Source organism: Rhodococcus sp. 2H158, assembly GCF_053764755.1.
This window is the reverse complement of sequence record NZ_JBSNCE010000014.1, coordinates 1-56,480: the sequence shown is the minus strand read 5'-3', so window position 1 is coordinate 56,480 and position 56,480 is coordinate 1. Positions and strand designations below refer to the sequence as shown.

Below are 56,480 nucleotides of genomic sequence, written 5' to 3'. Positions count from 1 at the left end.
CCGCGTTCGGTGACGCCGTCGAGCTCACCGAGGAGGCCCTCGGCACCGTGGCGCGGCAGACCCGCGCCGTGGGCGAGCAGGCCGCCAAGCTCGCCGGCCGCGCCGCCGGCCGGATCGAGGAGACCGCCGGCGAGGTCGGCGAGGCCATCTCCGGTGCCGGCGAGGAGGCCGGTATGCGGGTGCTCGATCTCGGTGGCCAGGCCCAGGAGGCCGCCCAGGAGGCCGCCGACCGGGTCGAGACCGCCGCGCTCGAGCTCGACGAGGCCGCTGCCAAGGTCGAGGAGGCCGCGGAGAAGGCTGCCGCGCCGAAGACCCCGGCCAAGGCGCCCGCCCCGGCCGCGGCCAAGGCTCCGGCCAAGACTCCGGCCAAGGCGCCCGCCAAGAAGGCCGCGCCGCGCAAGACCACCGGCGCCTGATCGCGACCGGTCGGTAGAACCGCCGACGGCCCCCACGCGACCTCCGCGTGGGGGCCGTTGCTCGTACCATGGGGACGTGCCCAACGTCGATTCTCTCGCCGCCCTGATCATCTTCGCTCTGCAGATCGTCGCGCTCGCCGGGGCGGGCTTCGCGCTGCTGCATGCCGTGCGGCAGCCGGCCGAGGCGTTCCCCGCGGTCGACAAGCTCACCAAGCCGGTGTGGCTCGGCATCCTCGCCGCCTCTCTGCTGGTGATCTTCGTCTTCTGGGGCACCTTCATGATGCTCGGGATCATCGCGGTCATCGCCGTGTGCGTGTACCTCGTCGACGTGCGGCCGCGGGTGGACGAGGTGCAGAAGCGGCGCTGGTAGCTGTCCCCGGGAGCCTTGACAAGCGCCGCCAGGTTGGTGACACTTCGGGTAACGGGTAACAACCGAGACGAGGTGATCGACGATGGCGCTCACCCGGACCGTCCGCACCGCCGACCGTCAGGACACCGCCGAACGCCTGCTGGCGTCCGCGGCGCGCTCCTCCTACGACCCGGCCCTCGAGATCGACTGGGACGCCCCCGTCCCCGCCGACAAGTACGGCATGACCCCCGAATGGAGCAGCCTCTACGGCACCGCCCTGTGGGAGTCGATGACCGAGCGGCAGCGGATCGTACTGACCCAGCACGAGGCCGCCAGCATCGCCGGCACCGGCATCTGGTTCGAGTTGATCCTGATGCAGATGCTCGTGCGCGACCTCTACCGCCGCGACCCCGCCACCGCCTACGTCCAGTTCGGGCTCACCGAGATCGCCGACGAGTGCCGGCACTCGACGATGTTCGCGCGCGCGGCACAGCACTTCGGGATCCCGTCCTACCGGCCGAAGCGCTGGATCCGGGAGAGCGGCCGGCTGTTCAAGGCCACCGCGAGCGGGGGGCTCGCCTTCGGTGGCACCCTGTTCGCCGAGGAGATCCTCGACATGATGCAGCGCGACTTCATGCGCGACGAGCGGGTCCAGCCCGTCACCCGCACCGTCAGCCGCATCCACGTGATCGAGGAGTCCCGCCACATCCGGTACGCGCGCGAGGAGATCATCCGCCGCACGCGCCACCTCTCCCGCCCCGACCGCGCACGCGTCCGGCTGCAGCTGGGCATCTCCGCGTACTTCGTCGTCACCAGCCTGGTCCACGACGACGTCTACGCCGCCGCGGGACTCGACGTCGCCGAGGCCACCGCCGCGGTCCGCGCCAACACCCACTACCACGACCGGCTCCGCGAGGGCGCACGACGGACGATCGAGTTCCTCGACGACGTCGGCCTGATCGGGGGACCGTCCACCGTGCTGCTCCGCCGCGCCCACGTCCTGTGACCGCGCGACCGTCCCCCGGCCGCCGCACGTCGCGACGGCCGTCGTTCCAGCAACTAGGAGAACACCACAGGTGAAGAAGCCGTCCCGCAGGACCACCCTGGCGATCGCCGGGGTGGCCGGCGCCGCTGCCGTTGCCGGCCTCGTGGCCTACCGCGCCCGCCGTCGCCGCGCCGTGCTGCGCGCCGCCGACCGGCCACCGCACGCGTTGCTCGCGCCGCCGACGGTGGAACCCGACGTCATCGACATCACCACCGACGACGGTGCCCACCTCAACGTCCGCGCCTACGGCGACCCGGACGCCGACCCGATCGTGCTCAGCCACGGATGGACCTGCAACGCCGACTACTGGATCCCGCAGATCAACGCCCTCGCCGGCCGCTACCGGGTGATCACCTACGACCAGCGCGGACACGGCCGCAGCGACCTCGGTACCCGGACCTTCGGCCCCGACGTCCTGGCCGACGACCTCGCCGCGGTCCTCGAGGCGACGGTGCCGGCCGGCCGCAAGGCAGTCCTCGCCGGTCACAGCATGGGCGGCATGAGCATCATCGCGTGGGCCGGCCGCCACCCCGATCAGGTGCGGGAGAAGGCCTCCGGTGCGTTGCTCGCGAGCACCGGCACCGACAGCCTGCTCGCCGAGGCCGCGCTGCTGCCGTCCCGGCTGGGGCGGGTGCAGGAGCCCGTCGCGCGCCGGCTCCTCGGCGCCGCCCTTCCGCTCGTCGCCTCACCCGTCACCACCCGGGCCCTGAAGTACGTCGCGCTCGCGCCCGGCTCGAGCACCGCCGAGGTCGCCTTCTGCGAGAAGATCGTGCTCGGCTGCACGCCGCGGGCCCGCGGCAACTGGGGCACCGCGCTGAGCGCCTTCGACATCCGCGACGGCCTCGACCACCTCACGGTCCCGACGACCGTGCTCGTCGGCACCGCGGACCGGCTCACACCGCCGGTGCACGCCCGCAAGCTCGCCGAGACCCTGAAGACCCGCGGGCACCTCGAGCGGCTCGTGGTCCTCGACGGGATCGGGCACATGAGCTCGGTCGAGGCGATCGACGCCTTCGACGACGAACTGCTGCACCTGGCCGAACGTGATCGCATGCCGGCCGGCGCCTGAGGGTCCCATCCGCGGCGGGCGCGGCGCCGAACCACCGGTGTAGTCCGCCGGGAGGAGACCCATGACAGTGGCGCGCCACCGCGCGGCCCGCGCCTGCGCCGGCCTCGTCGCGTTCGGCGTGGTCCTCGGCGTCGGCGAACTGCTCGCCGGGCTGATCGGGCCCGCGTCGCCGTTCTACGCCGTCGGCGCCACCACGGTCGACCGAGCCCCGGCGTGGGCCCGCGAGTTCGCGATCGACACCTTCGGCACGTCCGACAAGCCGGCGCTGTTCATCGGCATGTCGGTGATCCTGGCGGTACTCGCCGTGGGGGCGGGGCTGCTCGAGCAGCCCGGCCGGCCCCGCGGTGGCCTCGTGATCCTCGCCCTGGCCGCGGTGGGCGTGTACGCGGCGCTGAGCCGGCCGGGCGCCACGGCCGTCGCCGCGGTGCCCACGGTCGTCGGCGCCCTCGCGGGTGCGGCGCTGCTGCAGTACTCCATCCGGCTGCTCGCCCGATCCGCCGTCCGCGACGACGTGCCGGCGACCCCGGCGTCGCGGTGGCCACGCCGGCGGTTCCTCACGGTGGTCGGCTCCGCGGCCGCCGTGGCCGTGGCCGCCGGCGCCGCCGGCCGATACCTCACCGACCGGCTGACTCGGGCCGTCGAGGACCGCGCCCGGTTCCTGATCCCGGGGCCCGCCCGGACCGCCGCACCCGTGCCGGCGGGCACCGAGGTGACGGTCCCCGGGGCCACCCCCTTCCTCACCTCACCGGCGGAGTTCTATCGCATCGACACCGCGCTCCAGGTGCCGCGGTTGCGCACCGTCGACTGGCAGCTGCGCATCCACGGCCTGGTCGAGCGGGAGGTCACGCTCACCTGGGACGACCTGGCCGCGTTCGAACCCGTCGAACGGATCCTCACGCTCACCTGCGTGTCCAACGAGGTGGGCGGCGACCTGGCCGGCAACGCCCGCTGGATCGGATACCGGATGAGCGACCTGCTCGCGCGGGCCGGGGTCCGCCCCGACGCCGACATGCTCCTGTCCACCAGCGTCGACGGCTTCACCTGCGGCACCCCCGTCGACGCCGTCCTCGACGGCCGCGACGCCCTGCTCGCCGTCGCGATGAACGGAGAGCCGCTGCCGTTCGAACACGGATACCCGGCCCGGCAGGTGGTGCCGGGCCTGTACGGGTACGTCTCCGCCACCAAGTGGGTCGTCGACTGGGAACTGACCCGCTTCGACCGGGCCGAGGCCTACTGGACGCGGCGCGGCTGGGCGGAGAAGGCCCCCGTCCGGACGGCCTCGCGCATCGACGTCCCCGCCGCGTTCGGCCGGCTCGAACCCGGGCCCGTGATCGTCGCCGGTACCGCGTGGGCACAGCAGCGCGGCATCGACCGCGTCGAGGTCCGGGTCGACGGCGGCCGCTGGAACGACGCCGTGCTCGCCGAGGAGTACTCCCTCGACACGTGGCGGCAGTGGACGTGGCGGTGGGACGCGACGCCCGGTACGCACGTGCTCGAGGTGCGGGCGACGGACGGCGAGGGCCGGGTGCAGGACGAGCAGCGTCGCCCGCCCATCCCCGACGGCGCCACCGGCTGGCACAGCCGCACCGTCACGGTCGGGTGACGGGTGATCCCCGGCACGGGGCGTCAGCTGAAGACGACGGTCTTGCTGCCGTGCACCAGCACCCGGTCCTCGAGGTGCCAGCGCAGACCGCGGGCCAGCACCAGCTTCTCGACGTCGCGGCCGAGGCGCACCATGTCGCCGACCGTGTCGGCGTGACCGACCCGCACCACGTCCTGCTCGATGATCGGGCCGGCGTCCAGCTCGGGGGTCACGTAGTGGCACGTCGCGCCGATCAGCTTCACGCCGCGCGCGAAGGCCTGATGGTAGGGGCGTGCGCCGATGAACGACGGCAGGAAGCTGTGGTGGATGTTGATCGCCCGGCCCGCCCAGTGCTCGCACAGCTCGGGCGGCAGGATCTGCATGAACCGCGCCAGCACGACGGCGTGCGGATCGTGCACGTCGACGAGCTTGCGCACCTGCTCGAACGCGGGCCCGCGCTGTTCGGGGTCCTTGGGGAAGGACACGTAGTGGAAGTCGATGCCGTGCCGGCGGGTCACCCGCTCGAGGTCGGGGTGGTTCCCCACGACCGCGCAGATCTCCGCGTTCAGCTCGCCGGCGGCCACCCGGCCGAGGATGTCGTGCAGACAGTGGCCTTCCTTGCTGACGAGGAGCACCACCCGCTTGGTCTCCCCGGTGTCCTGCAGCGTCCATTCGGTCTCCGGACCCAGTTCCGCCGCAACGGTCGCGAACCGCTCCCGCAGTTCGTCGAGGCCGAGCGGGATGGAGGAGGCGCGCACGGCCTGACGAGTGAAGAACCAGCCGCTGTCGGGGTCCGCGTGGTAGCCGGCTTCGACGATCGAGCCGCCCACGTCCGCGAGGAAGGTCGAGATGCGGGCGACGATGCCGGTGGCGTCGGGGCAGCCCAGTGACAGTACATACCGACGGTCGTCGGACGAGGCAGCGGAGGTCATGCCGTCCAGTCTCTCAGGTGGGATCCCGGCCCGATCCGACCGGTCACACCGTCGCGGGGGGCCGCCGGACCGTGGCGGTCCCGACGAGGGTCGTCGCATCGATCGTGTGGATGCCGCGCTCGGTGACGGCCGCGAGGAACTCGGCGCGCACCGCGGCGACCGCGTCGGCGTCGAGCCCGGCCAGGGCCGCGCGCAAGCCCGATCCCGTCACCAGCGCCCAGCACAGCTCCTCGGTGGCGGGCAGCAGATTCGACAGGGTGCGTACCTCCACCGAGTGGGTGCCGGCGGCCGCGAGCCACGCCTCGAGGGTGCGCGGCAGATCGATCGCGTGCAGCGGTGTCCGGTCGCGCAGCGACGGCCGGCCCGCCACCGCCGGGTTGCGGCGGCCGACGACGTCGAACAGCGTCGCGCTGATCTCCTCCATCGCCCCGGCCCGCCACACGGTGACCCCGATCCGGCCGCCGTGCCGGACCAGGCCCACCAGGCGGTCGAACGTGGTGTCCATGTGGGGCAGCAGGAACACGCCGTAGGAGATGGCGAGCGCATCGTACCCGGCCTCCGGGACCGCGGACGGCGGTTCCCACGTGGTGGCGTCGGCGCACACGAAGTCGATGTTCTGCAGCGCCCGCTCGGCGGCGACGAGCCGGCCGAGCTCGAGCAGTTCGTCGGCGACGTCGATCGCGTGGACCCGGCCGGTCGGTCCCACCGCCGCGGCAGCGGGCAGCGCCGAGGCGCCGGCGCCGCAGCACACGTCCAGCACCGTCGCGCCGGGACCGGGCCCGAGCTGGAAGACCAGCGCCTGCCCGGCCGGGCCCCACACCGTCGGGGTGAGCCGGTCGAAGTCGCCGCTCGCGTCGTCGAAGGTGCTCGCGAGCCGTGCCGTCTCGTCCACTGCGTCGGTCATGCCTCGTCCTCGGGTTCTCGAATCCGAGGACGGAACCTCGGATGCCCAGCGGGAGTGCAGCCGATACCCTATTGCAGTTCCGAACGTTTCAGTTCCGAATGCTGAATGGCGAGCACCCGGGACGTCGAGCGGGTACATCCCGCGTCGAGCGGGTCGATTTCGCGGCGAACCGCGAGGGGAGGGCTCAGGAACCGCCCGCTCGCCACCACAACAGCCCGCTCGCGCCCGTGAGACGAGCGCGGCGCGGCGGCATTCACGTGTTCGCCGGAGGGGACGGGCACCCTGCGGATTGCTCACGCACCCCGATTCGATGGGGGTGGGTGTAGATGTTCATGGTGTCCTCGCGCAGGAAACCGACCAGGGTCAGCCCGGATTCGTCAGCCAGGTCGATGGCGAGTGAGGACGGCGCGGATACGGCGGCGAGGACGGGGATGCCGGCCATAACCGTCTTCTGGGCGAGTTCGAAGGAGGCGCGGCCGCTGACGAGCAGGACCGTTCCCCGGGCGGGGAGGCGGTGGTGTTCGGTGGCCCAGCCGATGATCTTGTCCACGGCGTTGTGCCGGCCGACGTCCTCGCGCAGGGCGAGCAGGTCACCGGTGGCGGTGAACAGGCCGGCGGCGTGCAGGCCGCCGGTGCGGTCGAACACCTTCTGCGCCTCGCGCAGGGTGTGCGGCATGCCCGACAGGGCGGTGGGGTCGACGACGACGGGGTCGTCGGCAGGGGCGTGGCGGGTGCGTTGGCGGATCGCGTCGAGGGATGCCTTGCCGCACACCCCGCAGGAGGAGGTGGTGTAGAAGTTGCGCTCGATGCCGACCTCGGGCAGGGCGACGCCGGGGGCGAGGTCGATGTCGAGGACGTTGTAGGTGCTGCGGCCGTTGTCGTCGGTGCTGTTGCAGTAGCGGATCGCGGCGATGTCGCTGCGGTCGCCGACGATGCCTTCGGTGAGCAGGAAGCCTTGGGCGAGTTCGATGTCGGAGCCGGGGGTGCGCATGGTCACCGCCAGCGGGGTGCCGTTCACCCGGAGTTCGAGGGGCTCTTCGACGACCACGGTGTCCGGGCGAGTCGACTGTCGGCTCGCCTGGATGCGGGTGATGCGGGTGCGGGTGGTTACTCGTCCCATGCGGCGCTCCGGTTCACCAGTTCGCCTCGCCCGGGTGATCCGGGAGTGGAGCTGGGGGATGGCCGGCCGGGCGCCGTGCCCGGTGCCGCGGCGCCCTCGCGCCGAGTGGTGTGGGGTTCGAGGCGGATGGTGACGGCCTTGGACACGGGGGTGTTGGACTTGCGGGCGACGTGGTCGAGCGGGATCAGGGGGTTGGTTTCGGGGTAGTAGGCGGCGACGTTGCCGACCGGGGTGGGGTAGGGGACGAGCCGGAAGTCGTCGGCGCGGCGCGCTTCGACGGTGCCGTCCGGGCGGGGCCATTCGGAGATCAGGTCCACCCGGTCGCCCGCTGCGAAGCCGAACGACTCGAGGTCGCGGTCGTTGACGAACAGCACCCGCCGGCCGCCCTTTACGCCGCGGTAGCGGTCGTCCAGGCCGTAGATGGTGGTGTTGTACTGATCGTGGGAGCGCAGGGTCTGCAGGATCAGCCGGCCCTCGGGCACCGGTACCCAGTCGAGGTCGTTGACGACGAAGTTCGCCTTTCCGGTGGCGGTGTGGAAGCGGCGCTCGTCGCGGGGTGGGTGCGGCAGGACGAACCCGTCCGGTCGGCGGACCCGGGTATTGAAGTCCTCGAACCCGGGCACGACGCGGGCGATGGCGTCGCGGATGGCGTCGTAGTCGTCGGCGAACGCGCGCCACGGCACCGGGTGATCCGGCCCAAACAATGCCTGCGCGAGCTCGCAGACGAGGGCGACCTCGCTGCGCAACTGTTCGCCGGCCGGCTTCAGGCCACCGCGGGAAAGATGCACCACCGACATCGAATCCTCCACCGACACCAGTTGTCTGCGGCCGGCGCGGACGTCCTTGTCGGTGCGGCCGAGCGAGGGCAGGATGATCCCGGTGCGCCCGTGCACGAGGTGGCTGCGGTTGAGTTTGGTCGACACCTGCACCGTCAGCGCGCAGTTTCGCAGCGCCGCGGCCGTGACGTCGGTGTCCGGGGTCGCGGAGAGGAAGTTGCCACCCATCGCCATGAACACGTGCGCGGCGCCGTCTCGCATGGCGCGGATCGAATCGACCGCGTCGAGGCCGTGCCTGCGGGGACTGCGGATGCCGAACTCGTCGTCCAGAGCCTGCAGGAAGGACTCGGGCATCTTCTCCCATATCCCCATCGTCCGGTCGCCTTGGACGTTGGAGTGCCCGCGCACCGGGCACACCCCCGCTCCGGGTTTGCCGATCATCCCCCGCATGAGCAACAAGGCCACCGCGTCCTGGATGGTGGCCACACCGTGGGTCTGCTGGGTCAGGCCCATCGCCCAGCACACGATGGTGGCGTTCGAGGCGATCAGGGCGCGGGCGGTCTGTTCGATCTGCTCGCGCGTCAGGCCGGTCGCGTCGAGCACCGTGGCGAGGTCGACGGCCCGGATGTGCTCGGCCCACCGCTCGAAACCGGCACACCGGCTGTCGAGGAACTCGCGGTCGAGTACGGTGCCCGGCCGACGGTCCTCTTCCTCGAGCAGCAGCTTGGCCAGGCCTTGGAACAGGGCCTGATCCCCGCCGATGCGGATCTGCAGCAGTTCGTCGGCGATGGCCGCGCCGTCACCGAGCACGCCGTTCACCTTCTGCGGGTCCTTGAACCGCAGCAACCCGGCCTCCGGCAGGGGGTTGATCGCGATCACCTTGGCGCCGTTGGCCTTGGCCTTCTCGAGCACGGAGAGCATGCGGGGATGGTTGGTGCCGGGATTCTGGCCGGCGATGAGGATCAGGTCGGCGTCTTCGAGGTCGGTGACCGACACCGAGCCCTTGCCGATGCCGATGGTCTCGGTCAGGGCGGTGCCGGAGGATTCGTGGCACATGTTCGAACAGTCCGGCATGTTGTTGGTGCCGAAGGACCGGATCATCAGCTGGTAGACGAATGCCGCCTCGTTGGAGGTGCGGCCGGAGGTGTAGAAGATCGCCTCGTCCGGACTCGGCAGGGCGCACAGGTGCTCGGCGATCACCGCATACGCCTCGACCCAGCCGATCGGCTCGTAGTGCGCACTACCAGGGCGCACGATCATCGGATGCGTCAGCCGGCCCTGCTGCCCGAGCCAGAAGTCCGTCTGCGCGAGCAACTCCGGAATCGAACGAGTGGCGAAGAACTCCGGGCCGACTTTCCGGGTGGTGGCCTCCTCGGCGACGGCCTTGGCGCCGTTCTCGCAGAACTCCGCCGGCTTGCGATGCCCCGGGGTCTCCGGCCAGGCGCAACCCGGGCAGTCGAAGCCGTGCCGCTGGTTCAGCCGCAGCAGGGTGCGGGCGGTGCGCAGCGGGCCCATCTGCTCGAGACCACGACGCAGCGAGACCAGCACCGCGGGCACCCCGGCCGCGTAGGACTTGGGGTCGGTGATCCGGATGTCGTTCTCGTCGAAGACGTGCCGGTCCGTGGTGTTCGTCATGCGCTGTGTCGCACCCATCGATCGGTCGACGAGAACGCCTCGCCGAGAAGGAAACTGTCGCCGTGGCCGGGGTGAACTCGGGTGTCGGCCGGTAACGCCGACAGTGGCGCGAGCGCCGTGCTCGGCGCCGGGGTGTGTCCGGGCGCTTCACACCCATGCCGGAGGACGTCGCCGGTGAACACCACGCCCAGGTGCGGAAGATGCAACGACACCGACCCGGGCGTGGCGACCGGAGTGTGCAGCACCCGGATCTCGTCACCGGCGACGGCGATGCGCTGCCCGTCGTCGAGTCGCCAGTAGCGACGCTGCCCGTGCACCGCCTGCCACAACGCGTGGTCGGCCGGATGCAGCAGGATCGGAGCGCACAGTCCCACGCCCACGTCGACCGCGGCCGAGACGTGGGCCCGGCCACCCTGGGTGCAGATCACCGCGGTGACACAGCGATCACCGACCGCGTCGGCGATGTCGGTGGCTCGACCGCCCGCATCGATGACCACCACATCCCGGTCGTCGCCGACCAGCCACACATTCGTTTCTCCGGGATCGGAGAAGAACTGCCCAGGGGGCCGTGCTCGTCGAATGCAGACGCGGTCGATCCGAAAACCCCCACTCACGTCAGGCTCGTACCGTCGGTCGGCTCACTGCACGTGTCCCGACCCGAATACCCCTGGGCGCGCGCCTGCACCACAGGAACGCGCACCGCGGTAGGCCTTCCGATCGCACACGTGGTCCCTCGCATCTTCATCGAACACAGCTGGTCCTGCCCGACCGTCAACGGTCGTTGCCGGATCCACCGTAAAGTCCGCCGACCTGCCGGCGAACTGGCCGAACGATCAGATCGGCCTCTCCCGATGGGCAGTGCGCCCAGGCCCTCGCGCTCCCCACCGCCAGTGAATTTGTGCGGGCGGCGCCTAGAATCGGAAGCAATCCGAGGTGGCATCATGATCAAGTCCGCAGAGCACCGGCCGGCAGAACCGGCTACCGGCAGTGCCGCGGTGCACCTGCTGCCGTGCCGGACGCGGTCCGAAGACCGGGTGCACGGTGTCCGGTGACGCCGCCGAACGTTCCGCTGATCCGCCTCCGAGGGAGCTCGCGGACGAATTGAGCGCGGCCGGTTTCGTCGAGCCGCGGGTGGCAGGGCAGGGAGGTTTCGGCATTGTCTACCGCTGTCGTCAGCCCGCCCTCGACCGGGTGGTCGCGGTCAAGGTGATGAGCCCCAGTCCGGACGAGACCGACCGGGTGCGGTTCCTGCGCGAGCAGCAGGCGATGGGCCGGCTGTCGGGGCATCCGAACATCGTGCACGTGCTCGAGGCCGGCGTCACCCGTACCGGGCGCCCCTACATCGTGATGCCGTTCCACCGCCGGGACTCCCTCGAGGCCTGGATCAACCGGCGCGGGGCCCGCACGGTCGCCGAAGTTCTCGACATCGGCATCAAGATGGCCGGGGCGCTCGAGACGGCGCACCGGGCGGGTGTCCTGCACCGCGACGTCAAGCCGGCGAACATCCTGATCTCCGAGTACGGCGAACCGCAACTGACCGATTTCGGGATCGCCCGGCTGTCGGATCGGCAGGACACCACGCGGGGCTTGGTGGTGGGCTCTCCCGCCTACACCGCGCCGGAGCTGCTGCACGGGCAGTCTCCGTCGGTCGCCTCGGACGTCTACGGACTCGGCGCCACCCTGTTCACCGCGCTGGCCGGCCGGCCAGCCTACGCTCGCCGCCGCGGGGAGGAACTGGTGGCGCAGCTGCTGCGGATCAGCACCGAACCGATCCCGGATCTGCGCGAGCGGGATGTTCCGGAGGGTGTGTGTGCGGTGATCGAGCAGGCGATGGCCCGTGAGCCCGCCCACCGCTTCGGCACGGCGGCGGCGTTGGGGGAGGCGCTGCGCAGCGCCGGGGCGGACCTCGGTTACACCGTTGCCGACCTGCCGCTGCCGCTGGCCTGGGACGAGGAGAGCCCACCGCAGCCGGAAAGTCGCGAATCCCCCGCGACCGCGGAGTACCTGCGCCTCGACCCTTCGGCCGGTGCGTCCGTGCCCGCCTGCCCGCCCGCCGTGGCGACCAAGTACCGCCCCCCGGTCGCGGCTCACGCGATGGTGCAGCGCACCCGGCTGCTCGACCGGCTCAGTACAGCGACCCGGGCACGGCTGATCTTGATCCACGGCCCGGCCGGATACGGCAAGACCACCGTGGCCACCCAGTACGTGCGGATGCTCGAGCACGACGGCGGCAAGATCGCTTGGTTGTCGATCGACGAGGACGACAACACCCCCGCCTGGTTTCTCGCGCATCTCGTCGATGCGGTCACGGTGACCCTGCCCCGGCTGGGCAGAGAGCTGACCCGTGTCCTGGAGGCACACGGGGAGGGTGCCGAGCGGTTCGTGCTGACCACCCTGATCAACCGGACACACACGGGCGGGCAGCACATCGCGGTGGTACTCGACGACTGGCACCGGGTGACCAACCCCGCCAGCCGGGCCATCGCCCGGTTCCTGCTCGAGCAGGGGTGCCACCACCTGCAGCTGGTCGTCACCAGCCGGGCCCGACAGGGTCTGCCGCTGAGCGGCCTGCGGGTGCACAACGAGTTGATCGAGATCGACGCCGCCGCACTGCGCTTCGATGTCGACGAGTCCCGCGAGCTGCTCACCGGTACCACCGGATTGACCATGGAGGACAAGGACGTTGCCGAGCTCGAGGAAACAACCGACGGGTGGGCGGCGGCCCTGCAGCTGGCCTCGCTGGCAATACGCGAACACCGTGACCCCCGGACGGTCATCCGCCAGCTGTCGGGCCGGCATCGCGCTCTCGGCGAGTACCTCGCCGAAAACGTCCTCGACAGCCTCGAACCGGACCTGCTCGACTTCCTACTGGCCACCGCGGTCAGCGAACGCACGTGCGCAGCCCTGGCCACCGCCCTGACCGGCCGCCGGGACGCCCAGGCCGTGCTCGAAGACATCGAAGACCGGGACCTGTTCCTCACCCGGCTCGACGAGGAAGGACAGTGGTTCCGCTACCACCACCTGTTCACCGACTATCTACGCCGCCGGCTCGAACGAGGCGACCCGGAACGCCTGCACGAGCTGCACCGGACCGCGGCCCGATGGTTCGCCGATCAACGCCTGTTGAGCGCGGCGGTCGATCATTTCCACGCTGCCGGCGACGACGACGCGGCGATCGACGTGGTCGAGCGGGAAGCAATCCCACTGCTCGAACAATCGCGGATGAACACTCTGCTCGGGTTGGAGACCAAGCTACCGACGACCGCCGGCGCGATGCGACCACGCCTGCAGCTGGCGGTGGCCTGGGCACACGCACTGCTGCACCACCGCACTGCGGCCAACGACGCCCTCAGCCGGCTCGAGGCAGTTCTGCCGACCGTGCCCGACGACGAAGAGGCTGACGCCCGAGCCGAGGCCGCTCTCATCCGGGCCACCATCACCGTCTTCGACGACCGTCTCGACCACCTCGACGAGGCACTCGAGGCGTGCATCGCCCGCGCCGACAGACTCCGCCCGTGGATTCTGTGCGGTGTCGCCGATGTGGCCTCGTTCCGCGAGATCCAGCGGTTCGACTTCGACGAGGCCCGACGCTGGCAGCAATGGGCACGCCCGCATCACCGCCGCGCCTCCGGGCCGTTCAGTGTCATCTACGGCTACTGCCTCGATGCAGTGGCCGCACGGGAACAACTCGATCTCGACGGCGCCGAGACGAGCCTGCGCCACGCCATGCACCTGGCCACCGCTTCCGACGAAGACAATTCCTACAGCTCCCGGCTCACCGGTGCCCTCCTCGGGGAATTGCTGTACGAACAGGGAAACCTCGCCGAGGCCGAAGGCCTGCTCGACGAGAGCTACAGCCTCGGCGCCGAAGGCGGAACCGTCGAGTTCATGCTCGCCACGTACGTCATCGGCGCTCGCCTGAAGCATCGCCTGGGGCAGCACGAACAGGCCGCCGAGCGACTGGCTGAAGGGGAACGGCTGGCACTGTCACTGCAACTGCCCCGCCTGGCGGTGTACATCACCAACGAGCGCATCCGGACGGGCATCGGGATATCGCAGGTCTCCCTGGACACCTTTCCTCCCGGGCTTCCGAGCGACGTTCCTGACGGGATCGCCCAGGTCACGGCCGAGGCCACGGAAGAGACGGCAATCCGGCTGCTGCTCGCCGGCTCCGACAGTGACCGGACACACGCGTGCCGGCGCGCCCGAATCCTCACCGAGTCGATCAGCGCCACCGACCGGCCCAGAGCGTCCCTCTATGCCCGCTTGTTGCTGACCGAGTGCCTTGTCGTGGTCGGCTCACTCTCGGAAGCGGAACGAGTGTTGCTGCCCGTCCTCGAGCAGTGTGCACGGTCGGGTTTGGTTCAGCCGGTGCTCGATACCGGACCCGCTGTGCGAGAACTCGTCCGGCGGGTCGGTTCGGAACGACACGGCCGCAGCATCAGCCCCGCCCTCGCCCACTTCCTCGATCGCCTGCACACAGCACCACAGCCGTCCGCAACACCGGAGAACACGTGAGTCCTCCCACCCTGGGGAACACCGAATCGAGCGCATCGCGACACCGCGATTGCCGCCACAACGGCCCGCTCGCGCTAGCCGATCTCGTAGAACGGAGGAGCGTAGCGGAGGACGCCGCGTAGCTGCGGCCGATGGGCGGTGAGCGCGCGGGCCTGCAGGTGCGACGCCCATTCGGGCACGTCGGGTTCGACACCGAGCTCGGCGGCCGGGACGAACCCGAAACGCGGGTAGTAGTCCAGGTGCCCGAGCAGCACCACGAGCGGCTCGTCGAGGGCATCCGCTGCGCCGAGCACCGCGTGCATCAGGGCGCCCCCGACGCCGGCGCGCTGCAACTCCGGCAGCACCCCGATCGGCCCGAGGGCCAGCGCCGGCTCGCCGTCGACCGTGCCGCGGGTGACGCACACGTGCCCGACGACCGTGCCCTCGGCATCCGTTGCGACCAGTGACAGCCGGGGCAGCCACGCCGGGCCGGCGCGCAGCGCCTCGACCAGGCCGGGCTCGACCGGCTCCGCGCCGGCGGGGGTGAGCGGCGCGAATGCGGCGCGGTGTACCTCGCCGATCGCGGGGACGTCGGCGGGAAGTTCTCGTCGGATGAACACGACAGCAGTGTGGACACCGGCGTCGGGCCGGGCAACTGAATATCGCTGTGGAAAGCTGACGGGTATGCCGGAGACCACCCTCACCCGTGCCCGGGTCGCCGCGATGGTCGACCACACCCTGCTCAAGCCCGAGGCGTCGGGTGCCGACGTGCGCGCGCTCGTCGACGAGGCCCGCGAGCTCGGCGTCTGGTCGGTGTGCGTGTCGCCGTCGATGCTGCCGCTGCGGGCGGACGGACTCGTCGTCGCCACCGTGGCGGGCTTCCCGTCGGGCAAGCATCATTCGCTGATCAAGGGGGCCGAGGCCCGGCTCGCCGTGGATCAGGGCGCCGCCGAGATCGACATGGTGATCGACATCGGCGCGGCCGTCGCCGGGGACTTCAACGCCGTGCTCGCCGACATCCTCACCGTCCGGGAGGCGATCGGGTTCGAGCCCGTGCTGAAGGTGATCATCGAGTCGGCGGCGCTGTCGGACGAGGCGATCGTCGAGGCGTGCCGGTCCGCCGAGCGGGCCGGCGCGAACTTCGTCAAGACGTCCACCGGGTTCCATCCCGCCGGGGGTGCGTCGGTGCACGCGGTGCGGCTGATGGCCGAGACGGTGGGCGGCCGGCTCGGCGTCAAGGCCAGCGGCGGCATCCGCACGGCCGAGGCGGCGCTGGCCATGATCGAGGCCGGCGCCACCCGGCTCGGCCTGTCCGGCACCCGCGCGGTGCTCGAGGACCTGCCGGAGTGAGCACTGGGCCGCGGTCTCAGCGAGCACTGGGCCGCGGCCTCAGCAGTCGTCGAGCTGGTTCTGCGACTGCTGTCCGGCCGGGGCCTCCGGCATCGTGTAGGCGCCGCCCTCGAGCGTCACCGCGATGCCGGAGTCGGTGACCGACACCGCCGTCGCCTGCATGTCCAGCGGGTACTGCTGCAGGCTCTCGGTGAGGATCTGGACGATGCCGTCGACCAGTGCCGTGGGCAACCCGATGCCGAACAGCGACGCGTCCACCGTCTCGACGGCGATCGTCCCGTTCCGGGCCTCCGGCCGCACGGTCAGCTCCGCCAGGCCCGCGCCGCCCACGGTGAAGCGGAGGGTGCCGGCGTTCGCGTCCGGGGTGACGTCGGTGATCAGCGAGCCGAGCGGCAGGGTCTGCACCGTCGCGAGGATGCCCGACGACGGCCACACCACGTCGGCGCTCGAGCTGCCGATGGTCCCGGCCCCGGCGGCGCTCTCCCGCAGATCCACGTCGCGGACCACGGCGTGCACCTGCATCTCCTGGGCGGGGCCGAACGCCGTGTCGTCGCTGTCGAGCGTGACGGACGAGACCTGCTTGTCCACGAGCGAGAGCAGCACCGGCTTCCACCCGAGATCCACGTCGACGTTCGTGCCGAGTTCGCTCTCGAACGACTGCGCGAGGCAGTTGGTGGCACGGTTGCGGACGTACACCTCGGCGCCGACGAGCACCGCGACCAGCGCGACGGCGAGGGCGATGCCGATGGTGGCGAAGGGGATGCGCTTCCGGTTCGTCATGGTTCGGGATTGTTCCGAAGAACTCTGAGGAAGGTCTGTGAAGATGCGGCCCCACTACCAGAAATTGTGAGGTAGGACACAGTTGTTCGGGTACTGTGGCGGCATGACGGGCTGGACGGAACCTGAACACGACGCCTCCGGCCGGGTGGATCCGGACGAGGCCCTGCGACATACCGCGCTCGCGCAGGCGGGCTTCTTCACCGCGCGACAGGCCATTGCCCACGGCATCGCCACGATCGACTTCGTCGGCCGGATCGCGGCCGGGCACTGGGTCCGGATCGAATCGGACCTGTTCCGGCTCGGGGACAGCCCGCACACGAAGTTCGACGAGTTCGCGCAGTGGTGCGCCTGGTACGAGGGCGCGGCGGTGGTCTCGCACCAGAGCGCCGCCGACCTGCACGGCATGGGGCACCTGCAACCCCGTTTCCTGCACCTGTCGACGGCCGACCAGCGGACCGTGCCGAGCAACCGGCTCGCCCTGCACCACCGGCAGCTGCGCGCGCAGGACTGCGAGCAGGTCGGGTGCTTCCGCATCACCACCCCCGCGCGGACCGCCGTCGACCTCGCCGCGGGTGGGGTCTCCCAGGAGGTCCTCGACGAACTCGTCGGCGACGCCATCGCCATCGGGCGGGTGACCTCGGCGCAGCTGCACGCCGCGGTCGCCGATCAGCCCGCGGCCGTCGCGGACCGCATCGAGCTGGCACTGCTCGCGGCCGGCTGAGCCTCCGTCGGGGCGACGAAGTCCCACGGCACGGTCAGCACGCAGTCCCGCAGCCGCCGGCGTTGCGGTGCCGCCGGCACGCCCTGGGCGCGCAACAGGTCCAGCGTCGCGCGCCAGCGCACGCGCGGTCCGAACGCCGCGTGCGGTGCCGCCGACGCCCAGGCCCGATCCGCCGCCTGCAGCAGCTCGTGGATCCGTTCCCCCGGCACGTTGCGGTGGATCAGCGCCTTCGGCAGACGCTCGGCCAGGTCCGACGGGGTTTCCGAGTGGAACGGGCTCCACGCCAGCGTGAGCGTGCGCGGGCCGTGCTCGTCGAGCAGCACCCATGCGCACCGCCGGCCCAGTTCGTCGCACGTGCCGTCGAGCAGCAACCCGCCGGGCGCGAGCCCGGACCGCAGCCGATCCCACGCCGGCGCCACCGCCTCCTCCGGGTACTGGCGCAGCACGTTGAACGCGCGGATCAGCACCGGCCGGAGCCCGGCCAGCTCGAAGCCCCCGCGGGCGAACTCCACGCCGTCCCGCCCCGGCACCACCCGGTCGGGATCGATCTCGAGACCCACCACCCGCAGGCGGCGACGCACCGTGCGCAGCCGCGCGGCCAGCTCGAGGGTGGTCACCGGCATCGCGCCGTAGCCGAGGTCGACGACGAGCGCGTCGTCCCGGGAGTGCAGGACGCGGGCGACGTCGGGGTGGTGCATCAGCCAGCGGTCACTGCGGCGCAGGCGGTTGATGCCCGTGGTGCCGCGGGTGACGACACCTTCCGGGCGCGGGGCGCGCACGGGGACTACCCGAACCGGCGCGCGAGCCAGCCGGCGGTGATCTCCGCCTCGGTGCGGAACAGGTCGACGAGGTTGACGAGCATGAGCTGCTCGAGCTTGCCACCGATGAACGGCAGGAAGACCTTGGCCTCCGAGGTGGTGCGCAGGGTGCTGCCGCCGTCCGAGGCGAACAGTTCCATCGTGCCGGTGAGGCTGCCGGGACCCGCGGGGACCGAGGCCTGGTAGCTGCCGGTGATGGTGGCGCCGAAGGGGGTGTACGTCTCCTTGCGGGTGATGACCATGTCCTTCTTCATCACCGTCTGGGCGATCTCGGGCAGTTCCGTGCGCGGCAGGACGTGGTGCAGTACCAGGTCGATACCGTCGTCCGACACCTCGAACTCCGCGAGGTGGTTCTCGGAGTACTTGCGCATCTCGACGATGCGCGCCTCCCAGTGCGCGCGGTCCGAGAGCGCCTCGTACACCTGCTCCGGGCTGTACGGATAGCGGGCGGAGTAGTCGATTCGCCGGGCCATGACACGCGAGGTTACCGGTTCGTTACCGAGCGACGGAAATCGTCACCGTCCCGCAACGGCCCCGTCAGTGCGGCTCGGACAGCCACTTCGCGGTGAAGGTGCGCTCCACGTCGAACAGTTCGACGATCTGCTCGACGATGATGCCCTCGATCTTGCCGCCGAGGAACGGGATCCGCACCTCGGCCTCGCCGTCGATCTCGACGATGGTGCCCGCGCCGTCCGGCGCCATCGTGGACGTGCCGTCCACCTTCCCCGGCAGCCCGTCCACGTGCGCGGAGAAGCGGCCCGCCGCGCGGTCCCCGGTCACCGGCTGCCACGACTCGTGCCGATGGATGACCAGGTCGCCGGGATGGAAGTTGGTGACGAAGCTCGGCAGGTGCTCGGCCGGGATGGACTGGGTCATGTGCAGGTCGATCGTCCCGTCACCGGTGCGCACGTCCTCGAGCGTCGCGCCCGGCCCGCCGATCTCCGCCAGGCGGCTCCGCCAGTAGTTCTCGTCGACGAGCGCCGCGTGCACCGTGGCGACGGGGAACGCGTAGTGCGAGTAATGGTCGATGCGGCTGCCCATGGTCGGCACGCTACCGTTTGCGGGTGTCTGATCCGCGTATTGGGGCCCAACTCGTCGAGGCGGGCGCCGCCGTGTCCGAACACGTGCCGCTGTCGACGCTGACCACGCTGCGGCTCGGCGGTCCGGCTCGGCTGCTCGCCGAGTGCACCACCACCGACACCCTCGTCGAGGTCGTCCGTCTGCTCGACGCGGCACGCGTCCCCACCCTCGTCCTGGCCGGCGGCTCCAACCTGGTGATCGGCGACGCCGGGTTCGACGGTGTGGTCGTGCGCATCGCGACCACTGGGATCGAACCGGGGGAGGACACCGTGCGCGCCGAGGCCGGCGCCGGGTGGGACGACGTCGTCGCCCTGACCGTGAAGGCGGGGCTCGGCGGGCTCGAATGCCTGTCCGGCATCCCCGGCTCCACGGGTGCGACCCCGGTGCAGAACGTCGGCGCCTACGGCGTCGAGGTCGGGTCGACCCTGAGGGCCGTGCGGCTGCTCGACCGCACCAGCGGCGACGTCCGGTGGGTCGGTCCCGAGGACCTTGGGCTCGGCTACCGCACCAGTGTCCTCAAGCACTCCGACGACGCCCTGGTCCTCGAGGTCGACCTGGCCGTGCGGCCGGACGGGGCCAGCGCCCCCCTCGGCTACCGGGAGCTGGCGTCGGTCCTGCATGCCGAGGAGGGGGAGCGACGCCCGACCGCGGAGGTCCGCGAGCAGGTGCTCGCCCTGCGCCGGGGCAAGGGCATGGTGCTCGACCCCGGCGATCCCGACACCTGGAGCGCCGGATCGTTCTTCACCAACCCCGTGCTCTCCGACGACGAACTGCCCCGCGTGCTCGCGGCCGTCGAGGAACGCGTCGGGCCCGACGCGCGGATCCCGCGGTTCCCCGCCGGTGGCGGCACCAAGCTCTCCGCGGGATGGCTGATCGAGCGGGCCGGGTTCGGCAAGGGCTTCCCCGGCCCCGGCGCGCCGGTGCGGCTGTCCACCAAGCACACCCTCGCGCTCACCAACCGCGGCACCGCGACCACCGCCGATCTGGTGGCCCTCGCGCGGGAGGTGCGCGACGGCGTGCAGGACGCGTTCGGTGTGCGGCTCGAGCCGGAGCCGGTCACCGTGGGTTGCTTCATCTGAGAGCCGGTCTGCCGGACCTGCCGCCGCGCTGCGACGCGACAGCGCGGCGGGCGTACCCTCGTCGGAGTGCTCCACCTGGGTGAACGAAGTCGTCGGTTGTTGTGGTTCGGGCTGCTCGCACTCGTCGCGGTGCTTGCGGCGTGCTCGTCGGGTCCCGGCGGGAGCGCGGTACCCGCCGGCACCGGGCCCGTCGTGTCGATCGTCACCGACCCCGCCGACGGCGCCACCGACGTGAACCCCACCGCCCCGGTCCGTGTTTCGGTCACCGACGGCGAGCTCACCGACGTCGCCCTCACGAACGTCGGAACGAGCGCCGTCGTGCGTGGCGCCCTCGCCGCCGACCGCCGCAGCTACACCGTCGCCGAACCGCTCGGCTACGGCGCGACCTACCGCTGGTCCGGCACGGCCGTCGGCTCCGACGACGAGGCCGTGGCCGTCGAGGGCAGCTTCGACACCGTCGACCCCGACCGGGTCGTCTCCGCGAACCTGAACATCGCCGACGCACAGCCGGTCGGAATCGCCGCCCCGATCATCGTCCAGTTCGACGGCCCGATCACCGACAAGGCCGCCGTCGAGAAGGCCATGGTGGTCGGCACCGACCCGCCGACCGTCGGCAGCTGGGCGTGGCTGCCCGACGACAACGGCGGTGCCCGCGCGCACTGGCGCCCGCAGCAGTACTGGACGCCGGGCACCGCGGTACACCTCGACGCGCGGCTCTACGGCCTCGACTACGGCGACGGCGCCTACGGGGCGGAGGACCTCACCCTCGACTTCACCGTCGGCCGGAGCCAGGTCGTCGTGGCCGACGCCACGTCGCACCGCATGCAGGTCGTGCGCGACGGGGTGACGATCATGGACATCCCGGTGAGCTACGGGCAGGGCAACGAAGCCCGCAACGTCACCCGCAGCGGCGTCCACGTGGTCACCGAGAAGCACGAGGACTTCCTGATGTCCAACCCGCCGTACTACGAGAACGTGCGGGAACGCTGGGCGGTGCGGATCTCCAACAACGGCGAGTTCATCCACGCCAACCCCGCGACCCTCGGCCAGCAGGGCGCGACCAACGTCACCAACGGCTGCATCAACCTCTCGCTCGGGGACGCCCAGGAGTACTTCGCGACGGCGATGTACGGCGACCCGGTCGAGGTGTCCGGAACGTCGATCGAGCTGTCCGCCGCGGACGGCGACCTGTACGACTGGGCGATCGACTGGCCCACCTGGCAGTCGATGTCCGCGCTGTAGAAACCCGCCGGAACCGGGGCGGCACCGAGCGGCAACGGGTGCAGGCTGCGGCGCTGTCGGGGGGACCGCGCGTCGTCGGTGGCCACCGAGTATCCGCTGAATTCTCACGTGCTGGAAAAGCTCTTCGGTGCCGAGGTGCAGAAGCTCCCGACGCGGGCAATCAGGGACCCGGTCGTGCTTGTGGGATCGCGACCGATCGCATCCGAAACGCCGGCGACGGGACGGCGTGAGGGTGATCATGTAGGCGGAGGTAACCATGGAACCGAAGGTCCCGGGTTCGCGCGGCGGTTCGCTGCCGAGCACCCCAGAGGCACCGGACGACCATGGAGTTCGGCTCGAGACCGGGCAGGGTGCCGCGGCGGTCCGGAATGCCGCCGGCACCGACGCTGGTGGGCCGCCCGAGGCCGGGGAACGCCGGAAGCTGCTGTACGTCACCTTTCCGGGGTGCTGGGGTGCACTCGTTTTCGCGTGTCTGTCGTTCACGCCGTCGCTCGCTCCCGCGCGGCGGGCTCCTGCAGGGCATGATCTGCGGGATCACTGCCGCGATCGGATACGGGCCGGGCGTGCTCGCAGCCTTCGTGTGGCGCGCGTTCGCCGACCGCCCGGCCCTGGAGCCGATTCGGAGCTATGCCGGGCTCACCTCGGCCGAGGACTCCGAGAGCCGGGCGGCCGTGGCAGTCGAGGGCCTGACCCGGGTCGGGGTTTCCAGCGCGGCGATTCGGTCGTGGTGACGACGACCGGGAGCGGCTGGGTGGACCCGGCCCTGGTGGACACGCACCCGCCCCCGCAAGCCCGACGCGGGCGACCGGGCGTTCGACCACGTCCACGGATGCGAGGAGGGTGGGTCTGCCGTGACCGAAGAATCGACCGCCGCCGGTTCCGCGGGGGCAGCGCGCCCGCAACGACTGCTGGCCATCCTGCTGGCGATGGCGATGTTCGTGCTGGTCGTCGACACGTCACTGATGAACGTCTCGATCTCGTCGGTGGTCCGTGATCTCGAGACGACCGTGAGCGGCGTCCAGGCGGCGATCGCGCTCGAGGCGCTGGTGTCGGCGGCGTTCATCCTGATAGGTAGCAAGGTCGGCGATCTGATCGGACGCAAACGTGCCTACGTGCTGGGTCTGCTCGGCTACGCCGTAGGTGCGGCGGCGATGGCACTCGCGCAGAGCCTGACGGCGGTCATCGTCTTCTGGGCACTTCTGGGTGGAATCGGCGCATCACTCCTCCTGCCCGCGATGCAGTCCCTCATACACGGCAACTTCGAAGGAGACGATCAGAAGAAGGTCTACGCCCTCGTCGGGGCGGCGGCCGCGATCGCCGCGGCCGTCGGACCGCTGCTCGGAGGTTTCATCACCACCTACCTTTCCTGGCGCCTCGCGTTCGTGCTCGAGGTCGTCATCATTGCGATCGTGCTGTCCGGCATCAGACTCGTCCGAGATGTGCCGTACACAGGACCTCGGGGCGTCGACACAGTCGGTGCCGTGCTCTCGGTGTTGGGCATGGGCGGCATCGTGCTGGGAATCCTGGTGTGGCAGGAGGGCGGCGAGGCAGTCGCCGCGCTCCTGGTGAGCGGTGCGGCGGCCCTGGCCGGACTGGCGTACTGGCTCGGGCGGCGCAAGCGGCGAGGCGAACCCAGCCTGCTGGACCCGGATCTGTTCACGTCCAAGATCTTCAGACTGGGGATCTCCCAGCAGATGCTCCAGCAGATAGCGCTGGGTGGCACCATGATTGCGCTGCCGATCTACCTGCAGATGGTGCTCGAATACAATGCGATGCAGGCGGGTTTGTCCCTCGCACCCCTCTCCCTCAGCATGTTCGCAGTGGCGCTGCTCGCGGGGAAGAAGGCGGGCGATCGGCGCCCCAGCAGCATCATCCGGTGGGGATTCGTTCTGCTCACGATCGGGATCGTGGCGCTGATCCCGATCGTGCCCCGGGCAGAGTTCGGTTGGGCCCTGGTGGTCCCCCTCATGATCGCGGGGTCGGGTCTGGGGCTGTTGGTGTCGCAACTCAACAACTACACGCTGGCTCCGATCTCGCAGGAGCGTGTCAGCGAGGCAGCAGGTGTGAACTCGGCGGCCGGATCGTTCGGGTTGTCGTTCGGGTTGGCGTTCGCCGGTGCCATCATGCTGGCAACGCTGTCCATCACGTTCACCGCGATGGCGGAATCGAGCACCGTCCTTCCCCCAGCCGAGCAGCAACAGGTGGCACAGGTGCTCGAGGACGACGCCGAGGTCATGAGCAACACCCAGCTCACGGAGTTGCTCGCCGATCAGCCCCCGGACGTTCAGGACGAGATCATCCGCATCAACACGGACGCGCGGCCTCTCGCCCTGCAGGTGGCGCTGCTCGTTCCGCTCCTGGCCGGTCTCCTCGGGCTGTTCAACTCGTTCCGAATGAATCGGCTACCGGACACCCCGTCCACGGTCTCCGACCGGACGGAACCGCACTGACGGACGGGAATGTCACGGCTCGGGTGGACCTTCGACCCGAGATCGTCCGTCCCCCTGCCGTGGACGGACGATCACCATGCCCGAGCCGCATGCCGTGGAGTTCCGTGCGACGTCGTTGCGTGGCAGGAATGACTGCAGTACTCCGGCACGCGCACGCCACTCGTCTCGTCGGTGCACCGCGACTCGGTGGACTGCGGTTCAGGGGATCGGGACTCAGTGGCGGTGGAACCTCGACGGGCTGGCCTGGTCGCGCGGCTGCACGATGATCTGGTCCAGATTGACGTGCGGCGGACGCGACGCGACGAACCCGACGATCTCCGCGATGTCCTCGGCCACCAGCGGCGTGATGCCCTCGTACACCTTGGCGGCGCGCTCGGCGTCACCCTCGAACCGCACGAGGGAGAACTCGGTCTCCACCGCACCCGGCGCGATCTCGGTCAGGCGCACCGGCTTGCCGAGCAGCTCACCGCGCAGCGTCCGGTGCAGCACCGCCTGGGCGTGCTTGGCGGAGGTGTAGCCCGCGCCGTTGTCGTAGGCATGGAACGCCGCCACCGACGTGATCGTGACGATCAGGCCGTCGCCGGAGTCGACGAGCTTCGGCAGCAGGGACTTCGTCATCCGCAGGGTGCCGAGAACGTTGGTCTCCCACATCCAGCGCCAGTCGTCGAGGTCCGCCTCGGCGACCGGGGCCATGCCCTTGGCGCCGCCCGCGTTGTTGACCAGCACGTCCACCCGGGGGAGCACCGTCGTGAAGGCGGTCACCGAATCCTCGTCCGTGACGTCCAGCTCGAGGGCCGTGCCCCCGATCTCGTCCGCGAGCTTCTCGATCCGGTCGACGCGGCGAGCGCCGACGACGACGTGGAAGCCCTGGGCTGCGAGGGTTCGGGCGGTGGCCTCGCCGATGCCGGAGGAGGCACCGGTGACGACGGCGACGCGGGAATCGGGAGAAATCGTCATGCAGGCGATCCTAGGGTGCCCCGGATGCGGTCGCGCGGGGGTCCGCGCGACCGCGGCGCCCGTCACGACGCGAGCGGCCGGGGCACCTCGACGACCGAGTAGGCGCTCGCGTCGCCGGCGACGGCCCGGCTCGCCTCGCCGTGCACGCTCACCGGGACGTCACCGGCGAGGGTGATGCGGTTCAGGCGACGGTGCAGGCCGTCGTAGTCGGCGACGGCGTAGTGCTGGGTGGCGCGGTTGTCCCACACCGCCACGTCCCCGGCGGCCCAGTTCCAGCGGGTGGTGTACTCCAGCCGGGTCTGGTGGTCCTGCAGCAGCCGGAACAGCGCCTGCGACTGCCGGCCGCTCAACCCGACGAAGCCCTTGACGAAGTGGCCGAGCAGCAGCGACCGCTCCCCGGTCTCGGGGTGCACGCGCACCACCGGGTGCTCGGTCTCGAAGTACTCGGACCGGAACTCGGCGCGGTACTCGGCGACCCGCTCGTCGGCGCCGTCGCGGAGGTGCTCCGCGCTCTCGGCGGCGTAGTCGTACAGGTTGGTGTGGGTGGCCCACAGGTTCTCCGCCAGGGTCTGCAGCGGGGCGGGCAGGCCCTCGTAGGCCGCCACGCCGGAAGCCCACGTGGTCGAACCACCGTAGGCGGGCAGCTCCACCGCGCGCAGGATCGACGCCTTCGGGATGCGGTCGACGAACGAGACGTCGGTGTGCCAGCTGTTCGCCTTGCCGTAGTCGGAGTCGATCGGCAGCACGTGCGCCCCGCGCGAGGTGACCGTCGGGTGCGCGGTGGTCGGCGTGCCGAGCAACTCGGCGAACGCGTACTGCGACGCGTCGTCGAGGTGGTGCTGTTCCCGGAAGAAGATCACCTTGTGCTCGGCCAGGGCGCGACGGATCGCTTCGACAGTGACCTCGTCGAGATCGCCGCCGAGCCGCACGCCGTCGATGCGGGCCCCGATGTGCCCGCCCAGACGAACCACGGACACGTCGCGAGCGGATGTGGTGCGGGTATCGAAATCCACGGACATGGAGGACCTTTCGTAGATCGAACGTTGGTGCCGTCGACCTCACCACCGGCGCTGGGCCGGCGTAAGGGTTTCCGTCACCGTGATCGGGACCGTTGCCGCCGCGTCGCCGTGCGGATCGGACGCCGTGCGGATCGGACGCTGTGCGGATTGGACGCCGTGCGGATTGGACACAGTGGCGCGCGGCGGCTAGGTTGCGGATATGCCAGCTCGCCGTCTCCGTGCTCCGCGGGTCACCTACGTGACCGCCGCGCTGGGCTCGCGGCTGCCGCTGGCGCGCGAACTGTGTTGTCGCTGACACCGCCCTTCGCGCCCCGCTTCGTTTCCCCCGGCCGTCGGCCGGTGGATCTCTGCCTCACGATCGAGCGGATCGGCGCCTCCCTGCCACGCCCCGGGTCTGCGGACCCGATCTCGAGGAAGAGTCGCAGTGACTGCAGTAGCTACGTCAAATATCCTGTCCGCCAACATTATTCGTCCGACGTCCGGATCGGGCGTCCGTTCCCGTAGTGCCACCGCCCGGGTGCGATCGACGGCGCGCGTGCAGATCGTGCCGCCCGAGCTGAAGATCGCCGACGGCACCGCCGCCGCGGTGTTCCGGGTCGCTGCGGCGCGCGGGCCGATCTGCCGCGACCAGGCGGCGGCGGCGACGGGTGCGAGCATCGCCACCGTGAACCGGCAGGTCTCGGCGCTGCTCGCCGCGGGCCTGCTCCGGGAGCGGCCGGATCTGACCGCGTCCGGTGCCGTGGGCCGGCCCCGGGTGCCGTTCGAGACCGACCACGAGCGCTACCTGACCGTCGGCATCCACATCGGTGCGGCCGTCACCGGCATCGTCGCGAGCGATCTGCGCGGGCGTGTGATCGGCGCGGTGGAGATCCCCACCCCGCGCGGCGGCCAGGAGGCGGCGCTCGGGGCGATCACCAGCAGCGCCAGGGCCTTCGCGTCGCGCTGGCACCGGCGCACGCCGCTGTGGGCGGGCGTCGCGCTCGGCGGCCGCGTCGACTCGGCCACCGGAACCGTGGACCACCCGCGGCTCGGCTGGGAGGATGCGCCCGTCGGGTCCGTGGTGAGCCGGGGCCTGGGCCTGCCGGTTTCCGTCGCCGCGCACGTCGAGGCGATGGCTGCCTCCGAGCTGCTGCTCACCCCCGACCGCGACACCGCCGATGTCGAGGGCGCCACCCTGTACTTCTACGCTCGCGAAACCGTCGGTATCGCAATCGCATTCGACGGCCGGGTGCACACACCGCGCGGCGGCCCGGGTTCGGTGTCGCACCTGCCCACCGGATCGTCCGTGCCGTGCGCCTGCGGTGCCCGCGGATGCCTCGAGGCCACCGTCGCCGACCGGGCGGTGCTGACCCGGGCGCGGGCCGCCGGCCTGCTCGACGCGGGCGCCACGTCCGTCACCGCGTTGTACGCGTTGGCCCGCAACGGCTCTCGCGAGGCCCACGAGATCCTCGTGGAACGGGCACAGGTGCTGGGGCGGTCCGTCGCGATGCTCCGTGACCTGTTCAACCCGGACCGGGTGATCCTCGGCGGCCAGGCGTTCACCGCGTACCCGGAGGCCGCACCGCACGTCGCGCGCGCGCTCGCGTCGCCGTCGGGCGCCGACGTCCGGGTCACCGGATTCGGCGACCGGGTGCAGGCGCACGCCGCGAGCGTGGTGTCCTTGAGTTCGCTGTACTCCGATCCGCTGGGCGCGATGCGCCGGGCGCTGGTCTGATACGCGCACGAAATGGCTATCCGCGCATACGATTTCATGTGCGGACGACCGGCAAGTGCGCGGATGCGGGGCCGCCGGTCAGCCGCCGTGCAGTGGCGGGCCGTCCGTCGCGTCCGCCGGCGCACCCCGCCGGTCCAGTTCGGCCCGCGCGCGGGCCAGACCGCCGTGCTCGAGCGCCGCGAGGGGGGACTCGTCCGCCCACACCAGCGCGCCGCGGTCGCGGACGGTCACGCCCAGCGAGCCCGCGAGGTGCTCGAGGGCGCCGGGCACGTTGCGGCGTTCGAGGGGCAGCGGGACCGGCAGGACATGCGCGGCGCTCAGCGGGGCGGTCGCCTCGATCTCGACGGTCCACCGCGGCCCGCGCCCGAACAGCGACCACCGCTCGTCGGCGACGTGTGCCCGCACCGGGGAGACCACGGGGTTGCCCAGCCGGATCACGGGTCCGTCCGGCAGGGCGACCACCACCGCCGTCACCTCGGTCCGCAGCGGTCCGGCGTGGACCTTCCCACCGGCGAAGGCGACGCACGCGGCGGAGTCGGCGAAGCCGTGCGCCTGGCCCCACCACCACGACTCCGGGAATCCTCCTCGGCCCCAGTTCTTCTCCGCGTACACCTGGGCGCCGTCCAGGTTCCACGTCTCGCCGCCGAGCACGGCCTCGCCCTCGGCTCGCCCGTCGAGCAGCCACGGGTGCCAGTACTGGTTGAGCGCGGGGATTGCGTGGAAGACGCTGGATCCGCCGAACCGGCGGCGGGGCCACGGCCGGGGCGCCGTCACCCGCACATCGAGACGTGCGTCGTCGCCGAGGTCCACGCGCAGCCGGTCGGGCTCCCCGCGGAACGCCGTGCCCGCCGACGCGCCGAGCCGCCGCGGGTCGGCGAACCCCTCCGGATGCGCCGTCGTACGCAGGAATCCGCCCGGGTGCGCCGCCAGGCCGAGGGTCGCCCACGACCCGTCTGCGGCCCGGTTGACGCCGCACAGCGCGATCACCACCCGTCCGGTCCCGGGCTGGGTGAACCGCCAGAAGTACCCCTCCATCGCGACGTCGTGCGCCGCCAGCGGATCGCCGAAGGGCAGGTCGGCGCCGGTGGCGCGGTAGCTCGAGCACAGCGACACGGCGCTCAGATCCCGGCCCGGGCCGCGGCCGCGATGTCGTCGAGGTCCTGGTGCAGCGCCGTACGCGTCGCCCGCAGGGCCAGGGGAGCGACGAGCGCCGTCAGCGCCCGCCGGATCCGTCCGGGACGGCCGGCGTCCGCCGAGAACCGCACGGTCAGCGTCGTGCCGGCCCGCTCGGGGGCCACGTCGAACTCGGTGCGGTAGCGCACACCGCCGGATTCGGCCTCGACGGCCGTGTGCCGCCCCGGCTCCACGGCCGTCACGGTCATCTCCTCGGTTGCGGCCCTGCCGAACATCGTGCGCGTCTCGCGCCAGCGGGTGCCCACCTCGTAGCCCACGCCCGCGAGCCGTTCGACACTCTGCACGCCGCTCAGGACCTGCGGGGCCGAGTCGACGGAGGTCAGCACCCGCCACACCCGGTCCGGTGGTGCGTCGACGAAACGGCTCAGCTCGATGTGGTGGCCCATTCGCGCTCCTCTTCGGTCGGGTCGGTCACAGGGGCAGGGCGTTCTCCTGCAGCGTCGGCGCCGCGCCGCGCCGGCGGAACCATTCGAGGCCGAAGGCGCTCGCGAGCTGTTCCGGCGTCATCGCCAGCATCGGCCCGAAGTCGCCGACCTGCGAGGCGTGCGCGAGCATCGCCGCCCGTTTCGCGGGGATCGTCGCGGACACGTCGATCGTGGTGGTGATCTCGGCCTCCGGCAGGCCGAACGTGTCCAGGTCCGGGGGCGACGCGTCCGGGCTCACCTCCGGGTTGGCGTCGAGCAGGCGACGGATGTGGTCCCGGTTCATCGCCGCCTCGTACACCGACGGGTGCGCGGTCAGCTCCTGGGCCCGGGCGCCGACGCGGTGCACCTGCACGTGGTCGGGATGCCCGTACCCGCCGTTGGGGTCGTAGATGGTGACGACGTCGGCGCTCTCCTCCGTGAGCACGGCCGCGAGCCGGGCCGCGGCCGAGTCCACGTCGACGTTGCAGAACGCGGCCGGGTCCGAGTTCTGCGGCGCCCCGGCCATTCCCGAATCGGCGTAGCCCAGCGGCACCAGGCGGGCGACTCCCAGCGCCTCCGCCGACGCCTCGAGCTCGGCGCGGCGGCGCTGCACCAGGGACTCGCCGGGACCGAGCAGCCCGTCGGGGACCTCGCCCGCGGCGCCGTCCGTCGCCACGACCAGCACCACCCGATGCCCCGCGTCCGCGGCGAGGCGCATCACCCCGCCGGTGGTGAACACCTCGTCGTCGGGATGGGCATGGAAACACACCAGCACGCTCACGTACTGCATGCTGGCACGAATGCGCTCCTACCGTGCACTGTTCACCGCGCCGGGCGCCGCCGCCTTCTGCCTGGCGGGGTTCGTCGCGCGGCTGCCGATCGCGATGGTCGGCATCGGCATCGTGACGATGTTCTCGCAGCTGCGCGGCGATTACGGCCTCGGTGGCGCCCTGGCCGCGGTGTTCGCGCTGTCGTACGCGGCGCTCACCCCGCTGGTCTCCCGGGCCGCGGACCGGCACGGGCAGTCCCGCGTCCTGCCGGTCGCCGCCGTGACGAGCGCGGCCGCGACCGCCGCGATGCTGGCGGGGGTGCGGTGGGAGGCGCCCGAGGCGCTGCTGTTCGCGTGCGCGGTCCCGGCGGGACTGATGCCCACGATCGGCGCCATGGTCCGCGCCCGGTGGACCGAGCTGCTCCGCGGCACCGACGGGTTGCGTACCGCGTTCGCGCTCGAGGCGGTGATCGACGAGCTGTGCTTCATCGTCGGGCCGGTGCTGTCGGTGGGGCTGAGCGTCGCCGCGTTCCCGGAGGCGGGCGCGTTGCTCGGGGCGGTGCTGCTGGTGATCGGCACCGTCGCGCTCGCCGCCCAGCGCGGCACCGAACCCCCGGCACGACCGGTCGTCGCCGGGGCGCCCGGCGCGAGCGTGCTGCGGATCCCGGTGCTCGTCGTGCTGGTGGTGGCGATGACGGCGATGGGCACGATCTTCGGCGTCGTCGACGTGGTCGGGGTGGCCTTCACCGCCGAGCGGGGCGCGCCGGGCGCCGCGACCGTGGTGCTGGCGATGTTCGCGACCGGGTCCGCGCTCGGCGGCCTCGTCTTCGGGGCGGTGCGGCTGCGGGCGCCGCTGACGCGGCAGTTGCTCGGCGCGACGGCGGCCGTCGCGGTCCTGCTGTGGCCGCTGCTGCTCGCCGACACGGTGCCGGCCCTCGCGGTGCTCTACCTGTCGGCCGGGGTGGCCGTCGCCCCCACCATGATCGTCGCGACCTCCCTGACCGAGCGGATCGTGCCACCGGGCCGGCTCACCGAGGGCATCACCTGGACGGTCACGGGACTCGGCGTCGGTGTCGCGGTCGGCTCCGCCGTCGTCGGTCAGGTCATCGACCGGTCCGGGCCGAGCGCGGGCATCGCGGTCGCGGTGGTGGCCGCGCTCGTCGGATGCGCGTGCGCGGTGGGAGTGGCCCGGCTCGCCCGGCTAGGGTGACCCGCATGACAATCCGCGAGGTCGAGAGCTCCGACGGCACCCCCATCGTCTACCGCGTCACCGGCGATCCCGCCCACCGCCCGCTGGTCCTGCTGCACGGGTGGGCCCAGTCGTCGCGGTGCTGGGGCGAGGCCGTGCTCGACGAGCTGGCCCGCACCCACCGGGTGATCGCCGTCGACCTGCGCGGACACGGGTACTCCGGGGCCCCGGAGTCCGGATACGACGAGTCGAAGCTGTGGGCCGCGGACGTGCAGGCCGTGCTCGACGCCGAAGGCGCCCACGGCGCGGTGCTGCTCGGCTGGTCCTACGGCGGCCTGGTGATCTGCGACTACCTCGCGACGCACGGCACCGACCGCGTCGCCGGGATCGTGCTGGTCGGCGCGATCACCAGCATCGGGCGGGGCGAGAAGGGCGGCAAGGTCGGGGCGGCCATGCGCGCGGCCGTCCCCGACGCGATGTCCGAGGACGCGGCGACGGCGATCCGTGCCCTGGGCGCCTTCGGCACGGCCCTCACCGGGCCCGGGGCGGGCAAGGGCGTCGCGGCGCAGGCGCTGTTCGGCACCAGCCTGTGCACCCCGCCCCGCGTGCGGGCGGCGATGTTCGCGCGGACGGTGAGCAACGACGAGCTGCTGCGGGGCCTCGACACGCCCGTGCTCGTCCTGCACGGCACGGCCGACTCGGTCGTCGACGTCTCGGCCGCAGAGCACGCGGCGTCGCTGCTGCCGAACGCGACGACCTCGTTCTGGGAGGGCGCCGACCACGGCCCGTTCGTCGAGGACCCGCAGCGGTTCGCCGCCGAGGTCACGCGCTTCGCGGGATCGCTGTAGCCGCCGCCGACTCGATCGCCTGCGCCCCGGCGAGCAGCAGCGTCTCCTCCGGCGTGAGCGGATGGAACTTGACCCCGCGCACGTCGCGGTAGCACTGCTCGAGCGGGCTCGACCGGTAGAAGCCGCGGCCCCCGGCGACGTCGAGCGCCAGGTCGCACACCTCGATCGCGGCCCGCGCGATCTCGGCCTTGGCGGTCATCACCGCGGCGACCGTGGTCATCGACGGCACCGGATCGTCGCCGACGACGTCGAGGGCACCGTCGAGGGCCCACGACGCGACCTGCAGGCGGGTGGCCGCGACCCCGAGCTGGCGTCGCACGCTGGGGTCGCCGGCCCGCGGCGTCCCGGCGACGAGCGCGGTCGCGTGCGCATGCGCCGCCTCGGCAACCCCGAGGTACACGGCCGCGACGACGGGCATGGCGACGCTGAGCACCAGCTGGAACGGCGGGTCGATCACCCCGTACGGGCGGCGGGCGACCACGGCCGCGTCCGGGACGAACACGTCGGTCAGCTCGACGTCGTGGCTGCCGGTCCCGCGCATGCCGAGCGAGTCCCAGTTGTCGAGGACCCGCACCCCGTCGGCCTTCATCGGGACCATCATGTTGAGCACGATGCGGCCCTCGTCGGGGTCGTCGTACGGGAACATGGTGGCGAGCACGTCGCCGACCGGGGCCTGGCTGCAGAACACCTTGCGGCCGTCGACGCGGTAGCCACCGGGCACCTTCCGGGCGGTCCCGCGCGGCCGGGTCTGGTCGGCGCCGCCGGTGGAGACGAGCACGAGTCCCTCCTCGGCGACGCGGCGCAGCATCCGGTCCGCGCCGGGCGCGCCGTGCCGGTACCGCCACGCGGCGGCGAGCACGACGTGGTGGTGCATGGACGAGGCGAGGGCGGTGGCCGCGCAGTGGTGCGCCAGGGTGCGTTGCACGGTGGCGACGTCGCGCACGGTCGCGCCGTCACCGCCGAGCTCGCGCGGGACGGCGAGCGCGAGGCGGCCCTCGGAGCGCAGGATCTCGTAGGCCTCGGCGACGAACGTGCCGTCGCGGTCGTGGGCGCGGGCGTACGGGGCGATCCGCCGGCCCAGTTCGTCGGCGCGGGCGGCGAGTTCCTCGCGGGGGCGGGAGCGGGGGGACTGGGTGATGTCTACGGTGGTCATGTCTCGACGGTAGGAGCGCAGATCGATGCCGCCCAGTGCACGTTCTGGACCTACTCTGGAGATGTGCGCGAGTACGGGCAGTACTGTCCGGTCTCGATCGGCAGCGAAGTGCTCGCCGACCGGTGGACCCCGCTGATCCTGCGCGAAATGGTCTACGGCAGTACCCGTTTCAACGAGATCGAGCGCGGCCTCCCCGGCATCTCCCGCACCCTGCTGGCCACCCGGCTGCGGCACCTCGAACGCAAGGGCGTGCTGGAGCGGGTCCCGCAGGCCCGCGGCTGCGAGTACCGCCTGACCCCGGCCGGCCGCGAACTCGCCCCGATCCTCGTCGCGATCGGGGAGTGGGCGGTGAAGTGGTTGTTCGCCGAACCGCTGCCCGCCGAGGTCGACCCGGTGACGCTGACGTGGTGGATGCACCGCCGGGTGGACCGCGACCGGGTGCCGCAGCGGCGGGTGGTGATCGAGTTCGACTACACCGGTCCTGCCCCGATTCGCCTGTGGATCGTCCTGGACCGGGGCGAGCCCTCGGTGTGCCGCAAGCCGCCGGGGTTCGACGTCGACCTGTACGTGACCGGGGAACCGGTGGCCCTGATGCGCGTCTTCGCCGGCACTCGGACCCTCGCCGAGGCGATCGACGACGGCAGCGTGCAGGTGCACGGGCCGTCCGCGCTGGTGCGCGAGTTCGGGACCTGGTTCCTGTGGAGCCCCTTCCACGCGGCGGTGCGCCGCACCGTCGCCGGTTTCGAGGCCGGCGAGCATTCCTGAACGGCCGGGGTGCCACGTCGAGCAGCCGCAGCGCGTCGGAGCGCAGGGGAGGGCGGAGCCGGGCGGGGATGCGCGGCAGGGCAGTATGGAGAAGTGACGTCGAAGTCGAACAGCCGTCCCCGCCGCGTGGCCGTCCTGTCGGTCCACACCTCGCCGCTCGCGCAGCCCGGCACCGGGGACGCCGGCGGGATGAACGTCTACGTTCTGCAGACCGCCGTGCAGCTCGCGCGCCGCGGGGTCGAGGTGGAGATCTTCACCCGGGCGACGTCGTCGGCCGACCCCGTGGTGCAGGAGGCGGCACCCGGCGTGCTCGTGCGCAACGTCGCGGCCGGTCCGTACGAGGGGCTCGACAAGCACGACCTGCCCACGCAGCTGTGCGCGTTCGCGGCCGGGGTGCTGCGGGAGGAGGCCCGTCACCCGCAGGGCTACTACGACCTCGTGCACTCGCACTACTGGCTGTCCGGCCAGGTGGGCTGGCTCGCCCGGGACCGGTGGGGGGTCCCGCTGGTGCACACCGCGCACACGCTCGCCGCCGTGAAGAACGCCTCGCTCGCCGACGGTGACGTGCCCGAGCCGGCGGCCCGGCAGATCGGCGAGCAGCAGGTGGTCGCCGAGTCCGACCGCCTCGTCGCCAACACGGTCGACGAGGCGGCGCAGCTCGAACGCAGCTACGGCGCCGACCCGTCGCGGGTGGATGTGGTGGCGCCGGGTGCGGACCTGTCCCGCTACCGGCCGGGGGACCGGGCGGCCGCCCGGGCGGGCCTCGGCCTCGACCCCCGGTAGACGATCGTGACCTTCGTCGGGCGCATCCAGCCCCTCAAGGCACCGGACGTGCTGCTGCGGGCCGCTGCGGCGGCGATGTCCGCCGACCCGGAGGTGCCCCTGCGCGTGCTGGTGGTCGGCGGGCCCTCCGGCACGGGACTCGAGCGGCCGCACTCGCTGATCGAACTGGCCGCCGAGCTCGGAATCGCCGCCCGGGTGACGTTCCTGCCCCCGCAGCCACCCGAGCGGTTGGTGCAGGTCTACCGCGCCTCGGACGTGGTGGCGGTGCCGAGCTACTCCGAGTCGTTCGGCCTGGTGGCGATCGAGGCGCAGGCCTGCGGGACCCCCGTGCTGGCCGCGAACGTCGGTGGCCTCGGCGTCGCGGTGCGCGACGGCGAGACCGGGCTGCTCGTCGACGGCCATCGCACCGACGACTGGGCCGCCGCGCTGCGCGCGCTGGTCACGGACCCGGGACGGCGGGCTGCCCTCGCGGCGGCCGCGCCCCTGCACGCGGAGAACTTCTCCTGGGAGCACACCGCGGAGGGTCTGCTCGCCAGTTACCGTAAGGCCGGTGCGCTGCGGAACCGTTCGCTCGGGACCGGCGAGTTCCCGCTGCGCCGGCAACGCGGAGTGTGGAAGATCCGGCGGACGACGGGGGTACGGGCGTGAGCGAGCGACTGAGCGAGACGATCGAGGCGACGCTGCGCGATCGCGGCCTCGAGTTCTCCCGCAAGGAGGGTGGGCACTTCGTCGTCGACCTGCCGGGGGAGAACAAGCTCAAGACGACGACGCTGCTCAGTCCCGGCAACCACGGCCTGCGGATCGAGGCGTTCGTGTGCCGCAAGCCCGACGAGAACTTCGAGGGCGTCTACCGGTACCTGCTCCGCCGCAATCGGCGGCTGTACGGGGTCGCGTACACCCTCGACAAGATCGGGGACATCTACCTCGTCGGCCGGATGTCGGAGGCATCGGTCACTCCGGACGAACTGGACACGGTGCTCGGCCAGGTGCTCGAGGCCGCCGACCACGATTTCAACGTCATTCTCGGGCTCGGGTTCCTCACCTCCATCAAGCGGGAGTGGGAGTGGCGGGTCTCGCGGGGCGAGTCGCTCCGCAACCTCGAACCCTTCCGGCACCTGATCGAGGACGGCCGGCCCTTCGTGGTGGAGGACGCGCAGCCGTAACGGCGCAGTATCGGTGACCCGAGCCACAATATTACTGTGAGCATGGTCACATAACGGCCGTGTAACTACACGGTTTCGAAACGGCGATAACTCGGACGCCACCTGGGGAAACGCTGCCGCCCGATCTTGGAATGTGAGACGGGCGTGCCGGAAAACAGCGCGTGACCGATCCGTGATGAGTCTCTAGCGTCGTAATCAGCCCGATACCACCGGGCAAGCAACACCGGCCCGTCGCCGCTGACTCTGCCCCGCGGGACCGGAACTCGATACCTGATCGAGGGGCAGGGACGAGGCACAGCTCCGAATCCGGGCAGCGGGATCGACATCGTCGGCCGCCGCAGTGCCTCGCCAGCAGACGCGAGAGGAATTCAACCGCATCATGGCTAACTTCACCTTCAAGCGCGCCCTCGGCACCGTCGCCGCCACCGCGGCCCTGGCCGTCACCCCGTTCGCCCTCGGCACCGGCACCGCCAACGCCGCCTCCGGCAACTGGGACGCCGTCGCACAGTGCGAGAGCAGTGGGAACTGGGCCATCAACAACGGCAACGGCTACCACGGTGGCCTGCAGTTCTCGCCGAGCACCTGGAACGCCTACGGCGGCCAGCAGTACGCCCCCACCGCCGACCAGGCGACCCGGGAGCAGCAGATCGCCATCGCCGAGAACGTCCTGGACGGCCAGGGACGCGGCGCGTGGCCGGTGTGCGGTCAGTACCTCTGACCCCCCACCGCTGATGCCGCCGCCCGGGCTCGCGCCCGTAGCAGCCGGACGAACCCCGCGTGCGCACCGCACGCGGGGTTCGTCGCGTTCTCACCGGGTCCGCGACGCGGCCGACCGGCGGTAGGCGGCGGCCTCGAAGTCGAGGTATCCCCCGAACGAGACGGCGTCGGCGAAGGGCAGGATCTGGGTGGCCCAGAAACCGGCGAGGCCGTTCTCGCGGTCGATCCAGTAGTACAGGTTCGCCAGGCCGGCCCAGCCGAGCGCCCCGGCGGGCCGGCCCGTCGGCGCCGGCTCCTCGTTGACCATGAACGTGTATGCCCAGTTCTTGGGCAGCCCGGGGAAGAACTCCGCATCGTTCGACAGCGCGGGGATCACGCCCGGCAGGGCGGTGATCTGCTGCCCGTCCAGGCCGCCGCGCACCGCGTCGGCGACCGTTCCGGCCGCCAGCACCCGGCCGCCGGGCGCCTCCCCGTCGCGCAGCCACATCCGGAGGAACCTCAGGTAGTCCGGGACGGTCGTGTACAGACCGTGGCCCCCCATGTGGACCTCCGGATCCTGGGGGAGCACCATCTCGGGCATCGGTACGACGGTCCCGTCCTCGCCGCGCTGGTGGACGACGGCGAGCCGGTCGCGCATGTCGCCGGTGAGGGTGAACGCCGTGTCCTCCATCCCGAGGGGGTCGAAGATCCGTTCGCGCATCACCTCCCCGAGACGCCGGCCCCGGACGGCCTCGACCACCAGACCGCACCAGTCGATGTTCGAGCCGTACATCCACCGCTCGCCCGGATCGAACAGCAGCGGGGTCCGCAGTGCGGCCTTCGACGCCGTGATGACGCTGGGCTGACCGTGCTCCTCGGCGAGACGCCGGTAGTTCTCGTCGAAGAAGTCGTACCCGAGACCGGCCGTGTGGAGCAGCAGCATGCGGGTGGTGATGTCCCGTTTCGGCGCGCGCAGCAGGGGCTCGCCGTCCGTTCCGAAGCCCTCGAGAACCTGGAGTTCCCCGATCTCCGGAACATACCGGGCGGCGGGGGCGTCGAGGTCGAGCAGGCCCTCCTCGACGCACTGGAGTGCCGCTGTGCCGGTGACCGCCTTCGTGGTGGAGAAGGCGGCGAACACGGTATCGGCGGTCATGGCCGTACCGGACCCGGCCGCCCGTTCCCCGGCCACCCCCGAATACACCACGTCGTCCCGGTCGGTGAGCATGGCCACCACGCCCGGCAGGCCCCCCGGGCTGTGGGTGAGTTCCCGTAGGGCTGCATCCATGGTGCTCGCGAAGTCGTCTGTCACGGTTCCTCCTGTGCGCGGGTCCGCCGCCGGTGGGCTCACCGGCGTCGGATGCGGACGCTACGGACCGGGATGTGACGTGGGCCACCTCCGATCGGCACGCGCTGTCGGATTTCGGCATTCACCGTCCGCGGGCCCGGGCGAGGGTCCGCGACGGGTTCTCGCCGAATCGGCGACGGTAGGCGGCGGCGAAGACGCCCATGTTGACGTAGCCCCAGCGGGCCGCCACCGCGGAGACGGTGCACTCGGCCGACGCCGCGGCGAGTTCGTCGCGGATGTGCTGCAACCGCACGTCGCTCAGGTACCGGTTCGGCGTCGTGTCCAGGTGGCGGCGGAACCCGCCCGACAGTGCGCGCACGCTGACGCCCACGGCGGCGGCGATCTCGGAGACCGTGGGCAGATCCGCGGCGTGCTCGCGGATGTACCGTTCCGCGCGGCGGACGTACGCCGGCGCGGCCGGCTGCCGGCCGGCGTCGAGCGCGACGCCCGCTGCGGCGGCCCATTCGGTGACGAGGTGACCGAGGAGCAGCTCCTGCAGGTGAGCGCCCGGCGGGCCCTGCGCGATGCGCACCGGATCGGCGCGGATCGCGCGGACCGCATACGCGAGCAGCGCGTTCCAGCCCGACGATCCGGCCCCGACGACGCACTTGTGCTGCCACAGACGGTCGTCGGGAACGACGCCGAACCAGCGGTCGGCGAGGTCGGCGACGAGCCGGTGCGGCACCGTCAGGTTGAGCTGGAGATGCTCGTCGTCGAAGTCGACGCGATGCTCGATCCGGCTGCAGTCGGCCACGAAGGTGGCGCCGGAGTCGATCTCCACCTCGCCCGCTGCGACCCGGTGCCGGGCGTGACCGCGGATCGTCGTCAGCACCAGGATGTTGCCGGCCTCGGCCGAGAGCTGGTCGACGGTCACCGGGATCCCGTATCGGAACCGGGTGAGCACGATGTCGCCGATCGCGGCGGAGAACATGCTCGATCGCGGGCGCAGCAGGCGCCCGCTCGGCCGCACGCGATAGGGCATGTACACCTGGTCCGACCACGCCCGGATCTCGTCCCAGTCCGTCGAGACCGTCGCCGGCGAGGGGGCGCAGCCGGAGAACGGGTCCAGCGAATGCACGACGTCCGTCATCCGGCCGAGCCTAGAGCGCCGGGGCGGGCGCCGACACTGCCCGATCGGCTGGGTGCCGGGCGCGCGCGACCGGGCACGCGACGGTCCCCGACGCGGTAATGTCCGGCGTGCGTGTGACTGCCTTCACAGCGGTCAGGTACCGTACTCCCGGCACGTCTGGCACGGCGTGCCACAGAGTCCTGCTCCCGAGGAGAACCCATGAGCTTTCGCAGCCCGTTTCCCGACGTCGAAATCCCGGCACTGAGTGTCTACGACTTCCTGTTCGGTTCGATCGCGGAGGCGGACCTCGGTCGCCCGGCGCTGATCGAGGGCGCGTCCGGGGCCGTCACCGACTACCGCACCCTGATCGGGCAGATCGACGCGATCGCCGGGGCCCTCGCGGCGCGCGGCGTGGGGGTCGGCGACGTCGTCGGCCTGCTCTCGCCGAACGTGCCCGCCTTCGCGTCCGTCTTCCACGGCATCCTGCGGGCGGGCGCGACCGCCACCACGATCAATGCCCTCTACACCGCCGAGGACATCGCCAAGCAGCTCGGGGATTCCAAGGCGACGTTCCTGTTCACCGTCTCCCCGCTGCTGCCGCACGCGAAGGAGGCCGCGGCCAAGGTAGGCATCGCCGACGACCGCCTCGTCGTGCTCGACGGCGCCGAGGGACACCCGTCCCTGCGCGACCTGCTCGCCGAGAACGCGCCCGCCCCCGAGGTGTCGTTCGATCCGGCCACCCATCTGGCAGTGCTGCCGTACTCGTCGGGCACCACGGGCCGCCCGAAGGGTGTGATGCTCACGCACACCAACCTGGTCGCCAACGTGTGCCAGATCAACCCGCGCATGGGCATCGGCGCCGACGACAAGGTCCTCGCCGTGCTGCCGTTCTTCCACATCTACGGCATGACCGTGCTGCTCAACGCCGCCCTGTACAACCGGGCGTCGCTGGTGACGATGCCGAAGTTCGACCTGCCGGAGTTCCTGCGGATCGTCGCCGAGCAGAAGTGCACGTACGTGTTCATCGCGCCGCCCGTCGCGGTGGCCCTCGCCAAGCACCCCCTCGTCGACCAGTTCGACCTGTCCAGCGTGCACACCGTGTTCTCGGGCGCCGCGCCCCTGGACAAGGAACTCGGCGGTGCGGTCTCCGCGCGGCTCGGCTGCAAGATCCGCCAGGGCTACGGCATGTCGGAGATGAGCCCGGTCAGCCACGCCATCCCGTTCGACGGCGACGACGTGCCGCTCGACTCGGTGGGCCCGACGATCGCCAACATGGAGTGCAAGCTGGTCGACCCGGGCACGCTCGAGGAGGTCGCCTACCCGACCGGCGAGGGTGTCTCCGAGCCGGGTGAGCTGTGGTGCAAGGGCCCGAACGTGATGGTCGGCTACCTCGGCAACCCGCAGGCCACCGCGGAGACCCTCGACGCCGACGGGTTCCTGCACACCGGCGACATCGCCGTGGTGGACGCGGCCGGCAACGTCACGATCGTCGACCGGCTCAAGGAACTGATCAAGTACAAGGGCTACCAGGTGCCGCCGGCCGAGCTCGAGGCGCTGCTGCTGACCCACCCGCAGATCGCCGACGCCGCGGTCGTGGGCGTGCTCGACGACGAGGGCGAGGAGGTGCCGAAGGCGTTCATCGTGCGCCAGCCGAACGCGGAGCTGACCGAGGACGAGGTCATCGAGTTCGTCGCCGAGCGCGTCTCGCCGCACAAGAAGGTGCGCCAGGTGCAGTTCATCGACATCGTTCCGAAGTCCGCCGCGGGCAAGATCCTGCGCAAGGATCTGCGCACGCCGACGGCGTAGCCGGTTACCGTCCGGGCCGCAGGATCCGGCCGAGATGCGCCGCGAGCGCCTCGATCGTCGGATCCTGCGCCCGGAACCCGACGTAGCCGTCCGGCCGCACCACCACGGCCGCGGCGGCACCGCCGAACCCGTACGCCTGCGCGGCGCGGCCCGCGTCGTCGCGCAGCATCCTGCCGTCGGCCGGCGTCCCGGCGGGTCCCGCCACGAGCACGTACGCCCGCAGCGCGTCGCCGAAGCGGTCCGCCGCCCGCTCGGCCAGCTCCCGCTGCGACGCGAGCGCCTGCACCGTCGGCGCCCACAGCAGCACCGTGTGGCCGGGGTGGCGCAGCAGCTCGTGCAGCCGGAGCGGCGACGCGACGGCGTCCTGTCGCAGTCCCGTCGCATCCGGGGCGCGATCACCCGGGGCCGGACCGCCGCCGGCCGGCACGTCGCCGCCCACGAGCGGGCTGCCGGGGTAGCCGAGCAGCAACTGGGCCTCGCGCGCGATCGCGGTCGCCGCGTCCGTCTCGCCGGCCCCGATGCCCTGCCGGGCGTGCCGCACGGTGCGGCCCACCACCTCCTCCCCGATGGGGCGGCGCTCGGCGTCGTAGCTGTCGAGCAGGCCGTCGGCGGCGCGTCCCTGCACCGCCAGCGCGAGCTTCCAGCCGAGGTTGTAGGCGTCCTGGATGCCGGTGTTCATGCCCTGCGCCCCGGTGGGCGGATGGATGTGCGCGGCGTCCCCGGCCAGGAACACGCGGCCCGCGCCGTAGTTCCCGGCGAGGCGGTGGCTGATCCGGAATACCGACGACCAGCGCAGGGCACTCGCCCGAGTCGGTTCCGGCGCCAGCCGGTCGAGCACCGCCTGGATGTGACCGAGGGTCGGCCGGCGCCCGCCCTCGAGTCCGTGCGCGACGGTTCCGACGCCGGGCGCGGACGTCGCCAGGTCCGGCGCGACGAACGTCGACAGGCGGTAGCGGCCGTCGCCGGGCAGCGGGATGCACACCATCATCTCCGTCGTCGAGCCGTCGGTCCGGGTCGACGCGCGGATGCCGTAGCCGGCCGGCATCGACCAGTCCAGCTCGACGTCGGCGAGCATGTACTCCTCGGGGAACGCGTCGCCGTCGAAGGACACCCCGAGGCCCTTGCGCACGGCGCTGTGCGCGCCGTCGCAGCCGACCAGGTAGCGGGCCGCCAGCCGCGTCGTGTCGTCGCCGTCGCGCAGGGCGGCGACCACGCCGTCCGCGGTCTGTTCGAAGCCGGTGAGTTCGACGCCGCGGCGCACGACGGTGCCGTGCTCGGCCAGGGCCTGCGTCAGCACCCGTTCGGTGGCGTACTGGGGCATGCAGACGAATCGGTACGGCACGTCCTCGGGCAGTGCGAGTTCGAGGCGCATCACCTCCTGCCCGTCGACGTACACGATCTGCCCGTGCATCGGCGCGGACACGTCGAGCGACGGCCGGAGCACGCCCATCGCGTCCCACACCTCGAGCGTGCGCGGCTGGATACCGACCGCCTTGGCGTACTGCGGCGGTTCCGGGAGCCGATCGACGATCACGACGTCGACGCCGCGCCGGCGCAGTTCCAGCGCGGCGGTCAATCCGACCGGACCGGCGCCGACCACCAGGACCGAGGTCTCGCTCATCGGGCATGCCCTTTCGTCGCGTTCGAGGGAAGTATGTCCGAATCCGGCTCCGGCGCGTGCCCATTCGCCGCATCCGGTCCCACGCCGACGTGACCACGCTCCGGACCCTTTCGGCGCCGGGAAGCGCCCGCCCGACGTCACACGTCGAGAATGTGCGGCAGCCCGGCGCGGTAGCGGTCGGCGTCGATCCGCCGCATCGGGTCGAGCTCGGGCGGCTCGTGCAGGCGGTACCGCGCCGGCGGTGCGGCGGGCGAGTCGGCGGCCTCGAGCAGCGCGGCGACGGCCGCCCGCGCCGATTCGCCGGCCGATTCCATGGTCGCGAGATCGATGTCGGTGCGGACGTAGTCGCCGGCGAGGAAGAGGTTCGGGATCGCGGTGCGCGCGTCCGGACGGTCGGCCCACGAGCCGACGGTGTTGACGAGCAGGGGAGTGGCGTTCGTGTTGCGGGCCTGCGCGGCGTCCCACCGGATGCCGGGATCGAGGAACCACGAGACGACGTCGTTCTCGTCGAGCACGCCGGTGCCGGTGTCGTCGAGGCACGCCGACATCTGCGCCCACGTCTCCTCGGCGATCTCCTCGGCGGTGCACTCCTTCGCGGTCTTCCCGTGGAGGATGCCGGGGGTGTCCCAGTCGGAGATGTCCACCGACAGGCAGTCGTGGGCACTGCCGTCGCCGTAGCGGGCGGCGAAGTCCCCGCGCCAGAACTGGCCCTGGCTGATGGAGGTCAGGGCCCACGGCGAGCCGAGGTAGGCGACGTGGCCGTCGGCGATCGGGGTGGGCCGGCGCAGGAAGTACTGGATGCCCACCATCCAGTCCGTCTGCAGGTTCCGCATGGCCTCGAGCCGCGGATCGGCGGCGACGATCCGCGGTGACCACAGCGGCACGGCCCGCTCCACGGGCATCGCCGCGACGTACCAGTCGGCCTCGGCGACGGCGCGGGCGCCGCTGCCGTCCACCAGCCGGGCTCCGGTGATCGAGCCCGAGGAGATGTCGAGAGCCTCGGCCGCCCAGCCCATTTCGAACCGCACGCCGAGGGCGCGCAGGTGCGCGGCCCACGGGTCGATCCAGGCCTCGTTCGTGGGGGCGGCGAGGAGCCGGTCCAGGTGACCGTACGCGGGGACGGTGCCCATCGCGTTCCACACGAACGCCTGGCCCATGACGCCGATGGTGCGGGTGGACGCGACGGTGGGCCGGGCGGCCACCAGTTGCCGGGTCAGCGCCGAGACGAGGATGTTGCGGTAGGCCGGCGACTTGCCGTCGGCCTCGAGCGTCTGCGACCACGTCTGGTGCTCCCATTGGCCGGCGCGGCGTTCGAGGCTGCTGGTCAGGAACATCACCAGCTTGCGGGTGAAGACGGCCAGCTCGTGCGGGGGGATCGCGCCGCCGAGGGAGAAGGCGGCGGCCAGGGACTCCTGCAGCGAGGCGGGGTCGAGGACGTCGGGGCGCAGCGGCGCGATCGACGCGGGGGCGGTCAGGTCGGGCCCGCCGGGGATCGCCATCCGGAAGGCGGATCCGGCGACGAGGTTGTCGAACACGCCGTTCGGGTTGCCCGGGAAGGGGATCCGACGCATCGTGTCGGGGATGTGCTGGTAGAAGCCCGGGAAGAAGCGGAAGCCGTGCTCGCCGGGCAGGTCGGCGCGTCCGCCGGCCCCGGTGCCCGGCGACGGGATGCTGCGGGCCTTGCCGCCCAGGGCGGTCGGTTCGAAGACGGTGACCTCGAAGCCGCGTTCGATCAGTTCGTGGGCGGCCGTCAGGCCCGCTATCCCGCCGCCGAGCACGGCCACGCGCCGGCCCCCCGAGCGCAGCGCGGGCGAGCGCGGTGCGGCGTGAGCGGTCGTGGGCGCGACGGCGAGCGCGCCCAGGGCGGTGAGGAAGGTGCGGCGGGAAAGCCGGGTGTCGAACACGAGAATCCCCCGATCCGGACGTCGTTCTGAAAACAACCGTTGTCACATATATCCGATGTGTGCGGCCCGCGTGGCGGATTCGCCGAACGGTGCGGACGTGGCACCGCCGCCCGGGCGTGCCAGGATTGGCCCATGACCAACGGAACACTTGTGTTGCTCCGCCACGGCGAGAGCGAATGGAACGCGATGAACCTCTTCACGGGGTGGGTGGACGTGCACCTGACCGACAAGGGGATCGCCGAGGGCAAGCGTGCCGGCGAGCTGCTCGCGGAGCACGGTCTCCTGCCGGACGTGCTGTACACGTCGCTGCTGCGCCGCGCGATCAGCACCGCCAACTACGCGCTCGACGCCGCGGATCGGCACTGGATCCCGGTCGTGCGTGACTGGCGCCTGAACGAGCGGCACTACGGTGCGCTGCAGGGCAAGAACAAGGCGGAGATCAAGGCGGAGTTCGGCGAGGAGCAGTTCATGCTGTGGCGCCGCAGCTACGACACCCCGCCGCCCCCGATCGAGCCCGGCAGCAAGTACAGCCAGGACAGCGACGTCCGGTACGCGGACGTCGACGAGGTGCCGCTCACCGAATGCCTGAAGGATGTCGTCGAGCGCCTGATCCCGTACTGGGAGGAGACCATCTCCCAGGACCTGCGGGCCGGCCGGACCGTCCTGATCACGGCCCACGGCAACTCGCTGCGCGCCCTCGTCAAGCACCTCGACGGGATCTCCGACGAGGAGATCGCCGGGCTGAACATCCCCACCGGCATCCCGCTGCGCTACGACCTCGACGAGAACCTGCGCCCGCTGAACCCGGGCGGCACGTACCTCGATCCCGAGGCGGCCGCGGCCGGTGCCGCCGCCGTCGCCGGCCAGGGCGGACGGTAGTCCCCCGGGGGCCGCGGGCAGCCGTCCCGCGGCCCCGGGAAACGGCCGGTGAACACGCGGCAAATGCCGCGAACATGCGGCGTGACGTGCGGCGGAATGCCCCGACCCGCTGTCACCGTCCCGCCGTGCCTACGTACGATTCGAGACGTGACTGTTGTGCAGGCCGTGCTGCTCGCCGGGGCCGCCGTCCTCGGTGCCGTGTTCGCGATCGTGCTGATGCGGCTCCTCCGGGGCCGGGCCACCGACCGCACGGACGCCGACCTGACCATGGCGCAGGTGCTCGACCGCGTCGTCTACGGCGCGGACACGGGCATCGCCGTCGTCGACCGGTTCCACGACGTCATCCTGTTCAACCCGCGCGCCGAGGAACTCGGCCTCGTCCGCAACCGGCTCGTCGAGGACTCGGCCTGGGCGGCCGCCACCCGGGTCCTCGAGACCGGTGAGCCCACCGAGCTCGACCTCACCGCGAAGAGCCCGCGCGGTCGCGAGCGCGTCGCGGTGCGCTGCGTCGCGCGGCGCCTGCTCGACGACGATGCGCGCTTCGTCGCGCTCTACGCCTACGACGACTCCGAGCAGGTCCGGATGGAGGCCACGCGCCGGGACTTCGTCGCCAACGTCAGCCACGAACTCAAGACCCCGGTGGGCGCGATGGCCTTGCTCGCGGAGGCCCTGCTCGAATCCGCCGACGACCCGGAATCCGTGCGGCACTTCGGTACCCGGCTGCAGAGCGAGGCCTACCGGCTCGGCAACATGGTGACCGAACTGATCGCGCTCTCGCGCCTGCAGGGGGCCGAGAAGCTTCCGAACCTCGAGGTGGTCGAGGTCGACGACATCGTCGAGGAGGCGCTGCGCCGCACCCGCCTGACCGCCGAGAACGCGCAGATCACCGTCACCACCGACGCCCCCAGCGGCTACGCGGTCCTCGGCGATCAGACGCTGCTCGTCACCGCCCTGGCCAATCTCATCGAGAACGCGGTCGCCTACTCGTCCCCGGGCTCGCCGGTGTCGGTCAGCCGGTCCCTGCGCGCGGGCAAGGTGGCGATCGCGGTGACCGACCGCGGCATCGGGATCGAGAAGGAGGACCAGGAGCGCGTCTTCGAACGGTTCTTCCGGGTCGACAAGGCCCGTTCCCGCGCCACCGGCGGCACCGGTCTCGGCCTGGCGATCGTCAAGCACGTCGTCGCCAACCACAACGGGGAGATCCAGTTGTGGAGCCAGCCGGGAACCGGATCGACGTTCACGCTCCTGATCCCTGCCCACTCGGCCGACCCCCGCGAGCCGCAGATCGCCTCCCCTCGCCGCGAGGGCGGGGCGGCGCTGACGGCGGAGCGGTGACGACCATGCCGACACCCACGACGAGAAACGGAAGCGAGCCGGATGCACCAGGTAACGGAAGGTACGGAGGACCAGCAGTGACGCGTGTGCTGATCGTGGAGGACGAGGAATCGCTGGCGGATCCGCTCGCGTTCCTGCTGCGCAAGGAGGGCTTCGACACCACCGTCGTCGGCGACGGGCCGTCGGCGCTCGCGGAGTTCGACCGGGCCGGCGCGGACATCGTCCTGCTCGACCTGATGCTGCCCGGCATGAGCGGCACCGACGTGTGCAAGCAGCTGCGCAGCCGGTCCGGCGTGCCCGTGATCATGGTGACCGCTCGCGACAGCGAGATCGACAAGGTCGTCGGCCTCGAGCTGGGAGCGGACGACTACGTCACCAAGCCGTACTCGGCGCGTGAGCTCATCGCCCGCATCCGTGCGGTGCTGCGCCGCGGCGGGGAGAGCGACGCCGAGTCCGCACAGGACGACGGGATCCTCGAGGCCGGGCCGGTGCGGATGGACGTGGACCGGCACGTCGTGCACGTGGCCGGGAAGCCGGTCACCCTGCCGCTCAAGGAGTTCGACCTGCTCGAGTACCTCCTGCGCAACTCCGGCCGGGTGCTCACGCGCGGCCAGCTCATCGACCGGGTGTGGGGTGCCGACTACGTCGGCGACACCAAGACCCTCGACGTGCACGTCAAGCGGCTGCGTTCGAAGATCGAGGCCGATCCCGCCAAGCCGCAGCACCTGGTCACCGTCCGCGGCCTCGGCTACAAGCTCGAGGGGTAGCGGACGGGCTCCGGCGTCCGCTCGGCGGCGGCCGTCGTCGCGGGGTGCACGGCGATCAGACCCAGCCCCTCGCGGCGGCGGCACAGCCGCGCGAGCTCCTCGTAGGCGGCATCGCCGATCAGCTCGCGCAGTTCCGGCGCGTACGACTGCCACACCGGCGAGGCGCCCACGTGGGCGTCCGGCGATCCGGAGCAGTACCAGTCCAGGTCGTGGCCGCCCTCGCCCCAGCCGCGCCGGTCGTACTCGGTGACGACGGTGCGCAGCACCTCGGTGCCGTCGGGGCGCTCGACCCAGTCCTGGGTCCGGCGGATCGGCAGCTGCCAGCACACGTCCGGCTTCACCTCGAGGGGTTCGATGCCGCGCCGCAGCGCCATCTTGTGCAGCGAGCAGCCGATGCCACCGGCGAAACCGGGCCGGTTGAGGAAGATGCAGGCACCCTTGTAGCGGCGGGTGCGCAGGGCCGGCTCGTCCTCGAGGTCGTCCTCCTCGAGGTAGCCCTTCTTGCCGAGTCCCTTCTCCATGAACTGCCAGTCCTCGGGAGTGAGATGTCTCACGGCGGCGTCCAGCTTGGCGCGATCGTCGTCGTCCGACAGGAACGCGCCGTGGGAGCAGCACCCGTCGTCCGGACGGTCGGCGATGATGCCCTGGCACGCGGGCGTGCCGAACACGCAGGTCCAGCGGGAGAGCAGCCACGTCAGGTCGGCGGCGACGACGTGCTCGCTGTTGTCCGGGTCGGTGAACTCGACCCATTCGCGCGGGAAATCGAGGGGAACTTCGGGGGCCGGGACCTGCTTGTGTGCGGCGCCGGGCATACCTGCTGTCACAGGACCCGACGGTAGACCCAGTACCGTATGTATGTGCGCCTAGGGGTACTCGACGTCGGAAGCAATACCGTCCATCTGCTCGTGGTGGACGCTCATCGCGGTGGCCATCCCACCCCCATGAGCTCGACGAAGGCAACCCTGCGTCTGTCCGAGAACACGGACGACCGCGGCGACATCACCCCGCAGGGCGCCGACCGGCTGGTCGAGACGGTCGCCGACTTCGCGGGCATCGCCCGCACCTCCGGGTGCGAGGAGCTGATGGCCTTCGCGACCTCCGCGGTGCGCGACGCCAACAACTCCGAAGCGGTTCTCCGTCGCGTCCGCGCCGAGACCGGCGTCGCACTCGAGGTGCTCTCCGGCGTGGACGAGGCCCGGCTGACGTTCCTGGCGGTCCGGCGCTGGTACGGCTGGAGCGCGGGACGCATCCTGTGCCTCGACATCGGCGGCGGCTCCCTCGAGCTGACCTTCGGCGGCGACGAGGACCCGGACTGCGCGTTCTCGCTGCAGCTCGGCGCCGGTCGCCTCACCCGGGACTGGCTGAGCGAGGACCCGCCCGGCAAGCGGCGCGTCGCGGTGCTGCGGGACTGGCTCGACGCCGAGCTCGTCCGGCCCGCCCAGGAGCTGCGTGCGGCCGGCGTTCCCGACCTGTGCGTCGGGAGCTCGAAGACCTTCCGCACCCTGGCGCGGCTGACCGGTGCCGCCCCGTCGTCGGCGGGCCCGCGCGTGCGGCGCACCCTGACCGCCGCCGGGCTGCGTCAGCTCATCGCATTCATCTCCCGCATGACGGCCGCGGACCGTGCCGAGCTCGAGGGCGTGAGCTCCGACCGGTCGCAGCAGATCGTCGCCGGTGCGCTGGTCGCGGAGGCCGCCATGCGTGCGCTGGGAGTGGAGACGCTCGACATCTGTCCCTGGGCCCTGCGAGAGGGGCTCATCCTCCGCAAACTCGACACCGAGATGGGGGGCGAATTGATGGTGGTTTCGCAATGACGGACGGTCACAGCACCGACACCGGGCAGATCTCCGTCGCGGAGCTGCTGGCCCGGAACGGCCAGAAGGTGAATTCCCGCGCCGGCGGACGTCGCCGCCGCGGCGTCAGCGGGGGAATCTCGGTCGCGGAACTGACCGGAGAGATTCCCGTCAGCATTCCGGAGCCCGAGCCGACCGAGCCTCCGGAGACGAAGGCTCGGGAGGCCGAGGTTCCGGAGGCCGAGCGGGTCGTGTCCGCCCAGCCTGCGGCGCCGAAGGGGGAGTCCCTCGTGCCGGCGAAGGCGGAGCCCGCGGTGCCGGCGACGCCGAGGGTGGAGCCCGTCGTACCGGCGAAGCCGAAGGCGGGTCCCGTCGTGCCGGCCAAGGCGGGGTCCGTCGTACCGGCGAAGGCGGGGCCCGTGGCGCCGGCGACGCCGAAGGTCGAGCCCCTCGCACTGGAGCCGCCGAAGGTCGAGCCGCCCGAGCCGGAGACCCCGGTCCCGCCGTCGCCGCCCCGGACGCGCGAGGAGCCGGCAGCCGCCGAGCGGGTGCAGCCGGTGAAGGTCGAGTCGCCGACCGAGATCATCCGCCCGGCCGTCCTGCCGCGACGGGCGCGGGCCCACGCCGAGGTGACCGCGAGCGCGCCGGTGCGGCCCGCCGACGCCCCCGAGCCGAGGCTGCTGTCCGGGCCCGCGAGCGATCTGCGGGGCAACGGTGACGACACCGCCGACGGCGACACCGAGACGATCGGCGAGCCCGTCGCCGCGGACGAGCCGGACGAGGAGAAGCCGGAGGAGCGGTCCGCGCGGTCACGCCGTCGCCGCGGCACTGCCGCCCCGGCGGAGACTCCGTCCGCGGCGGAGCCGGACGAGGCCCCGTCCGGCACCGGTGAGCCGCGCGGCGCGATCGGTCAGTGGGTGCGGCTGATCGGCGAGGGCGTCGTCGCGATCATCGCGGGCGCGCTGCTGTTCAAGGGCTTCGAACAGTTGTGGGACGCGTTGCCGTGGGTGGCGTTCGCGCTCGCACTGCTGGTCATCGTCGGTCTGGTGGCGATGGTGCGCATCCTGCGCCGCACCGACGACATCACGAGCCAACTCATCGCTCTCGCCGTGGGTGCCTTCGTGACGTTCGGTCCGCTGCTGTTCCTGCTGCCCACCGGCTGATCCGCACGTCGTCATGAGCGTCCTTTCGCGAGAGATCCTGGTCGGGTTGTCGACCGCCTCGGTGTATCCGGAGAACACCGAGGCGGCCTTCCGCTATGCGGCCGAACTCGGCTACGACGGCGTGGAGCTGATGATCTGGGCCGAGTCGGTGAGCCAGGACGTGCGGGCGGTGCAGGCGCTGGTGCGCAAGTACGGCGTACCGGTGCTGGCGGTGCACGTGCCGTGCCTGCTGATCTCGCAACGCGTGTGGGGCTCGGACCCGGCCGCGAAGCTCGAGCGGTCGGTGCGGGCGGCGGAATCGTTCGGTGCCACGTCGGTGGTGGTGCATCCGCCGTTCCGGTGGCAGCGCCGCTACGCCGACGGCTTCGCGGATCAGGTGGCGGACCTCGAGGACCGCAGTCACGTGGTCGTCGCGGTGGAGAACATGTACCCGATGCGCGCCGACGTGTTCTTCGGCGGTCGCGACCGGACCGCCCAGCGCATGCGCAAGCGGGGCGGGCCGGGCCGGGCGGTGTCGGCCTACAGCCCGTCGATCGATCCCACCGACATCGGCTTCGCGCACTACACGCTGGACCTCTCGCACACGGCCACGGCGGGGATGGACGCGGTGGCGCTCGCCGAGCGCATGGGCGGTGGTCTGGCCCATCTGCACCTCGCGGACGGCCACGGTGCTTCGACGGACGAACATCTGCTCCCGGGCGAGGGGGGCCAGCCGTGTGAGCAGGTGTGCCGGCTCCTCGCCGAGAGCGACTTCTCCGGGCACGTCGTCCTGGAGGTCAGCACCCAGGGGGCGCGTACCCGGTCCGCGCGCGCGCGGGCGCTCGCCCAGGCGCTGGCCTTCGCGCGCGAGCATCTGCACCGCGCCCCCCGCCTGGCGATCACCACCGGGCCCGAGCATCCGCGTTCGACGGCGATCGAGCAGGTTCGCGCCTCAGGCCAGGGCGCCGATCCCGGCGCCGAGAACCACGACTCCTGAGATCGTCACCCCGGCGACGAGGGCGGCGGCGCCGAGCCACACCGAGGCGATCATCGCGCCCGGCCGCCGGGGGTCGGGGCCGAGCACGGACAGGAAGAACCCGGCCGGGATCAGGATCGCCGAGCCGAGCACGGCGAGCGCGCCGGCCGCGGCCCATCCGGGTGAGGCGCCGACCGCGTCGGTGAGCACCGCCACGAGCAACCCCAGGGTGACGAGGACGCCGGCGTGGGCGTGACCGGCCCGGAAGAAGGCCTTCTGCAGATCGTTGGCCGGCACCCGCCCACCGGCGACGCGCAGCAGGAACGTGCCGCCGAAGGCGATCCCGGCGACGGTGAGCAGGGTGGCGCCGAGGGCGATGACGAGTACGGGATGCACGAGGTCCTCCTCGCAGACAATTGGATAGTTGCAGTATCCAATACTGGATAGTTGTACTATCCGATGTCAAGAGGAGGTGGTAATGCGGATCTCGGAACTGGTGGCCCGCACCGGCGTCCCGCTGGCGACCGTGAAGTACTACCTGCGCGAGGGCCTGCTGATGCCGGGCGAGGCGACCAGCGCCACCCAGGCCCGGTACGACGAGCGGCACGTCCGCCGCCTCGCCCTGATCCGGGCGCTCGCCGCCCAGGGGCTGCCGCTGCCGCGCATCCGCGAGATCGTCCGTCTCCTCGACGGCACCGACGAGTCGCTGTTCGTCGCCCTCGGCCGGGCCATCGCCGCGCTGCCGCCCTACCCGCCCGACGACGACGCGCCCGAACCCCGCGACTATCCGCGCGCCCGGCGCGTCCTCGAGCGGCTCGGCCAGCTCTACGACCCGCGGTTCGCGGCCGTCGCGCAGCTCGAGCGAGCCCTGGCCGCCCTCGAATCCGCCGGTCTGGCGATGAGCGACGAGCGCATCGACGTCTACGGACGGCACGTGCTGGGTATCGCCGAGCTCGACCTCGACCTGCTGCCCACCCGGTCCCGGGATGCGACGGTCGAGGCGGCGGTCCTCGGCACCGCCCTGTACGAACCCGTCCTCACCGCGATGCGCCGCCTCGCCCACCAGCACCTTGCCGCCCGCCGCTTCACCGAGTTCTTTCCATCCGGTTCCCCCGACAGCCCCGTCGCCGATTCCCAGGAGCAGCAGTGACCGACGCCGTGCCCGATCCCGAGAACCACCCGTTCCGCGACCTGACGACACTCGACGCCGCCGGCGCCGATCGCTGGCTCGCCCACATCGCCCCGGTCTGGACGATCGGCCCCAAGGTGCACGGTGGTTGCATGCTCGCCGTGTGCGCCGCGGCGGCCCGGTCGGCGCTGCAGGCCGCCGGGTCCGATCCGGCCGTGCAGCCCCTCGCGGTGAGTGCCGGGTTCGTCGCCGCCCCCGACCCCGGCGACGTGCAGCTGACCACCACCGTCCGCAAGCTGGGCAAGCAGGTCGGTCTGGTCGACGTGGAGCTGGCCCAGGGCGACCGCATCGCGGTCCGTGCCTCGGTGACGCTCGGGCAGCCCGACGCGGGGGAGCCGCGATACACCGCGCCGCACCCGGTCACCGGGCTGCCGGTGCAGCCGCCCGCCGGCGCGCCCCTCATCGGTCCCGGCCATCCCATGGCGCAGGTGGTGAACCTGTGTGGCGGGGCCGACCTCGTCGTGGACGAGACCAGCGCCCGCTTCCTCGCGGGAGAGCAGGGTGAACCGGTGGTGCGGATGTGGGCGCGGCCGTGGCCGGGGGACGAGGCCGACGTCGACACCGCCGTGCTGTTCGCGCTGATGGCCGGGGACATCTCGGCCCCGGTCACGATGAACCGCGGCCTGTTCGGCTGGGCTCCGACCGTGCAGCTCACCGCCTACCTGCGGCGACTGCCGGCGCCCGGCTGGCTGCGGATCATGGCCGACAGCACGGTCCTGGGCAACGCCTGGTTCGAGGAGGACCACACCGTCGTCGACGCCACCGGCGCCGTCGTCGTGCAGAGCCGCCAGCTCGCGATGATCCCGCGCTGATCGTCGGGGCGATGCGGGCCACGACAACGGTCGTGGCAGGCTGTTGCCCATGACGAGAATTGCGGTGATCGGTGGCGGCAGGATCGGCGAGGCGCTGGTCTCGGGGCTGCTGCAGAGTGGATTCGCGACCAAGGATCTGGTGGTCGTCGAGAAGTTCCCGGCCCGGACCGAGGAGCTGGCCACCGAGTACTCGATCCGCGTCACCGACTCGATCGCCGACGCGGCCGAAGGTGCCGATGTGCTGGTGATCGCGGTCAAGCCGGGCGACGTGGACGTGGTGCTCGCGGATCTGGGCAAGGCCGACCTGGACAGCGACCGCGAGAAGCTGCTGATGTCGCTGGTGGCCGGCGTGCCCACGTCGCGGTACGAGAACAAGCTGCCCGCCGGATCGCCGGTCGTGCGCGTCATGCCCAACACCCCGATGCTGGTGGGGGAGGGTGCGAGCGTGATCGCCGCCGGCCGGCACGTCAAGTCCGACCATCTGGCGCTGGCGCGCGAGATCCTGGAGTCCGTGGGTACCGTGACGGTGGTTCCCGAGTCCCAGATCGACGCGGTCACCGCCGTGTCCGGTTCCGGCCCGGCATACTTCTTCCTCGTCGCCGAGGCGATGATCGATGCGGGCGTCGCTCTGGGCCTGACGCGGGCGACCACCACCGAGCTGGTGGTGCAGACGATGACCGGTTCGGCGGCCATGCTCGCCCGGTCGGGGGAGAACGCCGCCGACCTGCGTGCAGCGGTGACATCGCCGGGCGGAACCACCGCGGCGGCGATCCGGGAACTCGAGCGTGGCGGCGTCCGGACGGCGTTCTACGAGGCGCTGGCGGCGGCCCGGGACCGCTCCGCGGCCCTCGGTTCGTCCGGTGATTGAGGAAATTCGTCGCGCGCATCGTCGCACGGGAACCATTGGTCACGCTAAGCTCGATTGAGCACGTGCGTGTCTGTTCCGCCGGAGGGGAAGCCGGCGGCGCGGGACGTGCCGGAGGTGTGTAATGGTATCTGGAAGCAAACCGTCGAAGGGTCAACCCGAGGACGGTCAGTCGGTTCTCTCCGGCACCCAGTTCCTCACCGTCGCCGAGGTGGCGGCGCTGATGCGGGTGTCGAAGATGACCGTGTACAGGCTGGTGCACAGCGGGGAACTGCCCGCCGTGCGAGTGGGGCGTTCGTTCCGGGTGCACGCCAAGGCTGTGCACGACTACCTGGAAACGTCCTACTTCGACGTCGGCTGAGCGGTCGACGACCGCAATCGAACCCGGAGCGGACCTCGGTTTCACCGATCGAAACCCGCCCCGGTAGGATTGCTTGTCGTCGTACCGGCCACCCGGTGTCGTGAGGCGCTGAGCTCGTCACCACGAGGCCCAGCGTCGACAACAGGCGTACGTCACCGGCGTGCGCGCAGGAACGCTAGAGAGAACGTGAGGGAAAACCCAGATGGGTTCTGTGATCAAGAAGCGCCGCAAGCGCATGTCGAAGAAGAAGCACCGCAAGCTGCTCCGCCGCACCCGAGTGCAGCGTCGTAAACTCGGCAAGTAGATCGATCTCCCGATGCCCGTCACCCCGCGGTGGCGGGCATCGAGCGTTTCCGCCGGCTCGTCGGCGGCCGGCGGTGCGGCCGGCGAGCGGAATGTCCGGTTCGGTCGGAATGCGGAGTGTGCGCACCGGGGCCGAAGGTCCCGCTAGAGGGGGCTTTCCGGTGATCGGTTACTCCGGTGTAATGCTTTGTTGCGAAAGTCACCGTATCGTGAGAGACCGGAGTGACGGCAGGGGGTATGTGGGTGAGTTCGGAGATCGACGGTATCGACCCGCCGAGGGTGGCCCTGGTGACCGGAGCGAGCCGATTCCTCGGTGGCTACCTGGTCACCCGGCTGGCGCAGCATCCGGCGGTCGAGCGCGTCATCGCGGTCGACACCCAATCGCCCACCAAGGACATGCTGCGGCGCATGGGCCGCGCCGAGTTCGTGCTCGCCGACATCCGCAACCCCCTCATCGGCAAGGTCATCCGGAACATGGACGTCGACACCGTCGTCCACGCGTCGACCCTCACCAAGGCTCCCAAGTCCGGTAGCCGCGCCGCGATGAAGGACATGAACGTCCTCGGCGCGATGCAGTTGTTCGCCGTGTGCCAGAAGACCCCGTCCGTGCGGCGCGTCGTGCTGCGCTCGTCGTCCGTGGTGTACGGCTCGAGCGCGAAGGACCCCGCGAAGTTCACCGAGGAGATGAGCGCGCGGCGGCGGCCGACCGGCGCCTTCGCCCGCGACATGATCGAGGTCGAGGGCTACCTGCGCGGCATGGCGCGCCGGCGGCCCGATATCGCCGCGACGATCCTGCGTCTCGCCCCGACGGTGGGCAACCATATGCCCGGCTCGGTCTCGCGGTACCTCACCTCTCCGATCGTGCCCACCATCCTCGGTCGCGACGCCCGGTTGCAGTTGCTGCACGAGGAGGACGCCCTCTCGGCGCTCGAACGGGCCACCGTCGCGGGGCCGCCCGGGACCTACAACGTCGCCGGCGACGGCATCGTGATGATGTCGCAGGCCGTGCGGCGGGCCGGCGGACTGACCGTGCCGATGCCCTACGGGTTGTTCCGCACCGTCGGGCAGGCACTGATGGGGCCGGTGATGAAGTCGTTCAACAAGGAAGAACTCGACTACTTCCACTTCGGGCGCGGCCTGGACACCACGCGGATGCGCACCGAGCTCGGCTTCGAGCCGAGGTGGACCACCAAGCAGGCACTCGACGACTTCGCCCGCAACGTCGGACTGCGGCGAGTCGTCAGGACGGAATGGGTCGATCGAACCGAGTCGGTCCTGCTCTCGGCGCTCGGAGAGCGGATGGAGGCGCGATGACAGAAGTTGCCAAGGTGATCCCGCTCCACGGTGGGACGGGGTCGGCGCGGCGGGCGGCCGCACGCCCGGGCGCCGGTTCCGGTCATCCGTCGACGTACGGACTCGGCTCCCCCACCCCACCCGAGCGCCCCGAGCTGCCCGTGCAGGAGACGGCGGCCGACGGGTTCCTCGACGATCTGCGGCACAAACTGGTCGGGCAGATCACCGGTACCGCCGAGTTCCTCCGGCGCCGCATCACGGGCGACTACGAGGTGGACGACTTCGGCTTCGATCCGCATTTCACCGACAACGTCCTGCTGCCCGCGCTGCGGCCGCTGTTCGAGAAGTGGTTCCGCGTCGAGGTGCGGGGCATCGAGAACATTCCGGCCGACGGCCGCGCGCTGATCGTCGCCAACCATGCCGGCACCTTGCCGGTGGACGCGCTGATGACCTCCGTCGCGGTGCACGACCTCGCCCATCGTCCGCTGCGCATGCTCGCGGCCGTCGGCCGGAATGTTCTCGAT

The 56,480-nt window shown here is 71.6% G+C and carries 54 protein-coding genes and 1 pseudogene (1 of these 55 running past the window's edge); 33 read left to right on the top strand and 22 right to left on the bottom strand.

The features are described 5' to 3' along the window. From ACWPOB_RS15380 to ACWPOB_RS15360, 5 genes are all read left to right on the top strand, one after another. Positions 1-416, top strand: partial view of a heparin-binding hemagglutinin gene (locus ACWPOB_RS15380; protein ID WP_455401344.1) — the 3' portion only. Its footprint begins 415 nt before the window's first position; 416 of the gene's 831 nt are visible here — the last part of the coding sequence; its start codon lies beyond the left edge, outside the window; it ends in the stop codon at positions 414-416. Positions 417-492: 76 nt separating this feature from the next. Continuing rightward, positions 493-786, top strand: a complete 294-nt coding sequence (locus tag ACWPOB_RS15375) for a DUF2516 family protein (RefSeq protein WP_100059101.1) — start codon at positions 493-495, stop codon at positions 784-786. 82 nt (positions 787-868) lie between these two features. Next, entirely contained in the window at positions 869-1,771 is a 903-nt protein-coding gene (locus ACWPOB_RS15370; RefSeq protein WP_100059100.1) for an AurF N-oxygenase family protein, read from the top strand. 70 nt (positions 1,772-1,841) lie between these two features. Next, on the top strand, positions 1,842-2,879 hold the full coding sequence (locus ACWPOB_RS15365) for an alpha/beta fold hydrolase (RefSeq protein ID WP_455401343.1): 1,038 nt from the start codon (positions 1,842-1,844) through the stop codon (positions 2,877-2,879). 61 nt (positions 2,880-2,940) lie between these two features. Next, complete coding sequence (locus ACWPOB_RS15360) at positions 2,941-4,482, top strand: molybdopterin-dependent oxidoreductase (protein ID WP_455401342.1); 1,542 nt, start codon at positions 2,941-2,943, stop codon at positions 4,480-4,482. A gap of 23 nt (positions 4,483-4,505) precedes the next feature. Here the strand turns inward: ACWPOB_RS15360 and purU are convergent, their stop codons facing one another. From purU to ACWPOB_RS15335, 5 genes are all read right to left on the bottom strand, one after another. Beyond that, the gene (gene purU, locus ACWPOB_RS15355) at positions 4,506-5,393 is read right to left on the bottom strand and encodes a formyltetrahydrofolate deformylase (RefSeq protein ID WP_006946510.1); all 888 of its coding nucleotides are present in this window, start codon (positions 5,391-5,393) and stop codon (positions 4,506-4,508) included. A gap of 43 nt (positions 5,394-5,436) precedes the next feature. Further along, positions 5,437-6,297 (bottom strand): class I SAM-dependent methyltransferase, encoded by an 861-nt coding sequence (locus ACWPOB_RS15350; RefSeq protein WP_455401341.1) that lies wholly within the window; start codon positions 6,295-6,297, stop codon positions 5,437-5,439. Positions 6,298-6,550: 253 nt separating this feature from the next. Next, positions 6,551-7,417: a formate dehydrogenase accessory sulfurtransferase FdhD gene (gene fdhD, locus ACWPOB_RS15345; protein ID WP_100058182.1), complete on the bottom strand. Its 867-nt coding sequence runs from the start codon at positions 7,415-7,417 to the stop codon at positions 6,551-6,553. After that, positions 7,405-9,828, bottom strand: coding sequence for an FdhF/YdeP family oxidoreductase (locus ACWPOB_RS15340; protein WP_455401340.1), 2,424 nt, complete (start codon positions 9,826-9,828; stop codon positions 7,405-7,407). The genes fdhD and ACWPOB_RS15340 overlap by 13 nt, the downstream gene beginning before the upstream one ends. Continuing rightward, positions 9,825-10,442 carry an MBL fold metallo-hydrolase gene (locus ACWPOB_RS15335; RefSeq protein WP_455401339.1) on the bottom strand — a complete coding sequence of 206 codons (618 nt, stop codon included), beginning with the start codon at positions 10,440-10,442 and terminating at the stop codon, positions 9,825-9,827. Before ACWPOB_RS15335 ends, ACWPOB_RS15340 begins: the two co-directional genes overlap by 4 nt. 487 nt (positions 10,443-10,929) lie before the next feature. Here ACWPOB_RS15335 and ACWPOB_RS15330 point away from each other — a divergent pair, with 487 nt between their 5' ends. After that, the gene (locus ACWPOB_RS15330) at positions 10,930-14,346 is read left to right on the top strand and encodes a protein kinase domain-containing protein (protein WP_455401338.1); all 3,417 of its coding nucleotides are present in this window, start codon (positions 10,930-10,932) and stop codon (positions 14,344-14,346) included. A gap of 74 nt (positions 14,347-14,420) precedes the next feature. Here ACWPOB_RS15330 and ACWPOB_RS15325 read toward each other — a convergent pair whose 3' ends face one another. Continuing rightward, on the bottom strand, positions 14,421-14,945 hold the full coding sequence (locus ACWPOB_RS15325; RefSeq protein WP_455401337.1) for a GNAT family N-acetyltransferase: 525 nt from the start codon (positions 14,943-14,945) through the stop codon (positions 14,421-14,423). 64 nt (positions 14,946-15,009) lie between these two features. On the opposite strand from ACWPOB_RS15325, the gene deoC reads away from it, so the two are divergent. Next, positions 15,010-15,675 (top strand): deoxyribose-phosphate aldolase, encoded by a 666-nt coding sequence (gene deoC, locus ACWPOB_RS15320; protein WP_100057191.1) that lies wholly within the window; start codon positions 15,010-15,012, stop codon positions 15,673-15,675. 39 nt (positions 15,676-15,714) lie between these two features. On the opposite strand, the gene ACWPOB_RS15315 is transcribed toward deoC, so the two are convergent. Then, positions 15,715-16,455, bottom strand: a complete 741-nt coding sequence (locus ACWPOB_RS15315) for an LmeA family phospholipid-binding protein (RefSeq protein ID WP_455401336.1) — start codon at positions 16,453-16,455, stop codon at positions 15,715-15,717. Positions 16,456-16,558: 103 nt separating this feature from the next. On the opposite strand from ACWPOB_RS15315, the gene ACWPOB_RS15310 reads away from it, so the two are divergent. Beyond that, positions 16,559-17,176, top strand: coding sequence for a type IV toxin-antitoxin system AbiEi family antitoxin domain-containing protein (locus ACWPOB_RS15310; protein WP_029545192.1), 618 nt, complete (start codon positions 16,559-16,561; stop codon positions 17,174-17,176). On the opposite strand, the gene ACWPOB_RS15305 is transcribed toward ACWPOB_RS15310, so the two are convergent. From ACWPOB_RS15305 to ACWPOB_RS15295, 3 genes are all read right to left on the bottom strand, one after another. Further along, the gene (locus ACWPOB_RS15305; RefSeq protein WP_455401335.1) at positions 17,122-17,955 is read right to left on the bottom strand and encodes a class I SAM-dependent methyltransferase; all 834 of its coding nucleotides are present in this window, start codon (positions 17,953-17,955) and stop codon (positions 17,122-17,124) included. The genes ACWPOB_RS15310 and ACWPOB_RS15305 overlap by 55 nt on opposite strands. 5 nt (positions 17,956-17,960) lie before the next feature. Further along, positions 17,961-18,467 carry a DUF2505 domain-containing protein gene (locus tag ACWPOB_RS15300; RefSeq protein WP_100057189.1) on the bottom strand — a complete coding sequence of 169 codons (507 nt, stop codon included), beginning with the start codon at positions 18,465-18,467 and terminating at the stop codon, positions 17,961-17,963. 64 nt (positions 18,468-18,531) lie between these two features. Next, positions 18,532-19,035 (bottom strand): DUF2505 domain-containing protein, encoded by a 504-nt coding sequence (locus tag ACWPOB_RS15295; protein WP_100057188.1) that lies wholly within the window; start codon positions 19,033-19,035, stop codon positions 18,532-18,534. Between the two features lie 71 nt (positions 19,036-19,106). Here ACWPOB_RS15295 and ACWPOB_RS15290 point away from each other — a divergent pair, with 71 nt between their 5' ends. The 4 genes from ACWPOB_RS15290 to ACWPOB_RS15275 all read left to right on the top strand — a co-directional run bounded on the left by ACWPOB_RS15290 (position 19,107) and on the right by ACWPOB_RS15275 (position 23,845). Further along, positions 19,107-20,153 carry a UDP-N-acetylmuramate dehydrogenase gene (locus tag ACWPOB_RS15290; protein WP_455401417.1) on the top strand — a complete coding sequence of 349 codons (1,047 nt, stop codon included), beginning with the start codon at positions 19,107-19,109 and terminating at the stop codon, positions 20,151-20,153. Between the two features lie 66 nt (positions 20,154-20,219). Continuing rightward, positions 20,220-21,395 carry a L,D-transpeptidase gene (locus ACWPOB_RS15285; protein ID WP_455401334.1) on the top strand — a complete coding sequence of 392 codons (1,176 nt, stop codon included), beginning with the start codon at positions 20,220-20,222 and terminating at the stop codon, positions 21,393-21,395. Positions 21,396-21,718: 323 nt separating this feature from the next. Next, a complete protein-coding gene (locus ACWPOB_RS15280; RefSeq protein ID WP_325051589.1) occupies positions 21,719-22,126 on the top strand; it encodes an alpha/beta-hydrolase N-terminal domain-containing protein in 408 nt (135 codons plus the stop codon). A gap of 120 nt (positions 22,127-22,246) precedes the next feature. Further along, entirely contained in the window at positions 22,247-23,845 is a 1,599-nt protein-coding gene (locus ACWPOB_RS15275; RefSeq protein ID WP_010592115.1) for an MFS transporter, read from the top strand. Between the two features lie 213 nt (positions 23,846-24,058). Here the strand turns inward: ACWPOB_RS15275 and ACWPOB_RS15270 are convergent, their stop codons facing one another. After that, positions 24,059-24,802 carry an SDR family NAD(P)-dependent oxidoreductase gene (locus ACWPOB_RS15270; protein WP_100057185.1) on the bottom strand — a complete coding sequence of 248 codons (744 nt, stop codon included), beginning with the start codon at positions 24,800-24,802 and terminating at the stop codon, positions 24,059-24,061. Positions 24,803-24,864: 62 nt separating this feature from the next. Continuing rightward, the gene (locus tag ACWPOB_RS15265) at positions 24,865-25,821 is read right to left on the bottom strand and encodes a TauD/TfdA dioxygenase family protein (protein ID WP_455401333.1); all 957 of its coding nucleotides are present in this window, start codon (positions 25,819-25,821) and stop codon (positions 24,865-24,867) included. 463 nt (positions 25,822-26,284) lie between these two features. Between ACWPOB_RS15265 and ACWPOB_RS15260 the strand changes: the two genes are divergently transcribed. Further along, entirely contained in the window at positions 26,285-27,535 is a 1,251-nt protein-coding gene (locus tag ACWPOB_RS15260) for an ROK family protein (RefSeq protein ID WP_455401416.1), read from the top strand. Between the two features lie 78 nt (positions 27,536-27,613). Here ACWPOB_RS15260 and ACWPOB_RS15255 read toward each other — a convergent pair whose 3' ends face one another. Genes ACWPOB_RS15255 through ACWPOB_RS15245 form a run of 3 tightly spaced genes read right to left on the bottom strand, consistent with a single transcriptional unit; the run spans position 27,614 to position 29,923 of the window. Next, positions 27,614-28,648 (bottom strand): tocopherol cyclase family protein, encoded by a 1,035-nt coding sequence (locus tag ACWPOB_RS15255; protein ID WP_455401332.1) that lies wholly within the window; start codon positions 28,646-28,648, stop codon positions 27,614-27,616. 5 nt (positions 28,649-28,653) lie between these two features. Continuing rightward, complete coding sequence (locus ACWPOB_RS15250) at positions 28,654-29,115, bottom strand: SRPBCC family protein (protein ID WP_100058890.1); 462 nt, start codon at positions 29,113-29,115, stop codon at positions 28,654-28,656. 25 nt (positions 29,116-29,140) lie between these two features. Beyond that, positions 29,141-29,923, bottom strand: a complete 783-nt coding sequence (locus ACWPOB_RS15245) for a PIG-L family deacetylase (protein WP_455401331.1) — start codon at positions 29,921-29,923, stop codon at positions 29,141-29,143. Between ACWPOB_RS15245 and ACWPOB_RS15240 the strand changes: the two genes are divergently transcribed. Both ACWPOB_RS15240 and ACWPOB_RS15235 read left to right on the top strand, forming a co-directional pair. Then, a complete protein-coding gene (locus ACWPOB_RS15240) occupies positions 29,922-31,112 on the top strand; it encodes an MFS transporter (protein WP_455401330.1) in 1,191 nt (396 codons plus the stop codon). The two genes, ACWPOB_RS15245 and ACWPOB_RS15240, sit on opposite strands and share 2 nt — an antisense overlap. A gap of 5 nt (positions 31,113-31,117) precedes the next feature. Next, complete coding sequence (locus ACWPOB_RS15235; protein WP_455401329.1) at positions 31,118-31,939, top strand: alpha/beta fold hydrolase; 822 nt, start codon at positions 31,118-31,120, stop codon at positions 31,937-31,939. Here ACWPOB_RS15235 and ACWPOB_RS15230 read toward each other — a convergent pair. Continuing rightward, positions 31,914-33,092 carry an acyl-CoA dehydrogenase family protein gene (locus tag ACWPOB_RS15230; protein WP_455401328.1) on the bottom strand — a complete coding sequence of 393 codons (1,179 nt, stop codon included), beginning with the start codon at positions 33,090-33,092 and terminating at the stop codon, positions 31,914-31,916. The genes ACWPOB_RS15235 and ACWPOB_RS15230 overlap by 26 nt on opposite strands. 63 nt (positions 33,093-33,155) lie before the next feature. Between ACWPOB_RS15230 and ACWPOB_RS15225 the strand changes: the two genes are divergently transcribed. The 4 genes and pseudogenes from ACWPOB_RS15225 to ACWPOB_RS15210 all read left to right on the top strand — a co-directional run bounded on the left by ACWPOB_RS15225 (position 33,156) and on the right by ACWPOB_RS15210 (position 36,521). Continuing rightward, complete coding sequence (locus tag ACWPOB_RS15225; RefSeq protein ID WP_100057551.1) at positions 33,156-33,857, top strand: winged helix-turn-helix transcriptional regulator; 702 nt, start codon at positions 33,156-33,158, stop codon at positions 33,855-33,857. A 93-nt stretch (positions 33,858-33,950) separates the two neighbouring features. Then, a pseudogene (gene mshA / locus ACWPOB_RS15220) lies at positions 33,951-35,288 on the top strand (D-inositol-3-phosphate glycosyltransferase). Then, positions 35,285-35,803 (top strand): type III secretion system chaperone family protein, encoded by a 519-nt coding sequence (locus tag ACWPOB_RS15215; RefSeq protein ID WP_006936013.1) that lies wholly within the window; start codon positions 35,285-35,287, stop codon positions 35,801-35,803. The pseudogene mshA and the gene ACWPOB_RS15215 overlap by 4 nt, the downstream one beginning before the upstream one ends. A 379-nt stretch (positions 35,804-36,182) precedes the next feature. Then, positions 36,183-36,521, top strand: coding sequence for a transglycosylase family protein (locus tag ACWPOB_RS15210; protein WP_100057550.1), 339 nt, complete (start codon positions 36,183-36,185; stop codon positions 36,519-36,521). A gap of 90 nt (positions 36,522-36,611) precedes the next feature. Here the strand turns inward: ACWPOB_RS15210 and ACWPOB_RS15205 are convergent, their stop codons facing one another. Then, positions 36,612-37,808: a serine hydrolase domain-containing protein gene (locus ACWPOB_RS15205; protein ID WP_100057549.1), complete on the bottom strand. Its 1,197-nt coding sequence runs from the start codon at positions 37,806-37,808 to the stop codon at positions 36,612-36,614. A 118-nt stretch (positions 37,809-37,926) separates the two neighbouring features. Continuing rightward, positions 37,927-38,934 carry an AraC family transcriptional regulator gene (locus ACWPOB_RS15200; RefSeq protein WP_455401327.1) on the bottom strand — a complete coding sequence of 336 codons (1,008 nt, stop codon included), beginning with the start codon at positions 38,932-38,934 and terminating at the stop codon, positions 37,927-37,929. A gap of 198 nt (positions 38,935-39,132) precedes the next feature. On the opposite strand from ACWPOB_RS15200, the gene ACWPOB_RS15195 reads away from it, so the two are divergent. Beyond that, a complete protein-coding gene (locus tag ACWPOB_RS15195; protein WP_455401326.1) occupies positions 39,133-40,719 on the top strand; it encodes an AMP-binding protein in 1,587 nt (528 codons plus the stop codon). Positions 40,720-40,723: 4 nt separating this feature from the next. On the opposite strand, the gene ACWPOB_RS15190 is transcribed toward ACWPOB_RS15195, so the two are convergent. Continuing rightward, positions 40,724-42,340 carry an FAD-dependent oxidoreductase gene (locus tag ACWPOB_RS15190; protein WP_455401325.1) on the bottom strand — a complete coding sequence of 539 codons (1,617 nt, stop codon included), beginning with the start codon at positions 42,338-42,340 and terminating at the stop codon, positions 40,724-40,726. A gap of 137 nt (positions 42,341-42,477) precedes the next feature. Then, a complete protein-coding gene (locus ACWPOB_RS15185) occupies positions 42,478-44,244 on the bottom strand; it encodes an FAD-dependent oxidoreductase (RefSeq protein WP_455401324.1) in 1,767 nt (588 codons plus the stop codon). A 132-nt stretch (positions 44,245-44,376) separates the two neighbouring features. Between ACWPOB_RS15185 and ACWPOB_RS15180 the strand changes: the two genes are divergently transcribed. The 3 genes from ACWPOB_RS15180 (at position 44,377) to ACWPOB_RS15170 (ending at position 47,225) form a co-directional block, all read left to right on the top strand. After that, positions 44,377-45,123: a phosphoglyceromutase gene (locus tag ACWPOB_RS15180; RefSeq protein WP_006936001.1), complete on the top strand. Its 747-nt coding sequence runs from the start codon at positions 44,377-44,379 to the stop codon at positions 45,121-45,123. Positions 45,124-45,270: 147 nt separating this feature from the next. Further along, positions 45,271-46,458, top strand: a complete 1,188-nt coding sequence (locus ACWPOB_RS15175) for a sensor histidine kinase (protein ID WP_100058357.1) — start codon at positions 45,271-45,273, stop codon at positions 46,456-46,458. 77 nt (positions 46,459-46,535) lie between these two features. Next, the gene (locus ACWPOB_RS15170) at positions 46,536-47,225 is read left to right on the top strand and encodes a response regulator transcription factor (protein ID WP_100058358.1); all 690 of its coding nucleotides are present in this window, start codon (positions 46,536-46,538) and stop codon (positions 47,223-47,225) included. On the opposite strand, the gene ACWPOB_RS15165 is transcribed toward ACWPOB_RS15170, so the two are convergent. Continuing rightward, a complete protein-coding gene (locus tag ACWPOB_RS15165; RefSeq protein ID WP_455401415.1) occupies positions 47,207-48,037 on the bottom strand; it encodes a hypothetical protein in 831 nt (276 codons plus the stop codon). The genes ACWPOB_RS15170 and ACWPOB_RS15165 overlap by 19 nt on opposite strands. A 45-nt stretch (positions 48,038-48,082) precedes the next feature. Between ACWPOB_RS15165 and ACWPOB_RS15160 the strand changes: the two genes are divergently transcribed. The 3 genes from ACWPOB_RS15160 to ACWPOB_RS15150 are packed head-to-tail and all read left to right on the top strand — an operon-like array spanning position 48,083 to position 51,154. Further along, positions 48,083-49,036 (top strand): Ppx/GppA phosphatase family protein, encoded by a 954-nt coding sequence (locus tag ACWPOB_RS15160; RefSeq protein ID WP_165039248.1) that lies wholly within the window; start codon positions 48,083-48,085, stop codon positions 49,034-49,036. Continuing rightward, on the top strand, positions 49,033-50,178 hold the full coding sequence (locus tag ACWPOB_RS15155) for a hypothetical protein (RefSeq protein ID WP_455401323.1): 1,146 nt from the start codon (positions 49,033-49,035) through the stop codon (positions 50,176-50,178). The genes ACWPOB_RS15160 and ACWPOB_RS15155 overlap by 4 nt, the downstream gene beginning before the upstream one ends. 13 nt (positions 50,179-50,191) lie before the next feature. Further along, on the top strand, positions 50,192-51,154 hold the full coding sequence (locus ACWPOB_RS15150; protein ID WP_100057168.1) for a sugar phosphate isomerase/epimerase family protein: 963 nt from the start codon (positions 50,192-50,194) through the stop codon (positions 51,152-51,154). On the opposite strand, the gene ACWPOB_RS15145 is transcribed toward ACWPOB_RS15150, so the two are convergent. Then, entirely contained in the window at positions 51,110-51,529 is a 420-nt protein-coding gene (locus ACWPOB_RS15145) for a hypothetical protein (RefSeq protein ID WP_100057167.1), read from the bottom strand. The two genes, ACWPOB_RS15150 and ACWPOB_RS15145, sit on opposite strands and share 45 nt — an antisense overlap. Positions 51,530-51,611: 82 nt before the next feature. Here ACWPOB_RS15145 and ACWPOB_RS15140 point away from each other — a divergent pair, with 82 nt between their 5' ends. The 7 genes from ACWPOB_RS15140 to ACWPOB_RS15110 all read left to right on the top strand — a co-directional run. Then, positions 51,612-52,283 (top strand): MerR family transcriptional regulator, encoded by a 672-nt coding sequence (locus tag ACWPOB_RS15140; RefSeq protein WP_455401322.1) that lies wholly within the window; start codon positions 51,612-51,614, stop codon positions 52,281-52,283. After that, positions 52,280-53,134 (top strand): thioesterase family protein, encoded by an 855-nt coding sequence (locus ACWPOB_RS15135; protein WP_100057165.1) that lies wholly within the window; start codon positions 52,280-52,282, stop codon positions 53,132-53,134. Before ACWPOB_RS15140 ends, ACWPOB_RS15135 begins: the two co-directional genes overlap by 4 nt. Positions 53,135-53,183: 49 nt before the next feature. Continuing rightward, entirely contained in the window at positions 53,184-54,002 is an 819-nt protein-coding gene (gene proC, locus ACWPOB_RS15130; protein WP_100057164.1) for a pyrroline-5-carboxylate reductase, read from the top strand. Positions 54,003-54,123: 121 nt separating this feature from the next. After that, the gene (locus tag ACWPOB_RS15125; protein ID WP_003937551.1) at positions 54,124-54,360 is read left to right on the top strand and encodes a helix-turn-helix domain-containing protein; all 237 of its coding nucleotides are present in this window, start codon (positions 54,124-54,126) and stop codon (positions 54,358-54,360) included. A 202-nt stretch (positions 54,361-54,562) separates the two neighbouring features. Continuing rightward, on the top strand, positions 54,563-54,664 hold the full coding sequence (locus ACWPOB_RS15120; RefSeq protein WP_003402602.1) for a 30S ribosomal protein bS22: 102 nt from the start codon (positions 54,563-54,565) through the stop codon (positions 54,662-54,664). Between the two features lie 236 nt (positions 54,665-54,900). After that, entirely contained in the window at positions 54,901-55,977 is a 1,077-nt protein-coding gene (locus ACWPOB_RS15115) for an NAD-dependent epimerase/dehydratase family protein (protein ID WP_044475927.1), read from the top strand. Beyond that, the coding region (locus tag ACWPOB_RS15110; RefSeq protein WP_455401321.1) for a 1-acyl-sn-glycerol-3-phosphate acyltransferase at positions 55,974-56,480 on the top strand (507 nt) is incomplete at its 3' end. The genes ACWPOB_RS15115 and ACWPOB_RS15110, both read left to right, overlap by 4 nt.

Coding starts and splice junctions, on each gene's coding strand:
- ACWPOB_RS15370 (WP_100059100.1), top strand. CDS start 869: ATGGCGCTCACCCGGACCGTCCGCACCGCCGACCGTCAGGACACCGCC.
- ACWPOB_RS15360 (WP_455401342.1), top strand. CDS start 2,941: ATGACAGTGGCGCGCCACCGCGCGGCCCGCGCCTGCGCCGGCCTCGTC.
- purU (WP_006946510.1), bottom strand. CDS start 5,393: ATGACCTCCGCTGCCTCGTCCGACGACCGTCGGTATGTACTGTCACTG.
- ACWPOB_RS15350 (WP_455401341.1), bottom strand. CDS start 6,297: ATGACCGACGCAGTGGACGAGACGGCACGGCTCGCGAGCACCTTCGAC.
- fdhD (WP_100058182.1), bottom strand. CDS start 7,417: ATGGGACGAGTAACCACCCGCACCCGCATCACCCGCATCCAGGCGAGC.
- ACWPOB_RS15340 (WP_455401340.1), bottom strand. CDS start 9,828: ATGACGAACACCACGGACCGGCACGTCTTCGACGAGAACGACATCCGG.
- deoC (WP_100057191.1), top strand. CDS start 15,010: ATGCCGGAGACCACCCTCACCCGTGCCCGGGTCGCCGCGATGGTCGAC.
- ACWPOB_RS15315 (WP_455401336.1), bottom strand. CDS start 16,455: ATGACGAACCGGAAGCGCATCCCCTTCGCCACCATCGGCATCGCCCTC.
- ACWPOB_RS15310 (WP_029545192.1), top strand. CDS start 16,559: ATGACGGGCTGGACGGAACCTGAACACGACGCCTCCGGCCGGGTGGAT.
- ACWPOB_RS15300 (WP_100057189.1), bottom strand. CDS start 18,467: ATGGCCCGGCGAATCGACTACTCCGCCCGCTATCCGTACAGCCCGGAG.
- ACWPOB_RS15295 (WP_100057188.1), bottom strand. CDS start 19,035: ATGGGCAGCCGCATCGACCATTACTCGCACTACGCGTTCCCCGTCGCC.
- ACWPOB_RS15280 (WP_325051589.1), top strand. CDS start 21,719: ATGGAGTTCGGCTCGAGACCGGGCAGGGTGCCGCGGCGGTCCGGAATG.
- ACWPOB_RS15270 (WP_100057185.1), bottom strand. CDS start 24,802: ATGACGATTTCTCCCGATTCCCGCGTCGCCGTCGTCACCGGTGCCTCC.
- ACWPOB_RS15265 (WP_455401333.1), bottom strand. CDS start 25,821: ATGTCCGTGGATTTCGATACCCGCACCACATCCGCTCGCGACGTGTCC.
- ACWPOB_RS15250 (WP_100058890.1), bottom strand. CDS start 29,115: ATGGGCCACCACATCGAGCTGAGCCGTTTCGTCGACGCACCACCGGAC.
- ACWPOB_RS15240 (WP_455401330.1), top strand. CDS start 29,922: ATGCTGGCACGAATGCGCTCCTACCGTGCACTGTTCACCGCGCCGGGC.
- ACWPOB_RS15245 (WP_455401331.1), bottom strand. CDS start 29,923: ATGCAGTACGTGAGCGTGCTGGTGTGTTTCCATGCCCATCCCGACGAC.
- ACWPOB_RS15235 (WP_455401329.1), top strand. CDS start 31,118: ATGACAATCCGCGAGGTCGAGAGCTCCGACGGCACCCCCATCGTCTAC.
- ACWPOB_RS15230 (WP_455401328.1), bottom strand. CDS start 33,092: ATGACCACCGTAGACATCACCCAGTCCCCCCGCTCCCGCCCCCGCGAG.
- ACWPOB_RS15210 (WP_100057550.1), top strand. CDS start 36,183: ATGGCTAACTTCACCTTCAAGCGCGCCCTCGGCACCGTCGCCGCCACC.
- ACWPOB_RS15200 (WP_455401327.1), bottom strand. CDS start 38,934: ATGACGGACGTCGTGCATTCGCTGGACCCGTTCTCCGGCTGCGCCCCC.
- ACWPOB_RS15195 (WP_455401326.1), top strand. CDS start 39,133: ATGAGCTTTCGCAGCCCGTTTCCCGACGTCGAAATCCCGGCACTGAGT.
- ACWPOB_RS15190 (WP_455401325.1), bottom strand. CDS start 42,340: ATGAGCGAGACCTCGGTCCTGGTGGTCGGCGCCGGTCCGGTCGGATTG.
- ACWPOB_RS15180 (WP_006936001.1), top strand. CDS start 44,377: ATGACCAACGGAACACTTGTGTTGCTCCGCCACGGCGAGAGCGAATGG.
- ACWPOB_RS15165 (WP_455401415.1), bottom strand. CDS start 48,037: ATGCCCGGCGCCGCACACAAGCAGGTCCCGGCCCCCGAAGTTCCCCTC.
- ACWPOB_RS15155 (WP_455401323.1), top strand. CDS start 49,033: ATGACGGACGGTCACAGCACCGACACCGGGCAGATCTCCGTCGCGGAG.
- ACWPOB_RS15150 (WP_100057168.1), top strand. CDS start 50,192: ATGAGCGTCCTTTCGCGAGAGATCCTGGTCGGGTTGTCGACCGCCTCG.
- ACWPOB_RS15140 (WP_455401322.1), top strand. CDS start 51,612: ATGCGGATCTCGGAACTGGTGGCCCGCACCGGCGTCCCGCTGGCGACC.
- proC (WP_100057164.1), top strand. CDS start 53,184: ATGACGAGAATTGCGGTGATCGGTGGCGGCAGGATCGGCGAGGCGCTG.
- ACWPOB_RS15125 (WP_003937551.1), top strand. CDS start 54,124: ATGGTATCTGGAAGCAAACCGTCGAAGGGTCAACCCGAGGACGGTCAG.
- ACWPOB_RS15120 (WP_003402602.1), top strand. CDS start 54,563: ATGGGTTCTGTGATCAAGAAGCGCCGCAAGCGCATGTCGAAGAAGAAG.
- ACWPOB_RS15115 (WP_044475927.1), top strand. CDS start 54,901: ATGTGGGTGAGTTCGGAGATCGACGGTATCGACCCGCCGAGGGTGGCC.